Below are 43,448 nucleotides of genomic sequence, written 5' to 3'. Positions count from 1 at the left end.
AGCGAAGCCATGACACCGCCCAGCCCGACCGCGGCGGCGACCGAACGCGTCGCCACCACACCGGCCGCACACGCGGTCGCGAAAGCGTTGCGCGACAACGGCATCGACCGGATGTTCCTGGTGACCGGGGCCGATCTGGAGATGTGGCGCGCACTGCGCGACGCCGGTATCGCGCTGTACCTCGCGCGCAGCGAGGCGGGCGCGGTCGTCATGGCCGACGCCTATGCCCGGACCACCGGCAAACCCGCCGTGGTCTACGGCCAGTGGGGTCCGGGCGCGGCCAATGTGGCCGCGGCCCTGGCCGACGCGCTGTGGGCCCGCAGCCCGGTCGTCGCGCTCACCACCACCGTGTCCACCACGCTCGAGCACCGGCAGGACTACCAGGAGCTCGACCATCCCCCGATGTTCACCTCGGTCACCAAATGGCAGGCCAGGGCCAACCGATCGGACCGCGTGGGCGAGTTGCTCGCGCGTGCCATCGCCGTCGCGGGATCGGGCTCGCCGGGTCCGGTGCACCTCGATGTGCCCACGAACCTGCTCAACGAGCCCACCCACGTGCCCGACAGCTACGCGCACGGCTACCGCATCGCTCCCCCGGCCCCGGCTGCCTCGGCCATCGCCGAAACCGTCGAAATGCTCAGCCGCGCAAGGCGTCCGCTGATCCTCGCCGGTAACGGCGTGCTGCTGGCCGAGGGTGCGGCCGAACTGACCGCGCTCGCCGAGCGGGCCGGGGTGCCGGTCGTGACGAGCATGGGCGGCAAGGGTTCGATCGCCGAATCGCATCCGCTCGCCGTCGGGGTCACCGGCCGCTACTCGCGCAAGGTGGCGAACCGGCTCGTCGGCGAGGCGGATCTGGTTCTGGCCATCGGCACCGACCTGGGCGCCCTGGTCACCGACGGCTATCAGTTGCCGTCCAAGAGCGCCGAGGTCATCCAGGTCGACGTCGAGCCCCAGCGGATCGGCGCGTCGGTGCCCATCCGGCTCGGCGTCCTGGCCGATGCCCGCGAATTCGCCCTTGCCCTGACCTCGGCCCTGCCCGAAGGCGCGAACGGTGAGCACGCGACCTGGCGCGAGCACGTCGCGACCGAGGTGGCGGCGTGGCGCGCGACGTTCGAGGCCGTCGCCGCGCGTCCCGCCGAGGGACATGTGCGGCCCGAGGCCGTGGTGGCCACCCTCGGTGAGCTGCTCGGCCCGCGTGACGTCGTGGTCGCCGACACCGGCAACATGGGCGCGTGGGGTGGGGTGCTCTACCCGATCAAGGAACCGGGCCGCACGTTCCTGCGCGCCGCGGGCACCCTCGGCTGGGGCTTCCCCGCCGTGCTCGGCGCTCAGCTCGCGGTCGGCGACGACGCGCGCGCCGTGGCCCTGATGGGTGACGGCGGGTTCGGTTACCACCTCGGCGATATCGAAACCGCTGTGCGACTGGATATCCCGGCGATCGTCCTGGTCCTGAACAACGCCGGGCTCGCCTACGAATCGATCGGTTTCAACTACGTCTGCGACGGTGACATCGTCGCGGAGGTATGCGATTTCACCGACGTCGATTACGGCGCGTTCGCGCGGAGCATGGGCGCGCACGGGGTCCGCGTCGACAACGTCGACGATCTGCGGACCGCCCTGGTCGAGGCGCTCGCACAGCGACGTCCCGCGGTCATCGACGTCGTGGTCAGCGCATTCCGCTTCGCCCCCGTCACGACGTTCGAACCGTTCCTGGAGCGCGAACTGTAGCGCGCTCGCGACCTGAACGATCAGCATCGCCCCGGCGGCACGCGACGGCCATCAGTACACCGGTCGACGATGGCATGCCGACGAGAACACAATCGTCCTCGTCGACGGTGCCGCCGGGCGGTTCGGGACACAGCCGTGTCATGGTCAACGAAATACCCATTGCTGCAATGTATTTCATGTTCCGAGACGCGTCCGAAACCTCGTCGACCATGCCGGGCAGCACGGCTTTGCAGATCCGGAACGTCCCGCCCGCGTGCGCGTCCATGATCTGATTCCAGGTCGATTCGGGCAGATCGAGCAGACCGGTCCACGGCCCGCTGATACCCGCCGCGTGCACGAGCGCCGTCACGGCCCCGAGGTCCCGCTCGACCGTGCTCAACGCGCCGCGACCCGGTAACCCGCGTCCACGAGGGCATCGGCGCAGGCTCGGCCGATTCCACTGCCCCCGCCGGCCACGATCGCGACACCCGCGCCACGATGGCCGGTTCTCTCATGCCCTCTTCCGGTCATGTTCGGCATCGCATGCCGTTCGAGGACTGTCCTCGAACGGTCACTCAGGCGAGCTCGGTGCCCATGAGCTTGTGAATCTCCGTGAGGCACCACTGAATTCGCTCGTCGGTCATCCGCACCTCGGGTCCGGCCACAGTGAGCGCCGCATCGACCGACAGCGCCAGGTTCGAATGCACCACTCGCACGGCGACGGCACGCAGGCCGACTTCACTCTCCTCGTCGTCGATCGCATAGCCCTGCTCGCGAACTTGATCGAGCTCCTCGAGCAGCCGTGCCGTCGAACCAACCGACTTCTTCGTCAGCGTCGGCAGCCGCGAGTCGGGCAGGAGAGCATCGAGCCGGTATCGCGGCAGCGCAGCCAGCTGACTTTCCCGCCCGCTGCGGGCACACGATGTGAGCGGTCTCGTCCACTCGCTCGACGACCTTCTCGAAACCCTGTGACGGGGTTGTCACATGGAACAGGTCCCACCCTCGCCCGTCGGCGGGCGGACATCCAGCAGCCGGAGCAGGATGTCGTCCACGACGTGCTCGACGAAAGCCTCGTCGAGAGGTTCCTTCCACAATGTGCGATGCAGCAGAATCGGCATCGCGATGTCGTCGACGATCAGCGGGTTCGTGTCGGCGGGCAGCTCTCCGCGAGCGATGGCCCGCTCGACCGTCAGTCGTCCGACGGCTCGGCCCGGGTCGCGCAGCTGCGATATCACCGTGCGCATGAGTTCCTCGTCGCGCCGTGCGGCGGCAACCAACGCGACCACCAGATCGCCGTCCCGGGTCGACTCCCGCGCGACGAGGTTGAGCACGGCGAGCAGGTCACCGCGCAGCGAACCGGTGTCGGGTGGCTCCTGGAGCTGGTTGACGTTGTGCCGGACGGCGTCCACGACCAGCGCGGCCTTGGACGGCCAGCGCCGATACAGCGTTGCCTTGGAAGCCTTTGCCACAGCGACGATCTCGTCGATCGTCACGCTGTCGTAGCCCTGCCGCGCGACCAACTCGAGAACGATTGCGCGAATCTCGGCCGAACGTGGGTCGTCGGCATCGGCGTAGCCGGGGTTCGGCCCCCCGCTCGGCGCTGCGATCGTGCATTCACCATGGTTCGAGTTCAGCCCTTCCATGCAATTCGAACAACCGCCCAACCGTAACGAACGGCTGGGCGGCGAAGCGGCACCTGCCGGGGTGTGGTGCCGTCGCCCCCGCCGATCGCTCAGACGGCGGGTAGTCCACCGGCGTACATCGGGAACGGTTCGACGCCGAGCACACCGCGGCCGTTGATCTCGGCCATCGGGTCGAAGCGCATCGCCCCGTGGGTGCTCAGCACCCGCAGGTCGCGAGCGAACCGCTGGATCGGATTGCGCAGGCTCACCGCGGACGAGCCGAGGGCGTCCAGAATCGCGTCGACCGCCTCGACGCACAGCCGGATGGCGAAGATGAGATCCATGTGCACCTCGTTGGCCTCGTCCTCGGTGAAGTCCCCGCCCTGTTCGCTGCGCCGATCGATGGCGTCCGCGTGGCGTTCGAGCACCGCCTGCGCGGCGTTGATCATCGCCCGCACCCGGCCCGCGGTGACCTGCGCCGAGGGCATGTCGGCGACCGTCGGGTAGGGCAGATTGAACGGCTTGCGCGCGGGCGCCTGTTCGGCCAGGCAGTCCTGTGCGCCCCGGGCCATGCCGAGCGCGTTCGCGGCGTTGGCCAGCGTCACCGCCAGCACCCGGGCCTGCGCGCTCCAGGTGAAGCCGCGGCCGGTGTACTTGCCGCGCAGGCTGTTCATCAGCCCGGGCATATCGGTGATCCGCAGAAAACGATGCTCGGGGACGAACACCTCGGTCTCGGCGGTGATCGAGTTGCTGGAGGTGGCGGCCATACCCATCACCTTCCAGTCGTCGAGGATCAGGTACTGGTCGCGGGACAGCAGAGCCTGGCCGCGGCCGACGCCGTTCTCGTCCTCGAACTCCACGCCGACGATGGCCCAGGCGGCATGCTTGCACCCGCTGCCGAATCCCCATTTCCCGCGAACCTGCCAGCCGCCGTCCACCTTGCGGGCCGAACCCACCTTGGTGGCGAACAGCGACGCCGCCACGACCAACGGCCCGTTCCAGCCGTCCGCGAGGGCGAAGACCTCGTCTACGGTCTGCTGCGGAAACGCCAGTGCCAGAACGTTGTTCGCGGCGGCGGTACCGGCGAGCCAGCCCGCGGAGCCGTCGCCGCGCCCCACTGTGGCGATGACCTCGAGCAGGTCGCGGGCACCGACCGCATGACCACCGAGCTCGACCGGCGCGGTCAGGGCGAACACACCCGCGGCGGAGAGCGCACCGACCGTCTCCAGCGTGAGCCTCCCGAGACGTTCCGCCTCGGGGGCCGTCTGCCGCATCAGCGGAACGAGTTCGGCCACCTGCCGGCTGATCCGCTCCCCGCTCTCGCTCAGGAACTCCGACTCGCGCCGTCCCGACACATCGGCACTAATCGTCATTATCGGCCTCCTCTGGCGCGTATATCTGTTCGACGTCAACTATAGTACGAAACCGTATCGTATCACCAGCGGGGTGAGGCCACGGCGAATCAAACCAGCACTCGGCGTTCGCCGCCGCGTCGCACCTGCCCCGAAGCTCTTCAGCCGCAACGATTCACATCACCGAGGCAGCGGTGATGACCAGCGGCTCGGGGCAGCCGCGATACGACGTCGAGCATTGCGGTGTGGATCTCAGGCGTTGTCGAGACTTTCGGTCTTCCGGTGTGGTCGGGCGGCCTCCGGATCGAACTCCGCAGCCGGGTATGCATACCGGGGCAGCGACAGCGCTACCGCGACCACGGCAATGCCGATGACCAGCGCACCGACCAACGCGCCGGAGTAGTTCGAGGAATGCTCCCGTGCCCACTGCAGGACAATCGGCGCGATCCCGATGGAGAGACTTCCGATCCCCATCGTCAAACCTTGGACCTGAGCGAAAGCACGCAGGCCGAAATAGCGGCTCACCAGGTAGGCCCCTACCGTCGCCTCCGCTCCGACGACCACGCCCAGCAGACACATCGCCAGCATCAACTGCCAACGATTGCCGTGGGCGGTCAGCAGGATCGCGATGCCGACGGGCACGCAGGCGAAGAACAGCACGCCTGCCCGCGGCGTCCTCGTGCGATCCAGAGCCACCCCGGAGACGAACTGACCGATCACCGACGCGATCATCAACGCCGACAGCGACAGTGATGCCAGCCCAGCGGAGTATCCGCGCTCCCCCAGCAGCGCTACCGCGTTCTGCCGTACGGCCGCCACGATCCCCGAGGTGCCGACGATGACGAACACCACGGACACCCACCGACGCGTCCACAACGACGCCAGGAAGGACATGCCCGGCAGCGGCACCGATGGCGCATCCGCACCGGTGTGCGCACCCGGCTCGCCGGTGCCGGTATCCGACGTCGCGATGCGAGCGCCCGGCTGGTCGGTGCGTGAACCGGGCTCGCTCAGCAGGAAGATCTGCGTGGGTACGCCGATCAACAGAATGACCAGCCCGAGCGCCAGGTACGTGCCGCGCCAGCCCAAGGTGTGCACGGCGAACTGCCCCAGCGGCGAGTACACCGCACCGGCCAGGCTCCCGGTCGCGCCGATCAGCACCGAGAACCCGACGGCCCGATGATGCGGGAACCACTCCGACACCACCTTGTAGTACACGCCGACGCTTCCCATGAACCCGAACATGTTGGAAAGCCCGATGGCCAAACCCAATCGGATCTCGCTGGCCCCCATCTCCGCGACCAGTGCCGTGGTCACCGCGTAGAGCACGAAACAGGGAATGGCGACGACGCGCACGCCCCACAGGTCGACCCATCGACCGGCCAGCGGCAGGGCCAGGGGAGCGACGATCATCGGCAGGGAGTACAGCGTCAACGTCTCCGACTGGGCCCAACCGTATTGCTGCGACACCGGACCGACGAAGAACGGGGTGATCGCGATCAACGCCGCCGGACTCAACGCCATGACGATGGCGCACGCGATGGCCGCACGCCACGCCGCCGGTGGATATACACGCAACGACGAGACGTATGTTCGCCATGAGCTTCCGTTGGAATGCGCCGGAACCGGCTCTATCGCAGGCATGGTAATACCTACCTTCCTTCGCCTGCGGCCAGGCACTCGATCATCAACTTGGATTATTCAATATCGATAAATTTCAGATTATCGACAACTATTGGGCTGTCAAACATCCCTTGTCATCATTCGACACCGCGACGTGCTCAGCCGCTGACGATGCGCGGCTCTGCCACCGACTTCAGCCCTTCGACACCGAACTCCAGCCCGTACCCCGACTTCTTCACACCACCGAAAGGCACCTCGGGGTGCAGCGTGCCGTGCGAGTTGATCCAGACCGTGCCCGCCCGCAGCCGGGCCGCCACCGCGCGCGCCGCCACCCGATCGCTGGACCACACCGACGCGCCCAGCCCGGCATCGAGCCCGTTCGCGCTCGCGATCGCGTCCTCGACGTCGGTGTACCGGACGACCGGCAGGACCGGGCCGAACTGCTCCTGATCCACCAGCGCCACACCATCGGTGAGGTCGGCGATGATCGTGGCGCGGAAGAAATTGGCTCCCAATTCGGGCGCGGGCTCGCCGCCGACGACCACCCGTCCACCTCGCGCCTCGGCGTCCTCGACGAGGCGCGCGACGATGTCGAACTGCGCGGCGTTCTGCAACGGTCCCAGCACATTTCCCGGGTCGAGCCCGCAGCCCATCGGCATCCGCCGCACCACCCCGGCGAGTGCGTCGATCACCTCGTCGTGGATCGATTCGTGCACGTAGAGACGCTTGAGTGCCGCGCAGGTCTGGCCGGTGTTGATGAACGCGCCCCAGAACAGGTCCTCGGCGATCGCCTTCGGGTCGGCGTCGGGCAGCACGATACCGGCGTCGTTGCCACCGAGTTCGAGCGTGAGCCGGGCCAGGTTGGCGCTGGATGCCTCGACGATCCGGCGGCCGGTCGCGGTCGACCCGGTGAACATGACCTTGTCGATATCGGGATGTGCGGCGAGCCTGGCGCCGACCTCGCGATCGCTCGACACGACCGGGACGAGCACCCCGGGCGGCAGCACCTCGTTCAGGACGTCCACGAGGGCCAGAACGCTCAGCGGGGTGTATTCGCTCGGTTTGACCACGACGGTGTTGCCCATCCGCAGCGCCGGAGCGATTTGCCAGATCGCGATCATCAACGGCCAGTTCCACGGGCCGATCGCAGCGACGACACCGAGGGCGCGGTAGGTCAGCACCGCATGGTCGGTGTCGCTGTCGATGAGGACTTGCGGTTCCAGAACCGTGGTGGCGGCCGAACGCAGCCAGGTGACGCAGGCGCCCACCTCGAAGCGCGCGTTCGGGCCGTCGAGCGGTTTGCCCTGCTCACGCGAGAGCAGGCGAGCGAGTGCCTCGGCGTTCGCGTCGACCGCGTCCGCGGCGGCGTGCAGCAGTTTGCTGCGGACCGCGTGACCGAGTTCATCCCACTCCCGTTGCGCGGCCTTCGCGGCGGCCACGGCCACGTCTACTTCGACGATCGCCTGCTCCGGGGCGTAACCGATCGTCTCTCCGGTGGCCGCGTCGGGAATGGCGCGGCCGGTGGCGGGGTCGGCCTGCACGCGCGCGAGCAGGACCTCGTCGACGGACTTCACCTCGGGCATCGAATCTCCTTCGCTTTCACCGTCTACGGGATCGGTGAATGCAGGATGCCGTGTGTCACACCGACGCGAGTGTGACTATCGAGCACGGATATGCGACGAGAGCGCACGATCGTCGCGCCACTGCCCCGGCGTCACCCCGTAGGCGTTCTTGAACACCCGCCCGAAATACCCGGCATCGACGAAACCGCAGCGGTGCGCGATCTCCGCGACGGCCAGATCCGCACCGCCGCGAGCGGCCAACTGCGTGCGCGCGCACTCGAGTCGACGGCGCCGGATCCATTGCCCCACACTCGATCCGGTCGGCTCGAAGAGCTTGTGCAGATAACGCACCGAGACGTGGTGGACCTCGGCGATGCGCGCCGCGTCGAGTTCCGGATCACCCAGTTGCTCGTCGACGTACCGCAGGATTCGCATCGTCAGCGCCCCCACCTCCGCGCGAGCCGGGCCCACCCGCCGCTCCAGATGCTCGCCGAGAAACGTACCGACCAGATCGAGGAAATGACGGCTGACCCGAGCCCCGGACGGACCGGCCAGAACGCCGAGATTATCGGCGAGACCACGCAGATACGAGGCGACCAGCGGGGCGGTCCCCGCCGCGGAGGCCAGCGGCGCGGCTGTCAGCTCGCCGACGACGCCATCGGGCAGACCGAGCGCGTCCTTGGGAAACAGCGCGACGAGAAACCTGGTGTCGGTCTCGAAAACGAGATCGTAGGAGCGCGCGAAATCGTAGATCACGATCGTCCCCGGCTCGAGCCGCGTCTCGTTGCCGCCCTGCCGCACCACACCGCTACCCGCCAATTGCAGTGTGAGCTTGAAGAATTCGCCGGAAGCGCGATGGCCACCGGGACGGCGAGAAACCTGATGTGAGGTGCCTGCGATATCGGTGACCTGGAGTTCGGCGGTGCGAGCGCCGATGATCGATCCGGCGAAGCGACCATCGAGCGGATCGATCCGCAGCGGCGGGAAGAAATCCTCCACCCCCACCCGCCAGGCCAGCAGCGCGTCATCCCGGTCGAGCCCGCAATCGTGCCGGATGGGGGCGAGGTCTGCCGAGTTCATGGTGCTCTCCTCGGGCCGGCGCGCCTGCGCGGTCGGTGATCGAATAATGAATTCCTGATTCTATTATCGAGTGGGCGGCCGTTGCGGCCGTTCGATCCGAGAAACAGGAAGGGGCGGCCCGAGTGCCCGGCAAAGCAGGTTCCTCGACCGGTTCGCAGACTCTCGGCCGCGGCATCCGCCTGCTCGAGATTCTCGCCGACGCCGGCCGGAGCATGACCATCGACGAACTCGCCGGATCCCTCGGCGTCCATCGATCGGTCGCCTACCGGCTGCTGCGCACCCTGGAGGATCACGGCCTGATCGCCCGCGAGGCCACCGGCCGGATCATGCTCGGCGCGGGACTGGCCGCCCTGGCCGCGGGTGTCTCGCACGATCTGCAACAGGCCGCCCTGCCCGAATTGAAGGCTGCCGCAAACGAATTGGGCATGACCTGCCTGCTGGTCGTGGCGCACGACGGGGCCGAGGCCGTGACGCTGATCAGCGCGGCGCCGCAGCAGAGCGTCGCCGTGGCCTACCGCCCCGGCCACCGTCATCCGCTCACCCGCGGCGCACCGGGCAAGGCGATCCTGCTCGAGCGGGACGACAAGCTGTGGCCCGCGGACCTGCGCGAGGAGCTCACCCTCGCCGGAACCCGCGGATTCGCCACCAGCCACGGTGAGGTGGTGCCGTCGCTGTGGTCGGTGGCCGTGCCGCTGATGATCCCCGGCCAGCCCGACGCCTCGATCGCGGCGATTCACGTGTCGCTGCCCCGGTCCGAGCCGGAGATCGCCGAGCGGCTCGGGACGGCCGCGAAGGCCATCGCGCGCGCACTCGGCGGTTGACTCAGGCGAATTCACAACGCACTCAACCGTTTTCCCGCGATCCGGTCGAAGAAGGCGGCGAGCTCGCCGGTCGCGTCGAGCGGCAACACGTCCGCGACGTACTGATCCGGCCGGACCACGACCACCGCGCCGTCGCGGGAGATCTCCCGGGCGGTGAAGATGTCGTCGGCGGGGTCGGTCGCATACACCTTCTCGTAGTCGACGATCTGGAAGGGGCCGACCTTCGGCAGGAACACCGCGGGCACTTCGCCGAGGTCCACGCATGTGTGGTCCTGCTGGTAGATCACCTTCACATCGAACCACGCGTCGAGGTCGGCGCACGCCGGAGTGTGTGCGCGCAGCGGTGATTCGGGGGTGATCAGCCACTGCGCCAGTTCGGCCGTCTTCGATGCCTCGCCCGCCGCGGGCCGATCGGCGAAAACGTAGATCCGCCAACGCCCGTCGGCGCTCGCGTGATGGCCGAGGTGTTTCGGATTCGCGTCGCAGACCCGGGTTACCATATGCGATTTGAAACGCTTGCCGATCGGGAATCCGGCGGCGAGCCGCTGATGCGCGGCCTCGGCGACGAGCAGCGAGGGCGCGTACCGGGTCATGAAGCCCGCGGGGAATTCGGCGGTCTTCACATAGAACTCCTCCAGTTGCGTGGGGTCGTCCATATCTTCGGGCCGAGCCGCCATCAGCGTCGACCATTCCCGGTCGAAATCGATCAGGTTCTGAGCGATCACCTGCCGCTCGGCCGAATACGTGTCGAGGATGGATTCGGCGGCCCGGCCGTCCAGGACGTGCGCCAGTTTCCAGGCGATGTTCCAGCCGTCCTGCATCGAGACGTTCATGCCCTGTCCCGCCTTGGCCGAATGGGTGTGGCAGGCATCCCCGGTGATGAACACCCGCGGGGTGCGGGTGCCGGACTCGCCGGGGTCGACGTCGTCGAATTTGTCGGTGACGCGGTGGCTGACCTCGTACACGCTGCGCCAAGCGACGTGCCGCACGTTCAGCGTGTAGGGATGCAGGATCTTGTTCGCGCGCGCCTCGACCTGTTCCTGTGTGGTCTCACGCACTCGGCCGTTGTCGTCTTCGGGCACCTCGCCGAGGTCGACGTACATCCGGAACAGGAAGTTGCCCTCTCGGGGAATGTGCAGGATGCTGCCCCCGTCGTGCGACTGGATGGCGCACTTGAGACGGATGTCGGGAAAGTCGGTGTCGGCGAGCACGTCCATCACTCCCCACGCGTGATTGGCCTGCTTGCCCACGAACCGGCGGCCCAGGGCCTCGCGCACTCGGCTGCGCGCGCCGTCGCACCCGATCACGTACTTGGCCTTGACAATTCGCTCCCGCCCCGCGCGCTCCCCCGATGTGTGACGCAGCACGACCGTGACCGGATACGCACCCTCGCCGGTGACGGTGAGCGTCAGGAATTCGTAGCCGTAATCGGGCTCGACCCGGGCGGGCGCATTCCTGGCGACCTCGGCGAAGTAGTCCAGCACGCGCGCCTGGTTGACGATCAGATGCGGGAATTCGCTGATGCCGTGCTCGTCGTCGACGGTCCGCGCGGTGCGCACGATGCTGCTCGGATCGTCCGGATCCGGCTTCCAGAACGCCATTTCGGTGATCCGGTACGCCTCGGCAATGATCCGCTCGGCGAACCCGAATGCCTGGAAGGTCTCCACGCTGCGCGCCTGAATTCCGTCCGCCTGCCCGACCTCGAGCCTGCCCGGCCGCCGCTCGACGATGCGGGTGGCGATGTTCGGAAACTGCGCGAGCTGCGCGGCGGCGATCATGCCCGCCGGGCCCGAGCCGACGATGAGCACGTCGACCTCGTCGGGCAGGTCGGACGGCCGATCGACGCCGTAACCGGCCGCAGGCTGGATGAGCGGATCACCGGATACGTAGCCGTGGTGATGGAACTGCACGGGTTGCTCCTCACTCCCGAACGGGCGAGTGTTGTTCGATAATAGAACTATTAATTCGCATATAGAGTGAGCCGATGGTACGACGTGAGCCAGATCGCAGACAAGCACTCCGCGTGACCCAGGTCGCGACAACAGGTCGCCGGCGTTCTGGAGCGCCTCGATGTCCGGGTGGAGGTATCGCTGAGCGATCCAGGATCGGCGCGTCCGGCGATCTGCCGGAGTCGATGCGGCGTCGCCTCGCGACGTCGAGGCCGATGACCGCCCTCCCAGCCGGTTGCGCAGCACTATGAAGTAGCTCAAACGACGACTTGCGGAACATGATGATCGTATACGATTTGAAATATGATCACGGATGACGGGCAACCGACCGACGGATCGACCGGCGCCGAACAGGCTTCACCCCTGCCGACCGCGCCAGGCAAGATCGTCGCGGTACACCTCAGTTACGAGTCGCGCGCCACACAGCGTGGCCGTCGTCCGGCTGCGCCGTCGTACTTCTTCAAGCCGACCAGCTCCCTCGCGGCCTCCGGGTCCGAGGTCGAGCGCCCCACGGGAACCGAGTTGCTCGCCTACGAAGGCGAGATCGCCCTGGTGATCGGCACGCCCGCGCGCAACGTCGCCCTCGCGGACGCCTGGTCGCACATCGCATGGGTCACCGCGGCCAACGACTGGGGGCTCTACGATCTGCGGGCCAACGACAAGGGCTCGAACGTGCGCAACAAGGGACGCGACGGGTACACCCCGCTCGGCCCGAACCTGATCGACGCCCGCACCATCGATCCGGCCGAACTGCGGGTGCGCACCTGGCACAACGGCCGCCTGGTCCAGGACGATACGAGCGCGGCGATGATCTTCCCGCTGACGCAGTTCGTCGCGGACCTGTCCCAGCACTTCACCCTGCACACCGGCGACGTCATCCTCAGCGGCACCCCGGCCGGGGCCTCGGTCGCCGAACCGGGCGACGTGATCGAGATCGAGGTGGACGCGCCGACCGCCGCGGGCAATCCGTCCAGCGGCCGACTGACCACGCGGGTGATCGAAGGTCGCGGCGGCTTCGATCCCGCACTAGGGTCACTGCCCTCGGTCGACGACCGCCAGCGCGAAGAAGCATGGGGATCGCTTGCGGCAGCCGGACTTCCAGAGCGGACAAGCGAACTGCCCGAACACACAACCGGACTGCATCAGCAGGCAACCGAACTCCTCGCGCAAGCAGCCGGGCTCATTGATCAGGCAAGCGAACTCCCCCAGCAGGCAACCGAACTCCTCGAGCAGACACCGGGACTACCCACGCAGGCGGCCCAACCCCCCGAACAAGCACCAGGCCTGTCCCCCGAACTCCGCGCGAAGCTGACCGAGGCGCCCGTGGCGGGTCTGTCGCAGGCCTTGCGCAAACGCGGACTGAACAACGTCCACATCGACGGCGTGCACTCGATCCGTCCGGGCAGCAAACTGGTCGGCACCGCGAAGACGCTGCGTTTCGTGCCCAATCGGGAGGATCTGTTCCGCAGCCACGGCGGCGGCTACAACGCGCAGAAGCGCGCCTTCGACGCCGTCGCGGCCGGTGAGGTCATCGTGATCGAGGCGCGCGGCGAGTCCGGTTCGGGCACCCTCGGCGATGTGCTCGCGTTGCGCGCCCGAGCGCGCGAGGCCGCGGGCATCGTCACCGACGGCGGCGTGCGCGATGTCGTGGCGGTCGCCGCGACGGGCCTGCCCGTCTTCAGCCGGGGTGGGCATCCGGCCGTGCTGGGCCGCAGACATGTGCCGTGGGACGTCGATGTCGCCATCGCCTGCGGCGGCGCGACGGTACTGCCCGGCGATGTCATCGTCGGCGACGACGACGGCGTGATCGTCATCCCGGCCGCGCTCGCCGAGGAGGTCGCCGACGCGGCTCTCGCACAGGAGACGGAGGACGCCTGGGTCGCCGAACAGGTCGCCGCGGGCCATCCGGTCGACGGCCTGTTCCCGATGAACGCCGAGTGGCGGGCCCGCTATGAGCGCAGGTACGACCGTGCCGGGGAATGATGCGATGGTGACCGAGCCTCGAAGCAAATCCCAGATCGCCTACGACTGGATCCACACCCGGATCGCCGACCGCCGATTCGTGCCTGGTTACCGGCTCGTCCTCGGCACGATCGCCGACACGCTCGGCATGAGCGTCGTCCCGGTGCGCGAGGCGATCCGGCGGCTCGAGGCCGAGGGTGTGGTGGAGTTCGAACGCAATGTCGGCGCACGGGTCGCGGAGATCGACCCCACCGAGTACCTGCACACGATGCAGACGCTCGGCGTGGTCGAGGGCATCGCCACCGCGCTCGCGGTCCCCCACCTGACCGACGCCGATCTGGATCACGCGCTGGCCGTCAACGATCGCCTGCGAAACCTGCTCGACGACTTCGACCCGCACCTGTTCACCCGGACCAACGAGCAGTTCCACACCGTCCTGTTCGAGCCCTGCCCGAACCCGCACATCCTCGACCTGGTGCAGCGCGGCTGGACGCGCATGTCCGGCCTGCGCACCTCGACGTTCGCCTTCGTCCCCGATCGCGCGCGCGAATCCGTCGACGAGCACGAGCAGATCATCGAGCTGATCCGCCGCCGAGCCGATCCGCTGGAGATCGAACTGGCCGCGCGACAGCACCGCTGGCGAACCATGAACGCCTATCTCGAGCAGCATCCGCCCGGGGCGCACCCCACCGACTGATCCCCTACCCGACGGAGGAAAGACCATGGCAGACAACGAAACTCGTGGGCATCACGTCCCTGCCGACCTCCCCCACCGCATCGAGCACTACATCGACGGACAGTTCGTCAGCTCGCTCGACGGCGACACCTTCGACGTGCTCGATCCGGTCTCCAACGACCCCTATCTGCGGGCCGCGGCAGGTAAGAAGGCCGATGTCGATCGCGCGGTCGCCGCGGCGCGCAAGGCGTTCGTCGAGGGGCCGTGGCCAAAACTCCTTCCCCGCGAACGCGCCAAGGTGCTCAACCGCATCGCCGACATCGTCGAGTCACGTGACGCTCGCCTGGCCGAGTGGGAGAGCTTCGACTCGGGCCTACCGATCACCCAGGCCTTGGGCCAAGCCCGCCGCGCCGCGGAGAACTTCCGGTTCTTCGCCGACCTGATCGTCGCCCAGGCTGACGACACCTACAAGGTCCCCGGTCGCCAGATCAACTACGTCAACCGCAAACCCATCGGCGTCGCGGGCCTGATCACGCCGTGGAACACCCCGTTCATGCTGGAGAGCTGGAAACTCGCACCCGCTCTGGCCACCGGCAACACCGTCGTACTCAAACCCGCCGAATTCACCCCGCTCTCCGCGTCGCTGTGGGCGGGCATCTTCGAGGAGGCCGGACTCCCCCACGGCGTGTTCAACCTCGTCAACGGCCTCGGCGAGGACGCGGGCGACGCGCTGGTCAAGCATCCCGACGTGCCTCTCATCTCGTTCACCGGCGAAAGCCGCACGGGCGAAACCATTTTCGCCAACGCCGCCCCCTACTTGAAGGGGCTGTCGATGGAACTCGGCGGCAAATCCCCCGCCGTCGTGTTCGCCGACGCCGACCTGGACGCCGCGATCGACGCGACCGTCTTCGGCGTGTTCTCCCTCAACGGCGAACGGTGCACCGCGGGCAGCCGCATCCTCGTCCAGCGCGAGATCTACGACGAATTCGTCGAACGCTATGCCGCCCAAGCCGACCGCGTGAAGGTCGGCTACCCGCACGACCCGGCCACCGAGGTCGGCGCGCTGGTACATCCCGAGCACTACGCGAAGGTCACCAGCTACATCGAGACCGGCAAGACCGAGGCCCGCCTCGTCGCCGGTGGCGACCGGCCCGCAGACTTCCCGACCGGAAACTTCGTGCGCCCCACCGTCTTCGCCGACGTGAAACCCGACGCCCGGATCTTCCAGGAAGAAATCTTCGGCCCGGTCGTCGCGATCACCCCCTTCGACACCGAGGAAGAAGCCCTTCAACTGGCCAACGGCGTGAAATACGGGCTGGCAGCGTACATCTGGACCAACGACCTCCAGCGCGCGCACAACTTCTCGCAGGCGGTGGAGGCGGGCATGGTCTGGCTCAACTCCAACAACGTGCGCGATCTGCGCACCCCGTTCGGCGGGGTCAAGGCATCCGGGCTCGGCCACGAGGGCGGCTATCGATCCGTCGACTTCTACACCGATCAGCAGGCCGTCCACATCACCCTCGGCAAGGTCCACAACCCCAGCTTCGGCAAGTAGACGGCGCATACGAACAGAGTGCAGCGCCGACACCCAGCACACATCACAGCAAGGCCGTAACGATGACCGAACGCACACTCACCTCCTCTGGTTTCTTTGTCTCGCAGGAGGTTTCCCTCGTCGTAGCCGACGCGGTGCCAACCCCTTCCGCGCCGCCGCCGGACATCCTGCGCGCCGCCTACGCCGAACTCGTCGTGACCGACCTCGCCGCCTCCCGCGAGTTCTACGTGGACGTGCTCGGCCTGGTCGTCACCGAGGAGGACGAGGAAACGATCCACCTGCGCACGCTCGAGGAGTTCATCCACCACAATCTGGTGCTGCGCCGCGGGCCGGTCGCCGCGCTGGCCGCGCTGGCCTACCGGGTGCGCACCCCCGAGGACCTGGATCGGGCCGAGGCGTTCTACGCCGAACTCGGCTGTGCGGTCGAGCGGCGCGCAGCCGGATTCACCAGGGGCATAGGCGATTCCGTGCGTGTGGTCGACCCGCTCGGTTTCCCGTACGAGTTCTTCCACGACGCCGAACACGTCGAGCGCCTGGCCTGGCGCTACGACCTCTACACCCCCGGGGCGCTGGTCCGGCTCGACCACTTCAACCAGGTCACCCCCGATGTGCCGCGCGCCGTCAAGCACTATCAGGATCTGGGTTTCCGCGTCACCGAGGACATCCAGGACGCCGACGGCACCACCTACGCCGCGTGGATGCGCCGCAAACCGACGGTGCACGACACCGCCACCACCGGCGGCGACGGCCCGCGCCTGCACCACGTCGCCTTCGCCACCCACGAGAAGCACAACATCCTCGCGATCTGCGACAAGCTCGGCGCCCTGCGCCTGTCCGACCGCATCGAACGCGGCCCCGGCCGCCACGGCGTCTCCAACGCGTTCTACCTGTACCTTCGCGACCCCGACGGCCACCGCATCGAGATCTACACCCAGGACTACTACACCGGCGATCCCGACAACCCCGTGGTGACCTGGGACGTGCACGACAACCAGCGTCGCGACTGGTGGGGGACCCCGGTCGTGCCGTCCTGGTACACCGAGGCCTCGCTCGTCCTGGATCTGGACGGCAACCCACAGCCGGTGGTGGCGCGCGTCGAGACCAGCGAGATGGCGGTCACGATCGGAGCCGACGGCTTCTCCTACACCCGCGAGAACCGCGACCTGCCCGACTGGAAGAAGGGCGAGTACAAGCTGGGCAACCAGCTCTGAACATCGAAAATTCGCCTGCCAGAAGGGAATTCGCAATGGCGCTGGACGCCCGGACGATCACGGCGATCGCCGACGAACTCGCGGACGCCGAACGCGACCGCACCACCGTACCGTTGCTCAGCGCACGGTATCCCGGGATGACGATCGAGGATTCCTACGCCGTGCAGAACGAGTGGCGACGTCGCGGCATCGCCCGCGGACGCCGGCCGGTCGGCCGCAAGATCGGGCTGACCAGCAAGGTGATGCAGGTCGCGACGGGTATCACCGAGCCCGATTACGGCGCGATCTTCGCCGACGCGGTCTTCGACAACGGGGCGGTCATCGAGCACGGGCAGTTCTCCAACGTCCGCATCGAGGTCGAACTCGCCTTCGTGCTCGCCGACGCCCTGCACGGCCCGGACGTCACGATCTTCGACGTTCTGCGCGCCACCGAGTACATCGTCCCGGCGCTGGAAATCCTCTCCTCCCGAATCGAATTGCCCGGCCGCACCATCGTGGACACGATCAGCGACAACGCCGCCTTCGGCGGTCTGGTCTACGGCGGCAACCCGATTCGGCCAGGCGGCACCGACCTGCGCTGGGTGTCGGCGCTGCTCTACCGCAACGAGACCATCGAGGAATCCGGCGTCGCGGCGGCGGTGCTCAACCACCCCGCCACCGGCGTGGCCTGGCTGGCGAACAAACTCGCGCAACACGAGGACCGCCTCGAACCGGGCGAGATCGTGCTGGCCGGATCCTTCACCCGCCCGATGTGGGTCGAGCCCGGCGACACCGTGCTCGCCGATTACGGACCGTTGGGAACGATATCGTGCCGCTTCATCTGACCCCCACCTTCCGCGAGCGCCTGGCCGAGGCCGACCGCACGCTCTACGGCGGCTGGATCTGCTCGGGCTCACCGGTCGTCGCCGAGATCATGGCCGGCGCGGGCCTGGACTGGCTGCTGATCGATATGGAACACGCGCCCAACGGCCTCGAATCCACGCTCGCACAGCTGTATGCCGTATCCGCCTACCCGGCGACGCCGGTCGTGCGGGTACCGTCCGGCGAAACCGTGATCATCAAGCAGGTGCTCGATCTCGGCGCGCAGAACATCCTGGTACCGATGATCTCCACACCGGAGCAGGCGCGCGACGTCGCCGCGATGACTCGCTATCCCCCGCTCGGCACCCGCGGCGTCGGCAGCGCACTCGCGCGCTCGGCCCGCTGGAATCGCGTCGAGGGATATCTGCGCGACGACGACCAGCACGTCTCGCTGTTCGTGCAGATCGAGACCGCGCAAGGCGTGGCCAACGCCCGCGCGATCGCCGAAACTCCCGGCGTCGACGGCGTTTTCGTCGGCCCGAGCGATCTCGCCGCCTCCATGGGATTGATCGGCCGGCAAACTCACCCCGACGTCGTCGCCGCCGTACATCGCGCGTTCGCGGGAATCGAGGCAGCGGGAAAACCTTACGGCGTCAACGCCTTCGACCCCGCGGCGGCACACGACTACGCCGAGACCGGAGCCGGCTTCATCCTCGTCGGCGCAGACGTGGCTCTACTCGCGCGCGGCTCGGAAAAACTCGCGGACACCTACATCGGCCGCACGGAGCAAGCACCACGCGCCTCCTACTGACGAGGTCTCCGGAGCTACCGGCTCGGTCGTGCTGATCATCGTCATCCCGGTCCAGATCTTCTTCCTGACCGAAATCCGCACCGGAATCACACCGGTGCCGTCGACAACGCCTCACGCACCCGCCGGGGCGAGCACGATGTCGAAGCGGACCCGGGACCAGGTGCCCTCGACCGCCCGGCCGTCGGGCGTCGGGGACTGTGCGGGCTGCCGCTCGAACGTCTTGATCAGCGACTCCTTGACGCCGAAAACGGTGTCCTTCCAGCCGATCGGATCACCGTCGGGGAAGATGTGCGTCACGAGTGTCCGGGCGTTCTCATGGCTGACCATGAAGTGCAGGTGCGAAGCGCGCAGCGGACTGCGGCCGACGGCCTCGAGCATCTGTCCCACCGGTCCGTCATTGGGAATCGGGTACGGCGTCGGAGTCAGGCCCCAGAAGTCGTAGCTGCCGTCCTCACGGGTGAACAGGTGTGCGCGAGCGGCCCGCTTCGCGGCGTCGCGCTGCACGTCGTAGAGACCGTCCTCGTCGGCCTCCCAGACCTCTATCCGGGCGCCCGCGAGCGGCTTGCCGTCGGTGTCGGTGACAGTGCCTTCGACCCAGCACGGCTCGCCCGGCGCGCCGAACACGATGTCGCCGCCGACCTCGATCTCAGGACTGTCCGCAACGAAGAACGGGCCGAAGACGGTCGCCTCGGTCGCGTTCGCGTACGCCTGATTGTTGATGTTGATCGTCTGCATCGACGCGCCGAGCGTGTCGGAGAGCAGGATGAACTCCTGGCGTACGTCGTCGGTGATGTGACCTGCCCGGGTGAGGAAGGCGATCGCGGTTTCCCACTCCCGCTCGGTCAGCCGCACCTCACGGATGAATCCGTGCAGGTGCTTCACCAGCGAGACCATGAGCTCTTTGAGCCGCAGATCCTCGCACGCGTCGAAGGACGCCACGACGTTGGCGACCAAGCGTTCTTCGACGGCCCGTTGTTCAGGGGAGACCTCCCGCTGAACGTGGCCGTTCTCGACGTCGCTGCCGGGGTTGGTGGACATGATTCCTCGATCTTCGTTGCGGGTCTCCGTCAGCTCTGGCCGTGACCTGACCATGCCGCGCGCAGCAGCGTGGTCAGGTTCTCCTCGCTCACGGGGGTCGGGTTGTCGGCGGGGATCGCGGCCTTGATCGGCGCGATCGCTCTGGCGATACCGTCCTCGGGCATGCCGTAGTCCTTCAGCGCCCGCGGCGCGTCCAATTGGGCGCGCAACCTGGCGAGACCCTGCCCCGCGGTGGCGGATCCGAACGCCTGCGCGATTCGGCGCTCCGCCTCGGGGGCGTTGGGCGCGTTGAAGGCCAGGACATGCGGCAATACCACCGCATGAGTCTGCGCGTGCGGAAGGTTGAACATCCCGCCCAGCACGTGACAGATCTTGTGGTGCATACCGGATCCGGCGCTGGCGAAGGAGACTGCCGCGAGATACGCCCCGTACAGCGTCCGCTCGATTCCGTCGATACCTGCCGAATCAGCTTTGACCTCGGGCAAGCCCGCGGCCAGACCGGCGATTCCCTCCTGTGCCAGGGCACGATCGATCGGGTCGGCACGTGGCCCCCACATGGAGTCCACGCAGTGCGCCATGGCGTTCAGGCCGCTGGCCACGGTCATCTCGCCGGGCAGTGTGGTGAGCAGCTCCGCGTCGTACACGATGCTCGCCGGAAGCACCCGATTGTCCACGCCGGTGGTCTTGGTCTCGCCCTCGGTCAGGCCCCAGACGTTGGTCGCCTCCGAGCCCGCGTACGTCGTCGGCACGGCCACGATCGGCAGGCCGGTGGTCATGGCGACGGCCTTGCCCAGCCCGGTCGTCGATCCACCGCCCACGGTGACGATCACGTCGGCGCCCGACGCGACCGCCGCCTGCCGCGCACGCTCGGCCACCTCGACCGGCACATGCATGACGACCTCGTCATGCCGCAGTACGACGGGGAGCTGCGCGGCGATCGGCTCGGCCAGCGCCGCCTCCCGGGCGGAGGCGATCAGCAGGACTTTCGAACCGCCGAGGGCCTCGATCTCGGCCGCCACCGCAGCGGGAGCCTCGCCGGAGGCGAAGACCACCCGCTGCGGCAGCGTCTCGTGAGAGAACTTCATGCCGGTATTCCTACCCGTTGCCACGAGGGTCACGCGGGTAATACGCCGGAAGCGCGGCATCGACGTTGATCCAGGTCGCCTTGGGCTCGGTGTACTCGCGCATGGCCTCGAACCCCATCTCCCGGCCGTAGCCGGAAACACCCATTCCGCCGAAGGGCGAGCCGGGGTTGACCCGCTTGTACGAGTTCACCCAGACCATCCCGGCACGCAAATCCCGGGCCACCTTGTGCGCGCGAGAGAGATCCTTGGTCCACAGACCACCGCCCAGCCCGTACTCGACGCTGTTCGCGATCCGCAGCGCATCCTCGTCGGTCTTGAAGGTGTGCACGACCATGAAGGGGCCGAACACCTCTTCCTGCGCCGCGCGAGCCTCGGGCCGGGTCTCGACGATCGTGGGCTCGATGTAATACCCCGACGCCAGCTCCGGCGCATCGGGCGCCTTACCTCCGGCAAGCACGCTGCCGCCTTCCGAATCCGCGAGCCCGAGGTACGACTTCACCCGGTCCAGGTGCGTCAACGAGGTGAGCGGACCCATCTCGGTCGCGCGCTCCTTGGGATCACCGAGGCGGATCGACTTCGCCAGCCAGACAAGGTGATCCATGAACTCGTCCTTGACCGACTCGTGCACGATCAGACGACTGGCCGCGATGCAGGCCTGGCCCTGGTTGTGGAAGATCCCGAACGCCGTCCCGTTGACCGCGGCCGCGATGTTCGCATCTTCGAACACGATGTTCGCGCCCTTGCCCCCGAGCTCCAGATGCACCTGCTTGAGCGTCTCGGCGGCCCCCTTCGCGATCATCTTGCCGACGTTCGTGCTGCCGGTGAACGAGATCTTCGCGATGTCACGGTGATCGACGAGCCGTTGCCCCGCGGTGGTTCCGTAGCCGGGAACCATATTGATCACGCCGGGCGGGAAGCCGACTTCGGCGGCCAACTCCGCGACGCGCAACGCCGACAGCGGCGTGATCTCCGAGGGCTTCATGACCAGGCAGTTGCCCGCGGCCAGCGCCGGACCCATCTTCCAGCTGGTGAACATCACCGGGAAGTTCCACGGCACGATCTGCCCGACGACCCCGAGCGGCTCGGGGACGACATAGTCGAGAAATCCCTGCTCGACCGGAACGACCGAGCCCTGGAACTTGTCGGCCATGCCGCCGAAGTAGCGGAACGTCGCGGCGGTGCGTGGCACGTCGAGACCGAGCGTGTCGCGCACCGGGTGCCCGGTGTCCCGGGTCTCCAGCATCGCCAGGTTCTCCGCATCGGCTTCGATCGCATCGGCGAGCTTCAGCAGCAACCGGCCACGCTCCGCCGCGGCCATACGACTCCACGCGGGGAACGCCCGCTTCGCCGCGGCGACGGCCCGGTCGACGTCCTGCTCTTTCGCCTCGGCGACGTTCGCCAGCACCGACCCGTCGTGCGGATCGACCGTCTCGAAGGTGGCCCCATCGGCGGCGTCGACGAACTCGCCGCCGATGAACAGCCTCGTCTGCATCAGAATTCGACCGGGTAGGTCGGCGCCTGGCCCGACGCGATCGCTTCCGGGATCTTGTCGGAGTTGTTCTCCCAGACCAGCAGCATCGACCGCTTCGGCGAGTAACCCTGATGGCGAATGTCGGCGGGCATCGCCGAAACGTCGCCGGCCTTCATGACCACGCGCGAGCGCACAGCGCCGGTGTCGCGGTCCTCGACCTCCCAGGTGATCTGGTCGGACAGCTGGACGAACCACTCGACCCGGTCGTTGCCGTGGATGATCGGCAGGATGTACTCCTCGGTGGTCGGGCAGGCCAGCGACTCCTTGCAGACGCTGACCACCGACGGGTTCCACGTGACGTTGGAGCGCGAAAGATAGGCGAACAGGCTGAACGCCGCCACTTCGTTCTCGAAGCCGGGCTCCACCTCGACGACCGGCTCGCTCTGGTCGACGTCGGCGAACATCCGGTTGATCGGGTAGCCCATCTCGTCCGTGCGCGGCTGCTGATCACCGGGCAGACCCACCATCCGGTCGGCGGCCACGCGCTGGCGGGTGACGGCACTGGTGTTGCTGCCGTGCTTGAGGCCGAACGCCGAACCGGTCTCGTGCGGCGAGGCGAACGGATCGAAGGACTCGTTCGTCCAGTCGTCCAGGATCGCCTTGAACGTCTCCCGGATCAACGGGGTCTCGACGTTCTCGCCGTAGTCGAGTTCCGCCTTGCGGTAGGAGTCGTTGTAGCGGCCCGCGAAGATGTCCACCGACCCGTAGTGGTTGACGGTGCCGAATACGCCGTCGAAGTTGACGATGCCGTAGAAGAAATCCCACGCGACGTCCCGCTGCAACGCCCGCAGGAACGCGTCGGCGCTCATCATGTGGTCCCCGGTCGGCCAGGCGATGTAGACGAAGAACTCGTCACGCTTGAACGTGAACTCGCCGAGTTTGAACTCGGCGTAGCCGTCGGCGTTGACCTCGGCCGACCGCTCGATGTCGATCTGGGTGGTCATGGTTGCTCTCTTTCCTCGATCAGCCGTGCTCAGACGGTCTGGCAGATGTCGGCCCAGCGGTACTGCGTCAGCGCGCCGCCGATGGTCTGGATGAGCAGGACACCGGGCGCGCCCTCCTTGACGAAGCGGTACGCCGAGCCCGCGGGCAGCAGCGCCTGGTGGCCGAGGTGCAGGTGGATGCGGCCCATCTTCGGACCGACCGGCTCACCGCCGACCAGAACGGCGCCCTCGACGTCGTCGGCGGCGATCGGCGCGTCCAGCTTCACCAACTCGACGAGAATCTCGCCGCCCGCGTCGTCCATGCAGATCGCGAACTCGTCGTGGGATGCGGTGTACCAGGGCGACGTGCCTTCGGCGCGAACCGTCTCGAGCACGTACTCCCAGTTCTTGGCGACCGCGATCCGGTCCCACGCCGGCATGGTGGCGGCGACCTCGTAGATGTTGGAGAAGGCGTAGTGACGCGCATCGTCGGCGATGAGTTCGACACCGCCCTTCTGGTACTCGGCCAGCGACCCGAACTTCGTCTTGTATTCGCCGCGCTGAACGGCCCCTCCCTGGGCCGGGCTGGTCTGCGTCATGAATCCTGCTCCTCGGTGTTCGTTGCCGCACAGTCGTGCGGGCTCGAGAACGAATATGTTCTGCGTCACTGCCAGTGTCGGGCGGTGGGGAATGCGATTTCCAGCGATCGTGGCCCGGGTGGCGGAATTGAGAATGCCTCTGCGAGAACGCAGCTCGATCAACTTCCGCCGGCTCGCACCTACTCGCCGTAGAACGTGGTTCTGGGCGGCGGGGTCTTACCGGTCCCGGCCGGAGCGTTCACCAACTCCGGCGTGGCCCCGACGACCAGGGCACGGATCTGGGCGAGGACGTCGGCGACGTCACGCGAGAGCGGCACATCCAGGACGAGACCGTCCGCGCCCGCCCGGGCCAGCGCCAGCACCTGCTCCTGCGCCTGTTCGAAGGTGCCGAAGATCCCGGCATCGCGCGGATGACGCTGCGCGAAGCGCGGTTCGAGGTCGGCGCGAGCGGCCGCCTCGCTCATGGTCCGGCCGATCGAGATCGGCACCGCGACGAGCAGCGGGCGGGTCACCTCGGACGCGTCCATCTCCGCGCGAACCGCGCTGACCGCACCCGGATCATTCTCCCGAACCAAACCTGTTGCGTCCGTTGGGAATCCGATGACGACGAGCGCCGGGTCAGCGGCGGCCACCAGCTGGTCCAGCTCGCCGATCTCGGCGGCGTCGTGCAGGTGCACGGCGGAGAAGCCGAGCCGCCCGGCCATCGCCGCGATGGTCACCGCGCGGTCGGCGGGCAGGCCGGGCGGCAGGGTGATGGCCAGGCTCAGCAATTGTCGGGTCATGTGTCCTCCGTGAATTCTCGAAGCCCGCGCAGGCCGGAAAAGCCTGCGGCACAGGGTCATACGATGCGGGTGACCGCGGCGGTGAGCTGGCGGATCGTGGCGACCTCGAAGGCGTCGGTGCAATGCGCGCCATAATCGCTCGCCAGCGAGTCCAACGTGTCCCACTCGCGGCGGGGCTCGGGGTTGAGCCAGTACAACCGCCGGGCCCGATGGCCGAGTTCGGCGACGATCGAGGTGGCCGGCTCACGATTGTGCGAGCGCGCGTCCCCGGCGATGATGACGGTGGTCTTGGCGGTGACGGCCTCACCCCATGTCGCGAGGAACGTCGTCAGCGCGCGGGCGTAGTCGCTGCGCCCGTCCTTGGCCACCAGTCCGTGCTTGGACAGCAGGTGGTGCGGGTCGAGCACTCCCGGATTGCGCTCGAGGACATCGGTTATCTCGACCACGCCGTCGATGAAGACGAACGACCGCACGCGCCGGAACTCCTCGTGCACCGCGTGCAGCAGAGTCAACATGAACGGGGCGAACTGCGCCGTGGAACCCGACACGTCGCACAGCACGACCAGGTCCGGTTTGGTCGGACGGCGTCGCCGCAGTACCGGCCGGACCGGGACGCCGCCGGTGCCCATGGATGACCGGATCGTGCGGCGCATGTCCAGGCCCGAGCCGCCGCGACGTCGCTGGGCGCCCAGCTTGGCCGCGAGCCGGCGAGCCAACGGCCGGATGGCCATCCGCATCGCGACCAGCTCGTCCGCCCCGGCGCGCAGCAGCGCCCGGTCCTGGACGTCCTCGAGCTGCTGAAGCGCGACGCCGTCGCCCTCCCGAAGCCGGCCGGAGAACTGGTCTTGCAACCGGCGACCGAGCTGCTCCACGGCGGTGCGCGCCTCGGTGGCGGTCACGGACCTGTCGAGGCCGGGCTCGTCCTGCGCGGTCTCGAGATAGCGACGGTACAGATCGGGCACGTTCATCCGGCGCAGCATTCGTTGCGCGTGATGGCCCGCCGAGCGGCCGTCCTCGGCATCGCCGCCGAACTTGTCGATGACCTCTTCGAGCACGTGCTCGATATCGCCCTCGTCGCCGTCACGCAGGGCTCGCACGACCGAGTCCAGCAGCTCCTGCTCCTCGGATGCCGCGCTCGAAACGGTCGCGCCGCCGGGCGTCGATTCCGGCCGCTGACTGCGCGGCCGCGGGAAGATCGCGCCGAACGAGCGCCGGAAGAGAACCTCGTGACCGACATCCTTGACGAGCGTCGCGCGCAACGCGCTGCGGACCTGCGACCGGCTGGTCAGGTCCATGTGCACCAACGCGCTGTGAGCATCGAGCAGTTCACTCGTCGACACCGGCATACCTCCGGCCCGCAACCGCTTCACGAGCGCGATGAGCAGGATGGGGGCCGCGTCGCCCATTCGCGGCCGGTCCGGTTCCGACCCGGTCAACTCACGCCACCGACGGACCGGGAAGCCGCAGTTGCTCGCGCGCCTTCACCTTGTCCGGATCGTTCTTGATCACGACGCCGAGCGTCTGGCCCGCCACCGCGTCGGTGAGGTCGTGGTGGCCCAGGGCCTCCACCGCCCGCGCCCAGTCGATCGTCTCGGCCACGCTCGGCGGCTTGCGCAGGTCGAGCGACCGCATGGCACGTACCGCCTTGACGATCTGCTCGGCGAGCTGCTCGGTCACCGTGGGGACACGGCTGCGCACGATCGCCCGCTCGCGCGCCGCCTCCGGGTACTCCACCTGGGCGTGCAGGCACCGGCGCTTGAGCGCCTCGGACAACTCGCGCGTCGAGTTCGACGTCAGCACCACGAAGGGCCGCTGCGCCGCAGCGATCGTGCCGAGTTCGGGAATGGTCACCTGGAAATCACTGAGCAGTTCGAGCAGCAGGCCCTCGACCTCGACGTCGACCTTGTCGGTCTCGTCGATGAGCAACACCACCGGGCCTTCGTGGCGGATCGCCGCGAGCAGCGGACGCTCGAGCAGGAACTCCTCGCCGAAGATGTTGTCGTGCAACTCATTCCACGCGGCACCGTCCTCGGTCCCGGCCTGGGACGCCTGGATCCGGAGCAACTGTTTGCGGTAATTCCACTCGTACAGCGCTCGAGCCTCGTCCAGGCCCTCGTAGCACTGCAATCGAATCAGGGTCGCGCCGGTGCTCTCGGCGACGGCCTTGGCCAGCTCGGTCTTGCCGGTCCCGGCCGGTCCTTCCAACAGGACCGGCTTGCCCATGGCATCACCGAGGAATACAACGGTGGCGAGCTCGGTATCCACGAGATATCCGGTGCCGGCGAGCTTGTCACGGGCGTCGTCGACCGATGAGAACAAAGGCATGTCCTCACCCTCCACCACAGGTGAACCCGAAGGCTATCGCGGACACCGTGATTGGCCGAAATGCGCATCTACCCGCGCCCCGTCTCGCGCCGAGACCGCGGAGTGCCGCCCGGCGATCCGGCGCCGTCGCGACGACCGCGCGGGATCCGGAACCATTGGCGCCCAGTCGAATCGGCGAAATGCGAACGGTCAGGCAGGACCGGTGCGGCGCACCGCGCCCGCGGTTCTGCCGAAACGCTTGTGAAAGCTCTGTGAGAAATACGCCGGGGACGTGAACCCGCACGCCTGTGCCACGTCGGCCGTGCGCAGTTCGGTGGCGTCACTACCGGTCAGATAGCTGTACGCGGTGTCGAGACGACGGGCCAGGATGTACCGCGGCACGCTCTGGGCGGTCACGGCGAACACCCGGGACAGGTGCCGCTCGCTGATGCCGGTGGCGGTGGCGACGTCGGCCGCGCTCAGCACCGGATTGGCGATGTTCTCTTCGATGAATATCTTCGCCGCGGCGCGATAGGACAGCGCGGGATCGGCCCGGTCTCCCGCGACCAGCATCGAGATCAGCTCGACCACCAGTTCCTCGGGAACGGGCACCGCGGCGTCCTTGCGCAGCGACCGCCCGGCCAAGCGAATCAGCGCGCCGCCGTACGGATCGTGGCCGCGCCCGGCATCGACCACGATCGGCCCGGCCAACTCGGCGACACCGGAGACCGCCTCGAGCCGCGACCGCGGGATCGTGATCGCGAGTTCCTCGAGACCGTGGCCGAAGTCCCGCACGAACGGCTGGTCGGGATCGCAGATGACCAGCTGGCCCGGCCGGATGACGCGCTTGCTGCTCGTGCTGTCGAACACTGCCTCACCGCGCAGCGCGACGAATACGGCGATCGAACCCGTCGGCTTCTCCTCGATCAACGTGCCGACCCGGATGACGGAGTGGCTGGTGCCGCGAACGAAAGCGAGTTTGAGTTCGGGCAGCTCGAGATTCACCTCGAGCGCGTCGAATCCCTCGTCCGGAACATCGCAGGCGAGCGCGATGAGTGACTCGGCATTGTGCCGCTCCCATCGACGCACGCGATCCTCGAGCCCGTCGATCGAATATATGCGCGGTCGCGGCGGTAGAACAGCCTCCATGCGCTCCTCCACGCTTTGAAGTATGAGGTAGATGAACAGTCCAGGAGGGTGAAATTCACCTTCGGTTGTAGCGTGCGGTCAGCCCCTTCCCGAGTGGGTGCCGCCATCTGACGTTTGATTGTCAGACATTTGCTCGAGGTACGCAAGACTCCGCTCACGCAGGACCTCGACCGGCCCGCCGGGGCGGTATCCGCTAGTCGCGCCCACCCGCGCGCACTGATTGCTCGAAGTAGACGATGTGTTCAGCCATCGCCTTGCCCGCGGCGTCCGGATCACCGGCGGCGATCGCGTCGAGCAGGACACGGTGCTGATCGTGGAACGCGGCCACGGCCTGTTCCGCATCGCCGGTGTACTCGAGCGCTCCACTCCCCCGCAGCACCCGCACGAGGGCGGTGAAGAGCGCGAGCAGCACGCGATTCCCGCTCGCGGCCACGATCCGCCGGTGGAACTCGGCATCGAAATCACCTACGCCGACACCCTCGGAAACCGCTCCCGCCTGGAGCATTCGCTCGAGGTCGGCGAGGTCGGCCCGCGTCCGGTTGCGCGCCGCGAGTTCGGCCCCCGGCACCTCGAGGATGACCCGCACCCTCTCGACCTCGTCGTGCGTGATTCGACCGAGCTTGAGGATCGTATCCATCGATGTCGAGAGCTCGCTGGCGAGCGACTCGTGGTCCACCGCCTCGACGAAACTGCCGCCCGAGGCGCCCTGCTGTTTCGAGATCAGTCCATCGGTGGCCAGCGAACGCAACGCCTCACGCACGGTAGCCCGGCTCACCTTGAAGCCGTCGGCGAGCTGAGCCTCGCTCGGAAGGCGCTGTCCGGGCTTGAACTCCGAGGACATGATCGCCTCACGCAACTGCCGCTCAACCTGTTCGCGCGGACGGCTGATCGGCTCAGCTTTGAATGCCACGTCAAAAGTCTAGCAATGACCTGTCTCCACAGATGACCACCGGAATCTTCCCGCGGTTCCCGGTCGGCTCGACCACCGATCGAACTGCGCAGCGACTCGGCGACGGCCTATCATCCGAGTTGGCAAACTCGTAGCAATTCCGCTGCCACGTAGATCCGCCGACCGCCGCCGAAGGAATCGCATCGCCAGCAGAGGGAGAGACGCATGACCGAGATCGAGCCGGTACTCGAACGCGAGGCCGCCGAATTCGCCGAGAACGCCGACACCCCGCCGTTCCTGTTCCAGCTGCCGCCGGCCGAGGGCCGCAAGGCCGTCGACGAGGTGCAATCGGGCGATATCGACAAACCCGCCATCGACGAGGAGTGGATCACCGTCGAGGGCGGGCCCACCGGCTCGGTCCGGGTCCGCATCGTCAAACCCGCGGGCGCCACCGGCGTGCTCCCGGTCATCTTCTACATCCACGGCGCGGGCTGGGTGTTCGGCAACGCCCACACCCACGACCGCCTGGTCCGCGAACTCGCGGTCGGCGCGGAGGCGGCCGTCGTGTTCCCCGAATACGACCTGTCACCCGAGGCCAAGTACCCGACCGCGATCGAGCAGAACTACGCCGCCGCGCAATGGGTGTTCGCTCCACGGCGGCGAAAAAGGCTTGGACTCTTCGAAATTCGCGGTCGCGGGAGATTCGGTGGGCGGCAACATGAGTGCGGTTCTCGCATTGATGGCCAAGGACCGCGGCGACGTGCGGGTGACCCAGCAGGTACTGCTGTACCCGGTCACCAACGCCGATTTCGACACCGCCTCGTATCACCAGTTCGCCGAACACTATTACCTCGCCCGCGAAGGCATGATGTGGTTCTGGGATCAGTACACCGAGAACGACGCCCAGCGCGCGGAGATCTACGCCTCCCCGCTGCGCGCCACGCTCGACCAACTCCGCGGCCTGCCGCCCGCCCTGGTGATCACCGGTGAAGCCGATGTCCTGCGCGACGAGGGCGAGGCCTACGCCGCCAAACTCCGCGAGGCCGGTGTCGCGGTCACGCAGATCCGCTTCGGCGGCATCATCCACGACTTCATGATGCTCAACGCATTGCGCCCCACACACGCCGCCGGCACCGCCATCAGACTCGCCCAGGACATCCTGCACGCCGCGCTGCACCGATGACGGACGGAAGCCGTGAATTCAGCTGAATCACCGCGCCGAAAGCCCCCATCCGCGATCTGCGCGAAGGCATCGAACTTCTGAAAAAGCATGCCGGACAATTCGTCTCGACCTCCGTCGAGGTCGACCCCGAGGCCGAACTGGCCGGGGTGTACCGCAAAGTCGGTGCGGGAGGGACCGTCCAGCGCCCGACGAGGGTCGGCCCGGCGATGCTGTTCGAGAACGTCAAGGGCTACGACATTCCCGTCATCGTCGGTGTCCTCGCCTCCCGCAAACGGGTCGGCCTGTTCCTGGGCGCCGACGACAAACAGCTCGGCCGCCACATGCTCCACGCGATGCAGCACGCTCCCCGGTCGAATACATGGCGATCTCCTTCGAACCGCCTTCCACCCCATACGGTTTCGATGAACTCGAATGGCCGAGGATCAGCACACCGAAACCGGTTATGCCATGCCCGAATTCCCCGGCTACGACGGCGTGGCCAATCCCGCCCTGCCGATCATCAAGGTCACAGCGGTCACCACCCGCACCGGCTGCCATCCGCTCGACCCGTCCGCCGATCCGGACTTCCTGTGGACCAACTTCGACCACGGCATCTCCACCAAGGCGATCTTCGACCGCACCGTCCCGTGGGAACTACGCGACCGCTTCATCCGCGCGCCCTTCCGCGACGTCGACGTCACCGAGTTCCTCCCCGACTGGACCGGAAGCTGACGCGTCCGCGATCGGCCGACCTCGCGGGCCTCGGTCAGTTCTTCAGATAGATGGCTAGAGCCACCGTGACTATCCACAGCCCGGCCGGCAGTCGCAGGCGGCGACTGTGTAGAGCCACTTCTTCGGGTTCGCCCGCGTCGCCGCCGTCCACGTCGACCGCGTATCGCAGAACGGCGATGGTGAAGGGCACCACGGATATGGCGAACCAGATGCCGTTGTCGTGTTCGGGCTCGAAGGCCCACAGTCCGTAGCAGACCACCATCGCGGTCGCCGCGAGAGTCCACACGAAACGCAGGTAGGTCGGGGTGTAGTACTGCAGCGATCGGCGGATTCCGGCCCCGGCGTTCAACGCGAACTGGAGTTCGGCGTAGCGCTCGCCCGCCGCCATGAACAGCGAGCCGAACGCCATCACCAGCAGGAACCACGTCGACAGGGTGATGCCCGCGGCGACGCCACCGGCCACGGCGCGCAACAGGAAACCCGAGGAGACGATGCAGATGTCCAGTACCGGTTCATGTTTCAGGCCCAGACAGTAGGCCAGCTGAATGCCGACGTACACCGCGATCACCACGGCCAGTTGCCAGGACGCGACGAACGACAGGGCGATGGCCGCGATCAGCAGCACCGCGCTCAGCGCGTAGGCCAGATTCACCGGGACCACTCCGGCGGCGATCGGCCGATAGCGTTTGGTCGGGTGCGCTCGATCGGCCGCCACGTCCAGCGCGTCGTTGACCAGGTGGATCCCCGACGCCGCCAGACAGAACACGATGAACGCGATGGCGGTGCGGCCGATCACTTCCGGCTGGGTGATCACGATCGAACCGGTCACCGCGTTGCGGCCCGCGCCCAGCGGCGCGGCCAGAACCAGGACGTTCTCGATCCACTGCCGCGGGCGCAAGGCGGCGAACAGGCCGACTGCCAGGGTCTGCCGTGCTCGCGGACCGGTCCGGCCCGCGTCGGCCGCAGCGATCGGATCCTCACCCATGGTCGGCACCCACCCGCCTCTCGGTGCCGGATCGAGTCGGCACTGCGATTGCCTCGGCGAGTTCAGAGTAGTGCTGAATGATTGCTACATCTGGTTGATCGGGCAAACGACATTACTTGTAATGCGGCGGAAGCCTCGAGCTTCGGCAATGTCGGTCACCGTCACCCCCATGAGCGTTCGCTCGAGCTGATCCCGCTTCGGCCATGTATTGGCGACCTGGCGGCTCTACCGCGTGAAGCGCTGAGCTAGGCGGTGCGGGATCGCACCAGCACCGGCAGCTCGTACACCGCGAAAGCCGAATGGATGACCGGCTGAGCGACATTGCGCACCGGGACCCCGCCCGGGGTGATGCCGCGCTCGGTTCCGGCGTGGGCGTGCCCGTGCACCGCCAGATCGGCACCGCACGCATCGATCGCCTCGCCGAGCAGATACGAGCCCAGGAACGGGTAGATCTCCCGCGGCTCGCCGTGCAGGGTGCCCTCGATCGGGGCGTAGTGGGTCAGCGCCACCGTGACATCGGTCCGCAATCCGTCGAGTGCGACGCGCAGCGCATCAGCCAGATCCACGCTGTGCGAAACGAATTCGCGCATGATGCGCTCACCGAAGGCGCTGGCGCAGCGTCCCGCGAATCCTCCGCCGAAGCCCTTGGTCCCCGCGATACCGAGAGTGCGGCCGCCGACCCGAACGGTCACGGCGCCGCCCTCCAGCACGGTGATGCCGTGATCACCGAGCAATGCGGCGATGTCGTCCTGCTCGTCACCGTGGTGGTCGTGATTGCCGAGCACGGCGACCACCGGTACGCCGATGTCCGCGAATTCGGTTGCGACAACCCGTCCTTCGGCGAGGGTGCCGTGCCGAGTCAGATCCCCGGCCAGCAGCAGCACGTCGGCGTGATCCGGCAGGGTCGCGAGTGCGGGCCCGAGCGATCCGGCCGATTCCGTGCCCAGATGAACGTCGCCGACCGCGGCGACACGGATGCTGTCCGCCATCAGCCGAGCCGTTCGCGACCCACCGGGCCGTCCGGGGTGATCACGCGAACGTCGTTGTGCACCTGAAGTTTCGGAGCCTGCTCGCGCACGACCTCCTCGATGTGCAGGCGTCGCCGCGTGCTGCTCACCTCACCACCCAGCGCCACCGCGTTGTCGCGAACACTCACCTGGACGCCGAGTTCGGCCGTCCGCGGGTCCTCCGCGAGGACTCGGCGAAGGTTGGCCGCCAGATATTGGGGCAGCAGGTCGTCGGTCGCGGGATCGTCGTCGCGGCTGATGTGCAGATCATCGAGAAGGCCCAGGAACGCCCGGGCATAGGGCGAGGCCCCGGTCTCCTCGGCTACTCGCGGCCAATCCACCTGCTCTCGCAACTCCCGCGCCGTCCGCAACAGCCCGGTGAAATCGAGCCGATGCGAGTCGAGCACCATGAGTTTGTCGATGACGAGGTCGGTGGCGCTGATCACCGGCGCCACGGTCGGGCCGATCGGCAGGGTGCTCGCCCGAGCCAGCAGAGCATCGGTCACGGCTCGGTGATTGGGCTGAAAGACCAAGTCCACCAAGGTATCTCCGTCGTACACCGTGGTCAGCCAGTCCTCCGGGGGATCGGCCGCGCGAAGACCGGCTCGCACCAGCGCCTGCCGGGCGCGCTGCGCGTCGGCGGGCTTGATGAAGATGTCGACATCCTGGTCCGACGCCGGGCCACCCCGGGCGTATACGGCACATCCTCCCGCGACCGCGAACGGAATTTCCTCGCTCCGCAATGTGTTGGCGACCCGGGTGACCGTATCCAGAAGCTGATCGATCCCTGTGTGCATATCCGCGCCGTACCCGACCGGTATCGGATTATTCGCCGCGTCGCACATCCGTGCCGGACCATCCATGAAGCCCGTGCACAACCGCCGCATCTCGGTCCACTCCGGTTGGAACCATCGTCACCGTCCACGACGGCGGCGGCGTGCACGAAACGGTCGAGACCGCGGACTCCGGCCCGCGGACGGCGGACACGACACCGGACAGTAGGGGCGGGGACGGTGCCGTGCCCGGCATCGCCATACCCGGCCCGCAGGCCACCAAACGGGGCAGCCCCCTCCTACCCGAACGCCCGGAGAGCGTACCTGCGCTCCTCGTCCGTCGGCGGCCCCTTGCGCAGCAGCCGCCATCCGTCCCCACAGCAACCTTCCGGCAAGTCCGGCAGCGCATGCCCCTGCGCATCGGCGCAGCACCGATGTCCGCAACCGGAATTGCAGGCGTAGACGCCCTCGACCGGAGCCTTCTGCCCCGGCCGCAATACGACGTTCGGATTGATCAACACATTCCGGCCATACCCCCGCAAACGCGTTGATCACCGATCTCCGGATACCGATTCGGGTGACCCCGATCGGGTATCCGGCCGACGTACCAGCCCCGGGGAATGAAGGAAGGGCAGTCATGGGCGCCACACTCGCGCACAAGCTGGTCGGATCGCACCTGATGTCCGGCGAGATGACACCGGGTGCCGAGATCGCGATCCGGATCGATCAGACCCTCACCCAGGACGCCACCGGCACCCTGGTGATGCAGGAGCTCGAGGCGCTCGAACTCGATCGGGCCCGCACGGAGGTCAGCGTGCAGTACGTCGACCACAATCTGTTGCAGACCGACGCGAAGAACGCCGAGGACCACGAGTACCTGCGAACCGCCGCACAGCGATTCGGCCTGTGGTACTCCAAGCCGGGCAACGGAGTCTCGCATCCGACCCACATGCAACGGTTCGGCGTGCCGGGAAAGACCATGGCGGGCTCGGACTCCCATACGCCCGCCGCCGGATCGCTGGGCATGCTCGCGATCGGCGTGGGCGGACTGGAAGTGGCACTGGCGATCTCGGGCCACCCGCTGCGCCTGCGGATGCCGCGGGTGTGGGGTGTGCGGCTGGAAGGCGAACTGCCGCAATGGTGTTCGGCAAAGGATGTGATCCTCGAGATGCTGCGCCGACACGGCGTGCGCGGCGGAGTCGGCAGGATCATCGAATATCACGGCCCCGGCCTGGCCGGACTGTCGGCGATGGATCGCCACGTCATCGCGAATATGGGGGCCGAACTGGGCGCGACCACAACGGTATTCCCCAGCGACGAGATGGTGCGCGAGTTCCTGCGGGCGGAGGACCGCGAGGACGACTGGATCGAACTGGCCGCCGACGACGACGCCGAGTACGACATCCGGGAGACCATCGATCTGGCCGGTATCGAGCCGCTCATCGCCCGTCCCAGCTCCCCCGGCGACGTCGTGCCGGTGCGTGAGGTCGCGGGCGAGCCGATCGCGCAGGTGGTGATCGGGTCCAGCGCCAATCCGGGCCTGCGGGACTTCGCCATCGTCGCGGCCATGGTCGCGGGACGCCAGAGCGTGCCGCAGGTCAGTTTCGATGTGAATCCGACCTCGCGGGAGATCCTGTCCGATCTGATGGCGATGGGAGCCACCACCGACCTGGTCGCGAGCGGGGCGCGGATCCATCAAGCCGGATGCATGGGGTGCATCGGCATGGGTCAGGCCCCGGCCACGGGCGCCAACTCACTGCGCACGATGCCGCGCAACTTCCCCGGACGCTCCGGCACCGAGGAGGACGCGGTGTGGCTGTGTTCGCCCGAGACCGCGGCCGCGTCGGCGCTGACCGGGGTCATCACCGATCCCCGGGAGTGGGCCGGCACCGAGCACGTCGACTATCCGGCACTGGCCCTGCCGCAACGGCATTCGGTCAATACCGCGATGCTGGTCGCCCCGCCGGACCCGGAGACCGCGCGAAGGGTGCGGCCGGTCAAAGGACCCAACATCTCCAGCCTGCCCGAGTCCGGGGAACTGCCCGACCAGTTGCGCGCACCGGTGCTGCTGAAGGTCGGCGACGACGTGTCCACCGACGAGATCTCCCCCGCCGGGGCGCGGGCTCTGCCGTTCCGATCCAATATTCCCGAGCTCGCGACGTTCACCTTCACCCGGATCGATCCGTCGTATCCGCAACGGGCACAACAGATCACGAACTCCGGACATATCGTGGTGGGCGGCGGGAACTACGGGCAGGGCTCGTCTCGGGAACACGCCGCGATCACCCCGCGCTATCTCGGCCTGCGCGCGGTCATCGCGAAGTCCTTCGCCCGAATCCACTGGCAGAACCTGGCCAACTTCGGCGTCCTGGCACTCGAATTCGACGACCCGGCCGACTACGACGCCATCGACCAGGGCGACGAACTACTGCTGGATGATCTGCACGACTCCCTGCCCGCCCGAGACACGCTCGAGGTGCGCAATCTGACCAAGGGGCGCTCTTTCCTCGTCCGTCACCGCCTGTCGTCCCGGCAGGTGCGCGATGTGCTGGCGGGCGGGCTGATCCCGCGGCTGGCCCGGTCCGCGTGAGGACACCGTTCGCCGGGCCGTTTGTCATCCGGAATACGGGGTAGCGCGATCGATGAGACACACCGGATCGCCGCGTCCGCCCGAGCGCGGCTTCTCCGGGTCCGGATACCCATCGGGCACCGGAATACCGACGATCCCGAGGAGGACCGGATGCAGGACGTCATGAATGGAACACCGAATATCCTGGTCGTCACCTCGAACACCGGTGTCGAGCGGGACGAACTCCTGGTGCCGTTGCAACGCCTGCGCGAACGCGGCGCCCGAGCGGTGCACGCCGCCCCCGGCAAGGCCAGGGTGCAGACCTTCGTGCACGACACGGACAAGGACGTGACCGTCGACCCGGACATCGACCTGAGTGCGGCCTCCGCAGACGATTACGACGCGGTCGTCATCCCAGGCGGCACCGTCAACGCGGACAAGCTACGCGTGGAGCCGAAGGCCGTGGAATTGGTGCGCGCGTTCGCCGCCGCCGGCAAACCGGTCGCGGCGATCTGCCACGGTCCCTGGCTGCTGGTCGAGGCGGGACTCGTGGACAAACAGACGCTCACGTCCTACTTCTCCCTGCAAACGGACATTCGAAACGCCGGAGGTCACTGGACCGACCAGCAGGTGGTCGAATCCTCCGAGAACGGCCGCACACTGATCACCTCACGCAATCCGGGCGATCTCGAGGCATTCTCGGCGGCGATAGCGGGCGCGACCTTCGGCGCGATGTCCGCGCACTGAGGTCGGTACGCCGACGACACCCGACGAGCGGACACACCTTTCATCTCGAACTCCGCACTGCCGTCATCTGAATCGCGACCAATTCGCAATGTTTCAGGTGTGGCGATCTTCACAAAAGACCGTAACTGTGACGTTTCAGGCGTAGGAATGCTTCCGAGCAGTAGATTCGGAAGTGTTCTGATGTCGAGTGGCTATCGGGTCGTTCGCGGAGTGGCTTGAGTCCGCTGGCGAGCCGATCCCCGAGGGGATTGCGGTGGACGATGTCGAGGAGATGCTGGCACGGGCCTGGTTGAAGGCCCTGGCCGCCATTGACGTGGCCCGGAAGTCGGACCCGCGCACACGCTATCTGTTGCGAGGTCTGATCGTCGATCTTCTCGCCGCATTGCACACCGATCCCTTCGACGCGTCGGCAGGCGTGCAGGTTGGAAGGGCTCTGGTCGCGGCGCAGTGGACCGATGAGCAGGTCCCGTGGGTGTCCGCGCGGGCGCTGCACCGACTCGCCGACCACTGCCCGCACCCCGACGCCAGCGCCCGGCTGGCGGTTCTGCTGACCGCCGTCGGGCAAGGACACCAGGCCGGGCTGTGCGATCTGGGCGGCCTCGATCACCCGCACGCCGAGCAGCAACGCCCCCGCGAGGCGGGCGGCAAGGACGACTGGTTCCGCAGTGTGTTCGACAACATCGCCGCCGCGGTCGCGATCGGGGACACCGATGGCACGCTGCTGGAAGCGAACAGTGCCCTGGCGGAGATGATCGGTGTTCCGGTCGAATCGCTACAGGGGATATCGGTCTACGATTTCGCCCACCCCGATGACAAGGACCACATCCGCGAGCTGGTATTCGAGCAGTTGGTACCGGAACGGTCCGGCACGGTCAGGTTGGAGCGCAGGCTGGTGCGCGCGGACGGCAGCATCGGGTGGATGTCGTTCGCGATCACCTATGTCCCGGGACTCAACGAGCACCCCGACTACCTGCTGGCCGTGGGCTCGGATGTGACCGAGTTGCACCAGCGGCACGAGGAGCTGCATCGCCAGGCCCGGCACGATCCGCTGACCGGGTTGCCCAATCGCCGCCTGCTCGCCGAGCGAATCGACGAGCTGATCGCCACCGCGCACCCCGGCGATCACGCCGGGTTCTGCTTCGCCGACATGGATCATTTCAAGGAGATCAACGACCACTACGGCCACAATGTCGGGGACAAGGCTCTCGCCGCGGTCGCGGCCCGCCTGCGCGGCAGTGTGCGTGATCACCACTGCCTCGTCGCGCGCATCGGCGGCGACGAATTCGTCGTGCTCATCCCGCCGCCGGCCGGCACTTCCCGGATCACGGTCATCGCCGACCGGCTGCTGGAGGCACTGGCCGACCCGATCGTCATCGATGGTCACACCCTGCCGATGTCGGCGAGCATCGGCGCCATCGTCACCCCCATCGCCGGAGCCGACACCGAATCCCTCCTGGCCGCCGCCGACGCGAGCCTCTACAACGCCAAGACCAACGGCAAGGGGCACTGGGTTCTGGAGATCCCCGACGCACCCACCTGACGGCCGGCCCGAAACCCGACCGGTGCACTCGGTGCGGCGATTTGGGGCAGACTCCCTTGCGAAGCCGTGACTAGGTCGATACGAGGGTGTGTTTCACCCCGGACGGTACGGGAGGTACGTGGTGGAGTGGTCGGATCTGCTGGCCCGGATCGTGGCATGGCTGCGGGCCGGATACCCGCAAGGGGTTCCGTCGCAGGACTATGTGCCGCTGCTGGCACTGCTGGGACGCCGATTGAGTGACGACGAGATCGACCAGGTGGTCGACGCACTCCTCGTGCAAGGCGCACTACCGGCAGACCGGGTCGACGCCGCGGTCGCGATCACCCGTTTCACCCAGGAGCTGCCCGGCGAAGCGGATCTGGCGCGGGTGCGCGATCGGCTTCGGGCGGCCGGGTGGCCGGTCGGTGGTGACTGGCAACCCGGATCATCCGGTGCCGCGACCAAACCGGTTCTGCCGCTGCGTGTTCCGTCCGACGAGGAAATACCGAGTGGGGTCGGATCGGGTGCGCGGACCCGGTACCAGGAGAATCTGCGGCAGCTGGCCGGATTGCTGCAGGAGATGTGCCTGCGCGATCGGACCGTGGTGGCGACCGCGACCAACGCGCTGCTGACCGGGGATCTGGAGCAGTCGCAGATCGCGATCGATATCGGCGGCGAGGTCGAGGCGCTCGCGCGGGACACCGAAGCCGAAGCGATGCGGCTGCTGGCATTGCAGTCGCCCGTGGCCCAGGAACTGCGGCAGGTGATGACCGCGCTCCAGCTCACCGGCAATCTGCAACGCATGGCGGTGCTGGCGACCCACATCGCCACCGCCGCGCGCCGCCGTCATCCCGAACCCACGGTCCCCGAGCCGATTCAGCCGTTGATCGCCCGGATGGGCACCGCGGCCGTATCGATCGCCACCAGCGCGGCCGCGGCGCTGGAATCACCGGATCCCGAGACCGCCGGCCTGCTCGACGGGCAGGACGATGTCATGGACGGCCTCCACGAGGAACTACTGGCCACCGTGCTTGGTCCGGCGTGGGACCACGGGATCACCGCCGCGGTGGATCTCACTCTGATAGGCCGGTATTACGAGAGGTTCGCCGACAACGCCGTCGAGGTCGGGCGCCGCACCATCTTCCTGGCCACCGGCGAAACCGCCGACGAATGGACCCCGGCAGAGCACACCGACCAGGACTGACCATTACGGCGGACAGTTCGCCGTGCGACCGCGGCACGTACAGCGCGCGGCTCAGCGATGTGGGCTCTCGACGATCGCCTGTGCCTGTTCCTCGGTGAGCGGAGGCGGGGTGTCGAGGGTGAGGGGCGTCCTGGAATCGTTGCGCATGCCATCGAACATCAGGGCCAGGGTGCGCAGCCAGAGGTCGGGATGCTCGGGCCCGCCGAATTCGCGCGCGGCGCCGATCGCCGCCAACATCACGGGAAAGTCGTTGTGGGAGAAGCTGTCCCGCAGCCATCCGGCCCGTTTGGCGTTATCGACGAGGATCTGCACACACGTGGACAGCCGCTGCTGCGCCGCGAGGGTGAACTCCGTAGGTTCCACACCGCCTGCGAGCATGAGGTCCCGCAGACCCTTGTTGTTCGCGAACGACGTACTCGCCTGGAGGCAGAACTCGACGAACGCGCGACCGGCGTCGTCCGCGCGGACCGCGGCCTCGGCGAGTTCGACCACGCTCTCGATCTCGGCTTCGAACAGCGCGCGGATCAACCCGTTCTTGTCGCCGAACCGCCGATAGACGGTCCCGACACCGACACCGGACCGCTCGGCGACATCGGCCACGGAGACCTCGAGACCGCGTTCGGCGAACACCGTCATCGCGGCCGCCGAGATCTTCTCGACGTTGCGTTCCGCGTCGCGCCGCAGACGGTGGTGATCACCGTCCGCGAAGACTTCGACTGTCGGCATGGTCACATCCTACACAAACCGGAACACCATATTCCGCTTTTGTCGTTATCGTAGGGGCAACAAGCGGAACAGAGTGTTCCGCTTTCGAGCGAGGAGGCGACGAGATGTCCACGACACCGACGGTCCGCCCGGCAACGGCCGAAGCACCGGCGCGGCGCCGCGACAGCGGTGGCGGTACCGCCAGGCACCACAACAAATGGCTGATCCTGATCGTGCTGGCGGTGGCGCAGCTGATGGTGGTGCTCGATTCCACGATCGTGAACATCGCGCTGCCCGAAGCCCAACGCGCCCTGGGCTTCAACAACGACCTGCGGCAATGGATCGTGACCGCCTACTCGCTGACCTTCGGCGGATTGCTACTCGCCGGCGGTCGGCTCAACGATCTGTTCGGCCGCAAGCGAACCCTGATCATCGGCCTGATCGGATTCGCGGCATCCTCGGCCCTGGGCGGATGGAGTCCCAACTTCGAGGTACTGGTCACCGCCCGCGCACTACAGGGCGTGTTCGGTGCGCTGCTGGCTCCGGCCGCCTTGTCGCTGCTGACGGTCACCTTCGCCGAGGGCAAGGATCGCGCCCGCGCCTTCGGCATCTACGGCGCGATCTCCGGCGCCGGTGCCGCGATCGGCCTGCTGGTCGGCGGCGTACTCACCGAGTACCTCTCGTGGAACTGGTGCCTGTACGTCAACGTCGCGTTCGCTGTCATCGCCCTGGTCGGCGCGGCGAGATTCATTCCCGGCCACCGGCGCGACGCCCAGGGCCCCACATTCGATCTGCTCGGTGCGTCGTTCGTCACGGTCGGCCTGTTCGCCCTGGTCTACGGTCTGGCCAACTCCGAGAGCAAGGGCTGGTCCGACACCTGGACCCTGGCGTTCATCGGCGTCGGCATCGCCCTGCTGGCCGCGTTCGTACTCGTGGAGAGCAGGGTCGAGCATCCCCTGCTGCCACTGCGCGTCCTCCTGGACCGGGTCCGCGGCACCTCGTACCTGGTGATGCTGATCTCCGCGATCGGGATGTTCGGCGTATTCATGTTCCTGACCTACTACCTGCAGAACACCCTGGGATACAGCCCCGTCGTCACCGGTCTGGCCTTCCTGCCGATGGTCGGCGCCCTGGCCGGAACCGCGTCGCTGGCCGGTGGTTTCACCAGGCGGGTCAGCCCGAAACTGGTCGTCGGCGCCGGACTCGCCGCCGCCGGAGTCGGCATGGTCATACTCACCCGGATCGAGGCCGGGAGCGGGTACGCGACCGGCGTGCTGCCGGGATTGCTCGTCGTCGGGATCGGACTCGGCGCCGTCTTCGCCACCGCCATGGGGTACGCCACCACCGACGTCGCCACCAGCGACGCGGGCGTCGCCTCGGCAATGGTGAACACCGCACAGCAGGTCGGCGGCTCCATCGGCATCTCACTGCTGTCGAGCTTCTCCGCGACCGCCGCCACGAACTACGTCGCCGACCACAAAACGAGCGGCGCGACGATGACCGCCCTGCAGCAGGGCGCCCAGATCGCCAGCTACCACACCGCATTCTGGTGGGCCGCCGGATTCTTCTTCGCCGGCGCGGTCCTGGCCGGACTGCTCTACCCGGCCAAGGCGCCGGACCTCGACCCGGACGCCGCACCGGTGATCGCACACTGATCGAACAGCCCACCGGAGCGTCGGCGAGCCTGTCGCCGACGCTCCGGCGCGGCTCAGGCCGCGTCGCTCAGCTCACGCCATTCCCGATCCCATGCGGCCCGGCGGTAACGTCCGAACACCCGGTTGCTGACCACCAGCAGCACGGCGGTCCCGGCCGCGATCGCGTCGAAGAGAGTCATGCCCGCCGCGATGCCACAACCGAACCCCGCCTTCGACGGCGAGCGGTCCCCGACCGGAGTGCCGTCCCGGGCCAGCAGTACCGGCACCCGATCACCGGGTTCCGCGTTCGGCGCGACGTCCACGTCGACGATCCCGGAGCGCCCGTCCCGGCTCCACTCTGCCCGCGTCTGCCAGACCGGACCGGTGGATGCGGCGGATTGCTGTGGCGCCCAAGGCCTTTGGATAACGACAGCGGAGACGACCGTTGCCGACCGCAACTCGTCCCGGGCCCGCGAGCCGGCCTGTATGTCGGCGTTGCGGCCCGTCCACACGGCCAGCGGGACGGCCGCGACCAAGAGCACGATGCCCAGGACCCGGATCCACCCTTCGCAGCGGTCGGACCGCCGCAACAACGGATTCGCGCTCCACGGCGCCATTCGCCCGATCTTTCGCAGCGGCGACGGTCGGCCACCGGTCGGCGACGGTGCGTTTCGCGATCCCGGATACCTGCCGGCCCGCCGCGGTCCCGCACTGTCCGGATCATGAGGCATGGGAGCTCCTTATCGGCTCACAGCGTCGTCGGCCATACGGCCGAAACTCGATCCACCGCACTTCCACAGAGCGGCCCCGGGAAGCACCCGGGGCCGCCTGTTGTTTCTCGGCCACGATTTATCGATGATCATGGCAAGCGCCGGTCAATAGTAGTGACGGCGGCCGGCGACCGGGCGTCCCAGGGCTCCGAGCAACGCCAGCGCCGCTCCGATGACAAGGGCGATGATGCCGAGGGTCCACAGAATAGGGATGCTGAAAATGAAACCGAGAACCAGAAGAATGATTCCGATGACGATCATGAAATACTCCTCACATTGACGAGCCAACCCGCGACTCGCTATTCCGCAAGCCCTCCGCTGGTGGCGAAGGGCGCGCCGTGCGCCGGCCGGTGCCAACGCACTCGCCCGAACTCTCGACGTCGAGCGCATACCCCGAAATTCGCATCCCAACCCGGTCGTAGCGACCTGCTCGCAGGGTCACGCCGACCCTGCTCGCAGTTCCGACCGGCGTTACTGTTCACCGCCGCTTTCGCGCTCGTGACGCAACGCCTTGTCGAGTTCATCGCGCAACCGGCTGACAGCCTCTTCATCACCCGCGTCGTCGGCGGTGGTGATGTCCTGCCCGATCACTCGGAGAAGGCATCCTTC

General features: G+C 67.5%; 40 protein-coding genes and 2 pseudogenes (1 of these 42 cut by a window edge). 16 read left to right on the top strand and 26 right to left on the bottom strand.

What is annotated here, in order from left to right; genetic code table 11:
• Positions 1-1,728: thiamine pyrophosphate-binding protein (locus tag NM2_RS20770; protein ID WP_157121204.1), on the top strand; the 1,728-nt coding region annotated here is incomplete at its 5' end.
• Here the strand turns inward: NM2_RS20770 and NM2_RS20765 are convergent.
• The 7 genes from NM2_RS20765 to NM2_RS20740 form a co-directional block, all read right to left on the bottom strand.
• Positions 1,691-2,107 (bottom strand): SDR family oxidoreductase, encoded by a 417-nt coding sequence (locus NM2_RS20765; RefSeq protein ID WP_067671187.1) that lies wholly within the window; start codon positions 2,105-2,107, stop codon positions 1,691-1,693. The genes NM2_RS20770 and NM2_RS20765 overlap by 38 nt on opposite strands.
• Before the next feature lie 175 nt (positions 2,108-2,282).
• Positions 2,283-2,600 (bottom strand): IclR family transcriptional regulator domain-containing protein, encoded by a 318-nt coding sequence (locus tag NM2_RS47645; protein WP_084531339.1) that lies wholly within the window; start codon positions 2,598-2,600, stop codon positions 2,283-2,285.
• 87 nt (positions 2,601-2,687) lie between these two features.
• Positions 2,688-3,350 carry a TetR/AcrR family transcriptional regulator gene (locus NM2_RS20760; protein ID WP_084531338.1) on the bottom strand — a complete coding sequence of 221 codons (663 nt, stop codon included), beginning with the start codon at positions 3,348-3,350 and terminating at the stop codon, positions 2,688-2,690.
• An 89-nt stretch (positions 3,351-3,439) separates the two neighbouring features.
• Complete coding sequence (locus tag NM2_RS20755; protein WP_067671184.1) at positions 3,440-4,702, bottom strand: acyl-CoA dehydrogenase family protein; 1,263 nt, start codon at positions 4,700-4,702, stop codon at positions 3,440-3,442.
• 231 nt (positions 4,703-4,933) lie between these two features.
• The gene (locus NM2_RS20750; RefSeq protein ID WP_169816207.1) at positions 4,934-6,259 is read right to left on the bottom strand and encodes an MFS transporter; all 1,326 of its coding nucleotides are present in this window, start codon (positions 6,257-6,259) and stop codon (positions 4,934-4,936) included.
• 203 nt (positions 6,260-6,462) lie between these two features.
• Positions 6,463-7,887, bottom strand: coding sequence for an aldehyde dehydrogenase family protein (locus tag NM2_RS20745; RefSeq protein ID WP_067671178.1), 1,425 nt, complete (start codon positions 7,885-7,887; stop codon positions 6,463-6,465).
• 75 nt (positions 7,888-7,962) lie between these two features.
• Positions 7,963-8,946, bottom strand: coding sequence for an AraC-like ligand-binding domain-containing protein (locus NM2_RS20740; protein WP_067671175.1), 984 nt, complete (start codon positions 8,944-8,946; stop codon positions 7,963-7,965).
• Between the two features lie 122 nt (positions 8,947-9,068).
• Between NM2_RS20740 and NM2_RS20735 the strand changes: the two genes are divergently transcribed.
• Positions 9,069-9,767 carry an IclR family transcriptional regulator gene (locus NM2_RS20735; RefSeq protein ID WP_067671173.1) on the top strand — a complete coding sequence of 233 codons (699 nt, stop codon included), beginning with the start codon at positions 9,069-9,071 and terminating at the stop codon, positions 9,765-9,767.
• A gap of 11 nt (positions 9,768-9,778) precedes the next feature.
• Here the strand turns inward: NM2_RS20735 and NM2_RS20730 are convergent, their stop codons facing one another.
• On the bottom strand, positions 9,779-11,677 hold the full coding sequence (locus NM2_RS20730) for an FAD-binding monooxygenase (protein ID WP_067671171.1): 1,899 nt from the start codon (positions 11,675-11,677) through the stop codon (positions 9,779-9,781).
• 342 nt (positions 11,678-12,019) lie between these two features.
• Here NM2_RS20730 and NM2_RS20725 point away from each other — a divergent pair, with 342 nt between their 5' ends.
• From NM2_RS20725 to NM2_RS20700, 6 genes are all read left to right on the top strand, one after another.
• Positions 12,020-13,699: a fumarylacetoacetate hydrolase family protein gene (locus tag NM2_RS20725; RefSeq protein WP_067671170.1), complete on the top strand. Its 1,680-nt coding sequence runs from the start codon at positions 12,020-12,022 to the stop codon at positions 13,697-13,699.
• Positions 13,700-13,703: 4 nt separating this feature from the next.
• Positions 13,704-14,375 (top strand): GntR family transcriptional regulator, encoded by a 672-nt coding sequence (locus NM2_RS20720; protein WP_067671167.1) that lies wholly within the window; start codon positions 13,704-13,706, stop codon positions 14,373-14,375.
• 25 nt (positions 14,376-14,400) lie between these two features.
• The gene (hpaE, locus tag NM2_RS20715) at positions 14,401-15,909 is read left to right on the top strand and encodes a 5-carboxymethyl-2-hydroxymuconate semialdehyde dehydrogenase (RefSeq protein WP_067671164.1); all 1,509 of its coding nucleotides are present in this window, start codon (positions 14,401-14,403) and stop codon (positions 15,907-15,909) included.
• A gap of 62 nt (positions 15,910-15,971) precedes the next feature.
• The gene (hpaD, locus tag NM2_RS20710) at positions 15,972-17,120 is read left to right on the top strand and encodes a 3,4-dihydroxyphenylacetate 2,3-dioxygenase (protein WP_067671161.1); all 1,149 of its coding nucleotides are present in this window, start codon (positions 15,972-15,974) and stop codon (positions 17,118-17,120) included.
• A gap of 35 nt (positions 17,121-17,155) precedes the next feature.
• On the top strand, positions 17,156-17,944 hold the full coding sequence (hpaH, locus tag NM2_RS20705; RefSeq protein WP_067671158.1) for a 2-oxo-hept-4-ene-1,7-dioate hydratase: 789 nt from the start codon (positions 17,156-17,158) through the stop codon (positions 17,942-17,944).
• A complete protein-coding gene (locus tag NM2_RS20700; RefSeq protein WP_067671155.1) occupies positions 17,929-18,732 on the top strand; it encodes an HpcH/HpaI aldolase family protein in 804 nt (267 codons plus the stop codon). Before hpaH ends, NM2_RS20700 begins: the two co-directional genes overlap by 16 nt.
• Before the next feature lie 111 nt (positions 18,733-18,843).
• Here the strand turns inward: NM2_RS20700 and NM2_RS20695 are convergent, their stop codons facing one another.
• From NM2_RS20695 to NM2_RS20650, 10 genes are all read right to left on the bottom strand, one after another.
• Complete coding sequence (locus tag NM2_RS20695) at positions 18,844-19,770, bottom strand: dioxygenase family protein (RefSeq protein ID WP_067671152.1); 927 nt, start codon at positions 19,768-19,770, stop codon at positions 18,844-18,846.
• Between the two features lie 29 nt (positions 19,771-19,799).
• Positions 19,800-20,855, bottom strand: coding sequence for a maleylacetate reductase (locus NM2_RS20690; protein ID WP_067671149.1), 1,056 nt, complete (start codon positions 20,853-20,855; stop codon positions 19,800-19,802).
• 10 nt (positions 20,856-20,865) lie between these two features.
• Complete coding sequence (locus NM2_RS20685) at positions 20,866-22,347, bottom strand: aldehyde dehydrogenase family protein (RefSeq protein ID WP_067671146.1); 1,482 nt, start codon at positions 22,345-22,347, stop codon at positions 20,866-20,868.
• Entirely contained in the window at positions 22,347-23,330 is a 984-nt protein-coding gene (locus NM2_RS20680) for a hydroxyquinol 1,2-dioxygenase (RefSeq protein WP_067671143.1), read from the bottom strand. Before NM2_RS20680 ends, NM2_RS20685 begins: the two co-directional genes overlap by 1 nt.
• 29 nt (positions 23,331-23,359) lie before the next feature.
• A complete protein-coding gene (locus NM2_RS20675) occupies positions 23,360-23,908 on the bottom strand; it encodes a cupin domain-containing protein (protein WP_067671260.1) in 549 nt (182 codons plus the stop codon).
• Between the two features lie 179 nt (positions 23,909-24,087).
• Complete coding sequence (locus tag NM2_RS20670) at positions 24,088-24,690, bottom strand: hypothetical protein (protein ID WP_067671141.1); 603 nt, start codon at positions 24,688-24,690, stop codon at positions 24,088-24,090.
• 56 nt (positions 24,691-24,746) lie between these two features.
• On the bottom strand, positions 24,747-26,126 hold the full coding sequence (locus NM2_RS20665) for a VWA domain-containing protein (protein ID WP_157121202.1): 1,380 nt from the start codon (positions 26,124-26,126) through the stop codon (positions 24,747-24,749).
• Between the two features lies 1 nt (position 26,127).
• On the bottom strand, positions 26,128-27,015 hold the full coding sequence (locus tag NM2_RS20660; protein WP_067671258.1) for an AAA family ATPase: 888 nt from the start codon (positions 27,013-27,015) through the stop codon (positions 26,128-26,130).
• Positions 27,016-27,204: 189 nt separating this feature from the next.
• Positions 27,205-28,143, bottom strand: coding sequence for a helix-turn-helix transcriptional regulator (locus NM2_RS20655; RefSeq protein ID WP_067671134.1), 939 nt, complete (start codon positions 28,141-28,143; stop codon positions 27,205-27,207).
• 193 nt (positions 28,144-28,336) lie between these two features.
• Positions 28,337-29,053 (bottom strand): FadR/GntR family transcriptional regulator, encoded by a 717-nt coding sequence (locus NM2_RS20650; RefSeq protein WP_067671131.1) that lies wholly within the window; start codon positions 29,051-29,053, stop codon positions 28,337-28,339.
• Positions 29,054-29,257: 204 nt separating this feature from the next.
• Here NM2_RS20650 and NM2_RS20645 point away from each other — a divergent pair.
• From NM2_RS20645 to NM2_RS51720, 3 genes and pseudogenes are all read left to right on the top strand, one after another.
• Positions 29,258-30,215, top strand: a pseudogene (locus NM2_RS20645) (alpha/beta hydrolase).
• 26 nt (positions 30,216-30,241) lie between these two features.
• A pseudogene (locus tag NM2_RS53010) lies at positions 30,242-30,490 on the top strand (UbiD family decarboxylase); the annotation flags it as partial.
• 136 nt (positions 30,491-30,626) lie between these two features.
• Positions 30,627-30,926: a hypothetical protein gene (locus tag NM2_RS51720; protein WP_067671128.1), complete on the top strand. Its 300-nt coding sequence runs from the start codon at positions 30,627-30,629 to the stop codon at positions 30,924-30,926.
• Positions 30,927-30,960: 34 nt separating this feature from the next.
• On the opposite strand, the gene NM2_RS20635 is transcribed toward NM2_RS51720, so the two are convergent.
• From NM2_RS20635 to NM2_RS20620, 4 genes are all read right to left on the bottom strand, one after another.
• The gene (locus tag NM2_RS20635) at positions 30,961-31,911 is read right to left on the bottom strand and encodes a decaprenyl-phosphate phosphoribosyltransferase (protein WP_067671125.1); all 951 of its coding nucleotides are present in this window, start codon (positions 31,909-31,911) and stop codon (positions 30,961-30,963) included.
• Positions 31,912-32,156: 245 nt separating this feature from the next.
• On the bottom strand, positions 32,157-32,900 hold the full coding sequence (locus NM2_RS20630; protein WP_174575656.1) for a metallophosphoesterase family protein: 744 nt from the start codon (positions 32,898-32,900) through the stop codon (positions 32,157-32,159).
• The gene (locus NM2_RS20625; RefSeq protein ID WP_067671252.1) at positions 32,900-33,715 is read right to left on the bottom strand and encodes a BON domain-containing protein; all 816 of its coding nucleotides are present in this window, start codon (positions 33,713-33,715) and stop codon (positions 32,900-32,902) included. The genes NM2_RS20630 and NM2_RS20625 overlap by 1 nt, the downstream gene beginning before the upstream one ends.
• A gap of 275 nt (positions 33,716-33,990) precedes the next feature.
• Positions 33,991-34,212, bottom strand: coding sequence for a hypothetical protein (locus tag NM2_RS20620; RefSeq protein WP_084531334.1), 222 nt, complete (start codon positions 34,210-34,212; stop codon positions 33,991-33,993).
• Positions 34,213-34,328: 116 nt separating this feature from the next.
• Between NM2_RS20620 and NM2_RS20615 the strand changes: the two genes are divergently transcribed.
• From NM2_RS20615 to NM2_RS47635, 4 genes are all read left to right on the top strand, one after another.
• Positions 34,329-36,281 (top strand): aconitate hydratase, encoded by a 1,953-nt coding sequence (locus NM2_RS20615; RefSeq protein ID WP_067671122.1) that lies wholly within the window; start codon positions 34,329-34,331, stop codon positions 36,279-36,281.
• Positions 36,282-36,431: 150 nt separating this feature from the next.
• Positions 36,432-37,007, top strand: a complete 576-nt coding sequence (locus NM2_RS20610; RefSeq protein ID WP_067671249.1) for a type 1 glutamine amidotransferase domain-containing protein — start codon at positions 36,432-36,434, stop codon at positions 37,005-37,007.
• Positions 37,008-37,260: 253 nt separating this feature from the next.
• Positions 37,261-38,547, top strand: coding sequence for a diguanylate cyclase domain-containing protein (locus NM2_RS20605; protein ID WP_245718136.1), 1,287 nt, complete (start codon positions 37,261-37,263; stop codon positions 38,545-38,547).
• Between the two features lie 118 nt (positions 38,548-38,665).
• The gene (locus tag NM2_RS47635) at positions 38,666-39,730 is read left to right on the top strand and encodes a DUF3349 domain-containing protein (RefSeq protein WP_169816206.1); all 1,065 of its coding nucleotides are present in this window, start codon (positions 38,666-38,668) and stop codon (positions 39,728-39,730) included.
• Positions 39,731-39,781: 51 nt separating this feature from the next.
• Here NM2_RS47635 and NM2_RS20595 read toward each other — a convergent pair whose 3' ends face one another.
• Positions 39,782-40,456, bottom strand: a complete 675-nt coding sequence (locus NM2_RS20595; RefSeq protein ID WP_067671239.1) for a TetR/AcrR family transcriptional regulator — start codon at positions 40,454-40,456, stop codon at positions 39,782-39,784.
• Between the two features lie 104 nt (positions 40,457-40,560).
• On the opposite strand from NM2_RS20595, the gene NM2_RS20590 reads away from it, so the two are divergent.
• A complete protein-coding gene (locus NM2_RS20590; RefSeq protein ID WP_067671118.1) occupies positions 40,561-42,090 on the top strand; it encodes an MFS transporter in 1,530 nt (509 codons plus the stop codon).
• A gap of 53 nt (positions 42,091-42,143) precedes the next feature.
• On the opposite strand, the gene NM2_RS20585 is transcribed toward NM2_RS20590, so the two are convergent.
• The 3 genes from NM2_RS20585 to NM2_RS20580 form a co-directional block, all read right to left on the bottom strand.
• On the bottom strand, positions 42,144-42,686 hold the full coding sequence (locus tag NM2_RS20585; RefSeq protein WP_067671115.1) for an Rv1733c family protein: 543 nt from the start codon (positions 42,684-42,686) through the stop codon (positions 42,144-42,146).
• 258 nt (positions 42,687-42,944) lie between these two features.
• Positions 42,945-43,100 carry a DUF6131 family protein gene (locus NM2_RS50245; RefSeq protein WP_169816205.1) on the bottom strand — a complete coding sequence of 52 codons (156 nt, stop codon included), beginning with the start codon at positions 43,098-43,100 and terminating at the stop codon, positions 42,945-42,947.
• Positions 43,101-43,426: 326 nt separating this feature from the next.
• A protein-coding gene (locus NM2_RS20580) for a CsbD family protein (protein ID WP_067671113.1) crosses the window boundary here: on the bottom strand, positions 43,427-43,448 show its 3' portion. Its footprint extends 152 nt past the window's final position; the window shows 22 of its 174 coding nt (coding positions 153-174); the start codon falls outside the window, past its right edge; the stop codon is at positions 43,427-43,429.

It is taken from the genome of Nocardia miyunensis NBRC 108239, assembly GCF_001613065.1.
In the GTDB taxonomy this organism is placed as follows: Bacteria; Actinomycetota; Actinomycetes; order Mycobacteriales; family Mycobacteriaceae; genus Nocardia; species Nocardia miyunensis.
The sequence above is the reverse complement of the archived record's forward strand: the minus strand, read 5'-3'. Positions and strand labels throughout refer to the sequence as shown.

What these genes read in the sequence shown, in the direction of transcription:
- NM2_RS20755 (WP_067671184.1), bottom strand. Translation starts at nt 4,702, where the DNA reads ATGACGATTAGTGCCGATGTGTCGGGACGGCGCGAGTCGGAGTTCCTG.
- NM2_RS20695 (WP_067671152.1), bottom strand. Translation starts at nt 19,770, where the DNA reads ATGTCCACCAACCCCGGCAGCGACGTCGAGAACGGCCACGTTCAGCGG.
- NM2_RS20590 (WP_067671118.1), top strand. Translation starts at nt 40,561, where the DNA reads ATGTCCACGACACCGACGGTCCGCCCGGCAACGGCCGAAGCACCGGCG.
- NM2_RS20595 (WP_067671239.1), bottom strand. Translation starts at nt 40,456, where the DNA reads ATGCCGACAGTCGAAGTCTTCGCGGACGGTGATCACCACCGTCTGCGG.
- NM2_RS20760 (WP_084531338.1), bottom strand. Translation starts at nt 3,350, where the DNA reads ATGGAAGGGCTGAACTCGAACCATGGTGAATGCACGATCGCAGCGCCG.
- NM2_RS20675 (WP_067671260.1), bottom strand. Translation starts at nt 23,908, where the DNA reads ATGACGCAGACCAGCCCGGCCCAGGGAGGGGCCGTTCAGCGCGGCGAA.
- NM2_RS20610 (WP_067671249.1), top strand. Translation starts at nt 36,432, where the DNA reads ATGCAGGACGTCATGAATGGAACACCGAATATCCTGGTCGTCACCTCG.
- NM2_RS20685 (WP_067671146.1), bottom strand. Translation starts at nt 22,347, where the DNA reads ATGCAGACGAGGCTGTTCATCGGCGGCGAGTTCGTCGACGCCGCCGAT.
- NM2_RS20745 (WP_067671178.1), bottom strand. Translation starts at nt 7,887, where the DNA reads ATGCCCGAGGTGAAGTCCGTCGACGAGGTCCTGCTCGCGCGCGTGCAG.
- NM2_RS50245 (WP_169816205.1), bottom strand. Translation starts at nt 43,100, where the DNA reads ATGATCGTCATCGGAATCATTCTTCTGGTTCTCGGTTTCATTTTCAGC.
- NM2_RS20635 (WP_067671125.1), bottom strand. Translation starts at nt 31,911, where the DNA reads ATGGGTGAGGATCCGATCGCTGCGGCCGACGCGGGCCGGACCGGTCCG.
- NM2_RS20720 (WP_067671167.1), top strand. Translation starts at nt 13,704, where the DNA reads ATGGTGACCGAGCCTCGAAGCAAATCCCAGATCGCCTACGACTGGATC.
- NM2_RS20585 (WP_067671115.1), bottom strand. Translation starts at nt 42,686, where the DNA reads ATGGCGCCGTGGAGCGCGAATCCGTTGTTGCGGCGGTCCGACCGCTGC.
- NM2_RS20630 (WP_174575656.1), bottom strand. Translation starts at nt 32,900, where the DNA reads ATGGCGGACAGCATCCGTGTCGCCGCGGTCGGCGACGTTCATCTGGGC.
- hpaD (WP_067671161.1), top strand. Translation starts at nt 15,972, where the DNA reads ATGACCGAACGCACACTCACCTCCTCTGGTTTCTTTGTCTCGCAGGAG.
- NM2_RS20655 (WP_067671134.1), bottom strand. Translation starts at nt 28,143, where the DNA reads ATGGAGGCTGTTCTACCGCCGCGACCGCGCATATATTCGATCGACGGG.
- NM2_RS20690 (WP_067671149.1), bottom strand. Translation starts at nt 20,855, where the DNA reads ATGAAGTTCTCTCACGAGACGCTGCCGCAGCGGGTGGTCTTCGCCTCC.
- NM2_RS20615 (WP_067671122.1), top strand. Translation starts at nt 34,329, where the DNA reads ATGGGCGCCACACTCGCGCACAAGCTGGTCGGATCGCACCTGATGTCC.
- NM2_RS20680 (WP_067671143.1), bottom strand. Translation starts at nt 23,330, where the DNA reads ATGACCACCCAGATCGACATCGAGCGGTCGGCCGAGGTCAACGCCGAC.
- NM2_RS20740 (WP_067671175.1), bottom strand. Translation starts at nt 8,946, where the DNA reads ATGAACTCGGCAGACCTCGCCCCCATCCGGCACGATTGCGGGCTCGAC.
- NM2_RS20725 (WP_067671170.1), top strand. Translation starts at nt 12,020, where the DNA reads ATGATCACGGATGACGGGCAACCGACCGACGGATCGACCGGCGCCGAA.
- hpaE (WP_067671164.1), top strand. Translation starts at nt 14,401, where the DNA reads ATGGCAGACAACGAAACTCGTGGGCATCACGTCCCTGCCGACCTCCCC.
- NM2_RS20670 (WP_067671141.1), bottom strand. Translation starts at nt 24,690, where the DNA reads ATGACCCGACAATTGCTGAGCCTGGCCATCACCCTGCCGCCCGGCCTG.
- NM2_RS20625 (WP_067671252.1), bottom strand. Translation starts at nt 33,715, where the DNA reads ATGCACACAGGGATCGATCAGCTTCTGGATACGGTCACCCGGGTCGCC.
- NM2_RS20660 (WP_067671258.1), bottom strand. Translation starts at nt 27,015, where the DNA reads ATGCCTTTGTTCTCATCGGTCGACGACGCCCGTGACAAGCTCGCCGGC.
- NM2_RS51720 (WP_067671128.1), top strand. Translation starts at nt 30,627, where the DNA reads ATGGCCGAGGATCAGCACACCGAAACCGGTTATGCCATGCCCGAATTC.
- hpaH (WP_067671158.1), top strand. Translation starts at nt 17,156, where the DNA reads ATGGCGCTGGACGCCCGGACGATCACGGCGATCGCCGACGAACTCGCG.